Source organism: Sediminibacillus sp. JSM 1682029, from assembly GCF_041366435.1.
In the GTDB taxonomy this organism is placed as follows: domain Bacteria; phylum Bacillota; class Bacilli; order Bacillales; family Amphibacillaceae; genus Sediminibacillus; species Sediminibacillus terrae.
In genome coordinates, this window is sequence record NZ_JBEWYY010000012.1 from 1 (window position 1) to 57,671 (window position 57,671).

The following is a 57,671-nucleotide window of genomic DNA, read 5'->3' on the forward strand; positions in this document are numbered from 1 at the left end:
ATACATGTAAAATAATGGGAACTAGGTCTACTTTAAGACCGGATTCTCTTTTTTTATCTTACATCAAGACCACAATGTAAAATTTTAACTAATAAGGGAGGGTGACCCATTGATGCAATGCCAATGGGTCAGTCCCCCACCCTGTTACCATGGTAACAGGGTAAAGTTTTTTGCAAGGCTTTGCATTTTTTTACAAGCTGTTTAAGTTACATGACAATTCCATAACAACCTCTTTAAATTGCTCATCAGAATGCGAAAATATGATTAGAATGGGTATTAATTATACAGGAACAAAAAGTACGATGATTATTTTCGCGGAGGAATGAGGAACATGAAGAGGGATGCATTTTTTGACAATGCCAAGTTCCTGCTGATCTTTCTGGTAGTTTTCGGTCACTTGATTCAACCGTTAAAAACCGATTCAGCAGTAATCAATGTCTTATATCATTGGATTTATATATTTCATATGCCGGCGTTTATCTTACTGTCGGGATTCTTTGCAAAAGGCTCGGGAAGTAAGGGCTATATAGCGAAGTTATCGAAAAAACTGCTTTTGCCGTATATGATTTTCCAATTGTTCTATACAATCTATTACTTTTTTATCGGGAAAGGGGACTGGATGGCAGCTCCTTTTTATCCGCACTGGTCCCTTTGGTTTTTATTCAGCTTGTTCTGCTGGCACCTGCTACTGATCGTGTTCAGCAAGCTGTCGATGTTCAAAGGCCTGACAGTGGCAGTCCTTTTGGGAATAGTAGTAGGATACTTCGATAATATCGGCCATTCGTTCAGTTTATCCAGGACGTTTGTGTTTTTTCCGTTTTTCCTGCTTGGCTATTGGCTGACCAAGGAACAAGTTATGCTGGTCAAAACCAAATTGGTTAAATCAGCTTCGCTGATCATCATGACAGCAGCCGTTTTGGTTATAAGTATTTACCCTGATTTTTCAACAGACTGGCTGCTCGGTTCCAAGTCGTACGCAGCGATGGATGCGTCCACTTCCGGCGGATTGTCGCGGCTTGCCGTTTACGGCTCTGCACTGGTTATGACGCTCAGCATATTCGCCTGGGTTCCGCGGAAGCATGGAATATGGACCGAATTCGGGAAGCGTACGCTGTATGTCTACTTGCTTCATGGCTTTTTCATCCAGTATATCCGCCAGGAAGATTTGCTTTTCTACAACCATCCAGTGGATATCATCGGTTTTGCTGCTGTTTCCATGGCGATCGTACTCGTACTATCCAACAAAACGATACTTACCATCTGGCAGCCGTTTATTGAAGGAAATGCTTCCTTGTTGAAGGAAAAACTCTTCTCCCATCGCAAGCAGCGGTGATGACATAGATGATACAGCCGGTACAAAAGCAAAAACCGAACGAGGTACGAAATGCCTATGCATTCGAATCCGTTCGGTTTTTGTTTTTTATAAAAACATCCATGGCTGTTGCTTGATGTTTTTCCGCCAAATCTTGCGAAGGGCAACTCCTTTTTTAGAAGAAGAGACTTGGTTAGGGCACTTTCACACTCTGGTAGAGCCTTCTAAGCGATCCAGAGGGATTCCGCTTTGCCAAACAGCTCCGAGAGTGACGAATCAAAAAATGAGATGGGCTACCAGAACGATGATCGGCAAGGTGATGATGGTCCGCTCAAGAAAGATAATCACCAATTCATAAAACTTCACCGGTACCTTGGATCCAAGCAGCAGTCCCCCGACTTCGGACATATAAACCAACTGAGTGACAGAAAGTGCTGCAATCACAAACCGGGTAAGCTCACTTTCGATCGAGCTGCCGATAATCGCGGGCAGGAACATATCGGCAAAGCCGACCAATATCGTTTGCGAAGCCTCCGTTGCATTTGGTATCTGCATTACTTCCAATAATGGAATAAACGGAACACCAAGCCATTGGAAAAACGGTGTATATTCTGCAAGAATCAGGGCGACAAGACCGAATGCCATGACCACTGGTGCGACACCCATCCACATATCCAGCGTGTTTTGGGCACCCTGTTTGAAAAATTTCAACACGCTTGTTTCTTGCCCGCCACGGTCAACCGCCTGGCGGTATCCCCAGGTAAAGATGTTCTGTCCTTCTGGAATCCCTTCGTCTTTCACTTGGTCGCTATTGTCCACATACGTATCCGCTTTGCGTGAAAGCGGCGGAATCCTGGGCATAATCAGGGCTGCCACAAACCCTGCCAACAGTACAGTGGCATAGAAAGGAAGGAACATGTCCATCAGACCCACTTCGGATATTACTACAAGAGTAAAGGTAATGGAGACAATCGAGAAAGTTGTCCCGATAACTGCAGCTTCCCTTTTGGTATAGTACCCTTCTTCATATTGCTTGCTCGTGAGCAAAACACCGATTGTCCCGTCTCCGAGCCAGGAGGCAAGCGAGTCGATGGATGCCCGGCCGGGAAGTTTGAACAAAGGGCGCATTACTTTGGAAAGAAGCGTACCGAATAGTTCCAGCAGTCCATAATTCAATAAAAGCGGCAAGAACAAGCCGGCAAATAAAAATACGCTAAATAATACATGCAGCAAGTCCCCGAGAATAAAAGCGCCGGTGTCAGCCGAATATATTGCTTCATGGCCTAATTCGAAATAAACCATAATGGCAAATACCATTGCGGCAATCCGGGTTATCAGCCAAAACCAGCTGACATGGAAAAGCTGCTGGAAAAAGGGATAACGATCCAGCACTTGCTTTCCGGCTAGCTTCACTATCAGACTTGCAATCGCTGTAATGGCAATGATAACCGTCATGATGGCGGAAAGCTGATCAGCCAATAAATCCTGGAGCCAGTTGGACAGGATGGCAATCGGAATCGTCACCTCTCCATCGACAGCGATAGGAGTCATAAAAAGGAATATACCAATCAATGAAGGAATGATAAATTTAAGATGGTCAGCCAGTGTGTACTTTTTGTTTTCCATAAGGTCCTCCCTTGAAGAGATGACAACATATCTCTTCAATAAAAAATAATGATAAGTAAGTATAAAAATACAGCAATATTCATTTTAATGCATAAACATGAATTAGCCAACCGTTTTGTGCAAATTTTTCATAAGCAACTTTTTACATTATCCGATATATTCACTCAAAACACGGTCGACTGATGGTCCGTACACTTCCCCGAACATATTCAGATGAACCAATAAATAATAAAGCTGGTATAAAGGTTTTACATCGGAGTAATAGTCCGGTATAGGATATGCTTCCCGATAAGCTTTGTAAAAATCATCCGGGAACCCTCCGAATACTTCGGTAAAAGCGAGTTCAAACAGTCGGTCACCATAAAGTACAGAAGGATCGACTAAAAAAGGCTCGCCATCAGGACCCGGCAGCCAATTCCCACCCCATAAGTCACCATGCAGCAGGGACGGGGGAACGGATGCAGGAATCCAGTCATCCAGCCTGTCGAGAAGGACGGCCATCCGCTTTCGGCGTTTTTCCGGCATATTGCCTTGCGAGACAGCGGTATGCAACTGTGGTTCAAGGCGCTGTTCACGGTAGTAAGTGAGCCAGCTGTCAAACAATCCATTGGGCTGTGGAAGCGTCCCGATAAACGTGTCTTCGCAAAAGCCATGCTGGCTGTTTTGGTGCTGGTGCATTTCCGCAACCTTTCTGCCAAGCTGTTCTGTCGTAGTGCTGGCAGGAATTCCTTCAATCCAGTCGATCACAAGCAGACCGGTCTTCCCGTTTTCGGGTTCATCGTAATCAAGCACCTCCGGCACAGCTACAGTTCTCGTTTCTGCAATGGAACGAAGGCCCTTTGCTTCAACGCGGAAAAAGTGAGGGGGGATATTGTTGTTCCCTTTAATAAAGTACTCCCGTTCCTGTGTGCGTACATAGTATGCCTGGTTGATATCACCTCCGCCTACCTGACGTATTGTGTTTACCGATGAAAAGTCACCGATCGCAGTCAACTTTTCTCTAATCAGTTGTTCCACATAAATCTCCTTTCCAATTCAATGCAGGGAAAACGGTTTATGCTAATTTATATCCTAAATAAACCGTTGTATAACCTCGGATTTATTTCATGTGAAGATTGCGGAATTCCCGGGGTGTCATGCCTTCATAAAGCTTGAACTGGGAAGAAAAGTAGCTTTGGTTGCAGAATTTGAACAGCAGGGCAATTTCCGAGATGGAACTCGTGGTATGGAGCAAGTAATACTTTGCCTCCGTAATCCGTTTCTTATTGATGTATTTAACGATAGAAATGCCGACTTCTTTTTTGAAAAGATGGGACAAATAGCTTGGATGGACAAAGCAGAATTTACTGATAGAATCCAAGTTTAAATCCTGAAGAATGTGGTATTGGATATACGTAATAGCCCGATTTACCACTTTCCCATATGGAAGTTTTTTTTCTGTGTTGACGGTTTGGACGAAATGGGACAGCATTACATATTCCATCTGGTCGAGTGCTTGTAAATTATCCAGGCGTTCTATTTCCAGTATATAGGCATCGCTGAGCGTGAAAGCTGTCTCCGGATCAACTCCACCGTTGATGATCGCCCTGGTTAACAGCGTACAGGAGCAAATCAGTGAGTTTTTCATGGAACGATGCGGGGTGTGGGCAAGCTTAGGGCGTCTATCCTTATTGATGCTTTGCATGATGTGGGTGGCTTTTTCGATGTCTCCCCGGGCTACTGCTGCAAGCAGCTGACTTTCCAGCAGAAAGGAAGGGTGATAGTACTCATTGTTCCTGTTTTCCAGTTTCATTGTCAGGTAACTGGTAACCACCGGGTTCTGGGTCGAATGATCCATGGCCTTCTCTCCATTTCTATCTAAAAATTTAATAACAATCTAAAAAATTTAGTATTCATTGAAAGCGCTATCGTTATACAATTAATTATAGTTAAATATATATAAATAACAAGGAGGTCAATCAACATGAAAAAATGGCTGTCATTTTTATTTGCTATTGCACTAATGGCGCTTGTGCTGGCTGCATGCGGGGGAGACGAAGAATCCAGCCAGGAAAGCGGAGAGGAAACGTCCGGTGAAACCGGAGGTTCCGATAGCGAATCAAGCGGGGAAGTAACCACCGTCACATTTGCTGCACAAAGTGATGATACACCTGCAACCAAGGCTGCAATTGAAGAATTTAACAATAGTCAGGATCAATATAAAGTGGAATGGACACAGATGACCAACGACTCTGCACAAATGCATGATCAATTACTTACTTCTTTATCCAGCGAAGCGGGAGAATATGATGTTCTGTCTCTCGATGTGGTCTGGGCTGGAGAATTCGCCGGGGCTGGATACTTGGAGCCGATCGATATGATGATGGATGATGCAGGTTTGAATATCGATGACTTCAATGCCGGATCGATGACATCCGGAAACTACAAAGGGAAACAATATACCCTTCCATACTTCCCGGATGTGGGTCTGTTGTTCTTCCGCAATGATATTGTCTCGGATGAAGATGCTGAAAAGTTGATTTCCGGCGACTATACCTATGAAGAACTTGGAGAAATGGCCGGGCGTTATGCCTCGGAAAATGACATCAGTAACGGGTTTGTTTATCAATCCAAGCAATATGAAGGCCTGACAGTGAATGCCAACGAATTTACCAACCAATTCGAAGATGTGGAATCAGGCTTGCAAACGATGTATGATTTCACTACTGCTGATTGGACACCCGACGATATCTTGAATTATGCAGAAGGAGAGGCATCCACTGCCTTTGAAAACGGGAATGCCGTTTTTGAGCGGAACTGGCCGTATATCTATGGCCGGCTTAAAAATCCGGAAGAAAGCGGGGCGACAGTCGACGTAGAGAATGTGGAAGCAGCACCGCTTCCGAATGGCGGGTCTGTCGGCGGCTGGCTGTTGGGAATCAACGCGAACTCCGATGTGAAAGAGGGCGCCTGGGAGTTCATTCAATTCTTGTCAGGCCCGGAAGGACAGAAAATTCTTTCTACAGAAGGAAGCTATCTGCCAGGATACAATCCATTGCTTGAAGACCAGGAAGTGCTTGATTCCAATGAACTGCTGACGATGGAAGGATTCCAAAATGCGCTTCAAAGCACCATTGCCCGTCCGGTATCAGCAGATTACTCGGAAATCTCAAACGAAATCCAGGTTGCTGTCCATAAATACTTGAGCTCCGGGGAAGGCCTGGACGATGCAGTCCAAACGATCGAGGATGCCACCAGCGAAGAAGAATAAGGAGCAGAAAAATACAGGTGGAATAAAAGGGCTCTTTCACAAGGGCCCTTTTCCACTTTCATTGTTATGAAAAGGAAGAACCGCATTATATCAAGAGTCGGGAGGGACATAGCCTTATGAGAAAAATGGGTTTTCGTGAATTTTTATTTATTGTTCCTATTCTGTTGCTAATCGGCATCTTTTCCCTGTGGCCGGTTCTTCAGTCCTTTACGTACAGCTTCTTCGACTTTCAGTTGAATGACCGTACAAAATCAGGACTTTACCTAAATGAACGGTTTAATGTCGATTTATACAAGGAAACATCCTTGTATGTCGATCGCTTTATCTCCCAGGACATGGAGACAATTACAGGTGAAGAAGACAAAGCCAATGCCCAGGAAGTTATCGACCAATTGAACAGCCTGGATGAGGAATTCGATAATGAAGAAGGAGTCATCACGATCAGCAGTGAGCAAAAGAAACAGATAGAAGCTGCTTATGAAAATGCCGATTCGACGGTCCAGACATTGGCTGATAACTATGAATTACAGCAAGAAGAAAACCTGCCGCTGCTAGTGGAAGATATCAAAAACAGTTTGATAGAGTCCAATTTCATTGGCTTCCAAGGTTATAAAAAGGCATTACAGGATCATTTTGTGCTTGATGCACTTAAGCATACTCTTGTATTTACGTTTGCCAGTGTCGCATTGGAGTTGGTTCTCGGGCTCGGCATGGCCATGGTCATGAACCAGGGGATTCGTGGAAAAGGGTTTATCCGGACTACCTCTTTGATTCCTTGGGCGATTCCTACCGCGGTGGCTGCCTTGATGTGGAGCTATCTGTACGATGGCAGTGCGGGTGTCGTGGCCGAAATTTTTTCGAATATTGGGCTGCTGGATGAACCGACCGATTTAATGCAGACAGGAGCAGGGGCAATGACCGCGGCAATCCTGGCTGACGTATGGAAAACCACTCCTTATATGGCCATTTTGCTGTTGGCCGGCCTGCAAAATATTCCAGGCTCCTTATATGAAGCCTCGTCGATTGACGGAGCGGGCAGAGTCCAGAATTTCTTCCGTATCACCTTGCCGTTATTGAAGCCATCGATTCTCGTCGCTTTATTGTTCCGGACACTGGATGCATTCCGGATTTTCGATTTGATTTACGTGTTGACCGGTGGCGGTCCGGGAGGCTCGACCGAAACCTTGTCGGTTTACTCGTATAAAGTGATGTTCGGCCAGACGAATTTTGGATACGGATCTGTCGTCGTCATGATCATGTTTGTGTGCGTCGCGATCATTTCCACTATTTATGTCAAATTCCTTGGAACGAACATCATGGATAGAAATTAAGGAGGGAAGCATGATGGCAAATAATGCAGGTGCAGAGAAAAAAGGCTTTGGCTGGCCGTTTTGGATAATGCTTATTTTTTACTTAGTAATCATCGTTTTCCCGTTTATCTGGATTTTGATCACTTCCTTTAAACAGACAGGCGAGATTTACGGCAACAATCCATTTTCCATCATCCCGGAAAATCCGACGATGCAGCACTATGCTGATGTAATCATGGAAAAAGGGATTTTGCGGGCGATCGGCAACAGTCTGATTGTATCGGGTGTGACGACTGTCTACATCGTGATAGTGGCGACCTTTGCCGCCTATGCGATATCCCGCTTTGATTTTCGCGGAAAAAATATACTTTTAGGCATTGTATTGGCTGTTTCTATGTTTCCGCAAATGATCGTAATCGGACCTATTTATAATTTGTTCATCGATTTGGGTTGGACGAATAGTTACTGGATCACGCTTCCGTACTCATCGATCACTTTGCCGATGGCTGTCTGGATACTGGTCACTCACTTCAACCAAATCCCGCTGGCATTGGAGGAGTCTGCCCGGATCGATGGTGCATCGGCTTTCCAGACGCTCTATAAAATCGTGTTTCCGTTGGCGGCACCCGGTGTATTCACGGTTGCGATCATCACGTTCATCACGGCATGGAATGAATTTGTGCTGGCAATCACGATCAATTCCAATTCCGAATACCATACGGTTCCTGTCGCTATTTCCTTTTTGCGCACCCAATTCGAGATTCTTTGGGGACAGGTTGCTGCAGCTACGATACTCGTGACTATTCCGACACTGGTGATTGTATTGCTATTCCAGCGACAGATTGTCAATGGACTCACGCAAGGCGGGGTCAAAGAATGACATCACTCCCTGCTCAAGTAGGACATTTGTAACAACAGACGAATTATTATATGGTAATCAAAACAAACACCATTATTGCATAGGAGGTTGAGGCACATGACTTGGAAAATATATAGCCACTCCTTGCGTGATACCGATCTTTTAAACGAAGAAAGCCTGTTCTTTTTGGGAAATGGCTATCTCGGTGTGAGAGGGAGTTTTGAAGAAGGCTACGGTCCTTCGTTTGAGTCCATTCGCGGAACATATTTAAATGCTTTTCATGATACCATCAATATTTCGTATGGCGAGAAGCTTTACGGTTTTCCCGCGACCCAGCAAAAAATGCTCAATGTCATCGATGCTCAGACCATCGATATATACATTGGGGACGACAAAGAAAAGTTCGCCATCACAGAAGGGGAAATCCTTGATTATACGCGGACCCTTCACATGGACAAAGGATATACGGAAAGAAGCATCCACTGGCTGTCCCCTAGCGGCAAGGAAGTGAAGCTCACTTTTCAGCGCATGGTATCCTTTATCCATCGTGAGTTATTTATTAGCAAAGTGATTATCGACCCGATCAATTTCAATGACAAAGTCACCGTAATGTCTACGGTGGACGGGGATATTTCCAATTACATCAGCATGGATGACCCGCGCCTCGCTGCCGGCCATTCCAAGAGCCTGGCTGTAAAGGATATAGAGGTTCATAATGATACGGGGTATATCATGTGCGAAACGGAAACTTCCGGGTTGCAAGTCGGCTGCCACACGAGCCATTACCTTCCGAACAATAACGATATTGAGCCGGACATTGAACAGGATGAACAAAAGATATACTTTTCGTACACATTTGATAAAAAGAAGACAGATGCAGTGGAGATCATTAAGCAAAATATCTATGTCGATACGTTGAGGCATGGAGATGATTTGAAGGACCGGGCGAAAAGCATTTACTATCGTCTGCGGGATGTCGAATTCGAAACCCTCCTCCGGTCACAGGAAGACTATTTAAAGCTTTTCTGGGAGCGAAGCGATGTAGAGATTCAAGGCGAAGCGAAGCTGCAGGAAGGCATCCGTTTTAACTTGTACCATCTGCTGCAATCGTCAGGACGAGATAAATTCAGTAACATTTCCGCCAAGGGACTGTCCGGAGAAGGTTATGAAGGCCATTATTTCTGGGATACGGAAATCTATTTATTTCCTGTCTTTCTGATGACCAATCCAGAATTGGCCAAGCAGCTGCTCATCTACCGTTACTCGATCCTTGAACAGGCAAGGCAATGGGCACGGACACTTGGACATAGGCAGGGAGCTTTGTTTCCGTGGCGGACGATAACAGGCGAGGAATGCTCTTCCTATTTTCCGTCGGGGTCTGCCCAGTATCATATCAGCGCGGATATAGCTTATAGTTATATCCAGTATTATTTTGCCACCCATGACGAGCAGTTCATGCTTGATTATGGTGCAGAGTTATTGATTGAAACGGCAAGATTATGGATGGATACCGGACACTTCAGACGAGATGGAAGTTTTGCGATTGACGAGGTGACGGGTCCAGATGAATATACATGTCTGGTGAACAATAACTATTATACCAATGTAATGGCCAAGCATAATCTGCTGTGGGCAGCCAAGATTGTGGAACGTTTGCCTAAATGGGATGAACGGATAGCGGAACAGTTATTTGATCAGATTGGTTTTGAGAAAAAGGAAATCGAAGCTTGGAAGCGGGCGGCGGAGAATATGTATCTGCCTTATGATCCTGAGTTGGATATCAATCCCCAGGATGATTCGTTTCTTCATAAAAAGAGGTGGGACCTCTCGGAGACACCTGATGAAGAAAAACCGCTGCTGCTTCATTATCATCCGTTGACCTTGTATAGATACCAAGTATGCAAACAAGCAGATACGATTTTGGCACACTTTTTATTGGAGGATGAACAGCAGTATAGCACATTGGAGAACACGTATGATTACTATGAAAAAATCACTACCCATGATTCGTCGCTGTCGTCATGTGTGTTCAGTATCATGGCGTCCAAGCTGGGATATATGAAAAAGGCATATGATTATTTCATTGAAACGGCCCGGCTTGATTTGGATAATACCAAAGGCAATACGAAGGATGGATTGCATATGGCCAACATGGGCGGTACGTGGATGGCGATCGTCTTCGGTTTTGCTGGTTTGCGCATCAAAGAAGACGGACTGCATATGGCTCCGCAGCTGCCGGATGAATGGGATAGCTACTCCTTCCACGTACAATACAACCATCAAGTCATCAAAGTGGACAGAGAAGTGAACAAACTAGTTCTCCACTTGCTCGAAGGACCAGATCTACCTATATGTGTCAACGGTGAAAAATACACCCTAAGAGCCGAAAAAGACCTAGTCATCAATCCGGAAACAAAAGCGGAAGCGACCGAATAGCGACGAAAAAACTGGACCTCGCCCGCAGGAGATAAAGGAAACACGGAGCGTAAGCGACGATGTTGACTTATCGTACGGAGGCGAGGGAAGTTTTAGGAGTCGCTGGGAGCTGGAGCTGGATGAAACAAAAGCGGAAGCGACCGAATAGCGACGAAAAAAGTGCGCCCCCGCAACGGGGGTGGTTCAGCGTTGCCGCGCAAAGCGGCGGTATTAGTCTGCTCTATAACGTTCTGCTAACAAAGTGAACGGACAAAGCGAAACAAAATTGCTGGATATATTTTTATGTAGTCCGCAGCCCGAATCCACTACGCTTTCCGCAGCGTCGGATTTCAGCAAGCTTTTGGTCAACAGTGAAGGGAAATCCTCTATCTTTCACTTTTATCTAGTTAAGTTCCAAGAGAATGCTAGATTTATATCTCCTAAATAGAGGGAAAAGAAAAGCAGAACCGCTCGGGCTAAGGCAAGAGCGGTTCTGCTTTATGGGTAAAAGAGGGGAGCACACGACGTACAGTGAACCAGGTTCTTATTTCTGCTTTTTCTTCTTTTTTGGTCCCTTACTATCTTTTAATTCAATATTGTATTCAAACGGCACGGAATCAATACTTCCCTGTGGAGCGGCATACCAGGTAGTCATATAATTTGTTCCTTTTTTAAATAAATTACGCAAATTCAGAGCGTCGGCTTCCGTTATATTAAATGGATCCACATGATAGACTTTGAACTTGCCATGTTTATCTTCATTGACGAAAGTAACTGAATAATTGACGTATTGTTCAAGCAGCTCCTCTTTTGATTGTAATCCATCCATCGAGGACCCATCATACACCAAATCGATTTCTGGAATGGCGATATTATCGACAAACCAACCGGAGTCAGTCGTTCCCCAGTCCGTCAAATAACGGAAAGATATATATTTTTTTTGCCCAGCATAATCAGATAAATCAAACGTTTCTTGTTGCCAGTCATCAACATAACCGGTGAATCCAGGTACATTCTCTTTGATCTTCGGATAACCTTCCTCGACTACATCTGATCTAGTATGTTCATTTTCGAGACTGGTCCATGATTTCCCTTCGTCCGTTGAAACTTGGACAACACCGAAATCCCATTGTTCTTCGATATCAATGTAATGGTCGAATTGAAGGGAAGCTTCCGAAACATCCGATAAATCCGCTTCAAAGATCAGACTATTGTCTGCTTCATCTCCATCATTTCCCCAATAAACCTGGTTGCTGGAACCCAGCGGATCTGTGACAGTCTGCCAAGGGCTTGGCAGGAAGTCAACGCCGTCAAAGGTAATGTTTTCGATTTTTCCTTCAAAATCCAGCAGCTTGTAATCGGCCCCCCATGCAGGAACGCCATCTTTTTCGTACAAGGAAGCTTCTTCAAAGTTAACCGTATTTCCTCTAGTTTCACCGTCTTCTACCGGTATTTCGCGTAAGTCGATTGAATCAAAACCATAAATGCCTTTTTTGCCTTTCACTTTCTGGTTTTCATCGATCAACAAGGCAGTGACGAACTTTTCGAAGACGCTTTGGAAATCCTCTTTGATACCGAAGTCCTTGTACGCCTGGTTATAGCTTTCAATGCCATGCAGCGGACTGGTAGCAACATCACGTATGAATTCCTGTCCGAATTGCTCGTAATTGTACAAAGTGAACAAATAGACAAGGCCATAATCAGCAATCGTTTCCGGACCTGTATCGGCTCCGACATGTTCATCCCAATTCACCAGGGAATTTTCCGGATGATCGAGCAGGAAGTTGATTGAACCATAATCGTGCCCATACCCCCCTAGATATTCAGAGAATGTCGACATTCCTTCATTAAGCCAAGTAGTTTCTGTACTGTCGTTATCATTGTGGATCAAATGCTGGAATTCGTGCATTGTAGTGGCGAAGAAAGTACTTTCCAGGCGTTCTTCCCAGTTATTTGCATCTATTGTAACAATGTTTCGGTCGATATAGCTCTCCAATGTACTCCAGAAAAAACCAGCGACAAAGAACGGGTAATCCGGATCATGGTAGTTATCGTCTTTGATGTTATCAACCAGCATGATTGTTTTGTCATTGCCATCTTCCGACTGGTAGTATCCTTCTGGAAGCCCAACCATATCCGGAAGCGGAGAATTGCTTCCGTCGAGAGAATCAGGAGTTCCAAAGAATGCAGTTGTTTTCGGGAAAATATTTTCGTCAAACTCATCAGCAAGCTTGTCTACCTGTTCCTGAGTTACGACCTGTGGATCTCTAGGATCCCCCTCCGGGAAACTAAGATCCTCTGCAACCCAAATTTCCACGTTGTCGCCTACGCTGCGCAAGGTGAATTCTTTAAAGCTCAAGTCGCGATCGAGAAACAGTTTGGTTCCGCCATCATATGTGAATCCTTCATCGGTTGTTGTACTGCTTGCCGTCTCGGCTTCGTTGAAATTCACTTTTGCTGCTGATTGTTTAATCAGCTTTCTTGCTTCTTTTTGAAACTCCTCATCTTTCGACTTCTCGTTCAACTCTGCACTGATGTCCAACTCGTCCCCATACCGCTCGATGTTCCATCTTTCCGTGCTTTCTGCTGCCGCTGTCTGGTTGGAAGCAACAGGTGCAAACAAAGAAAAAGACAATACACTAGTAGAAATGATTGCGGTTAGTTTTTTCTTCAAATAACATTCCCTCCCCGAAATATAGATCAATAGGTGTGCTCCGCCATTTATCATTATAGTTATTTTTTCGCAATATTTGGAATAGTTATTTGGTAGCATTTCTACGACAGCATCCGCTGCCCGACTAGGCTTATGGACTTCTTTAACGGCTCATTCGATAGCCGACGACAAGCTTTGTGAAAAGGTGCTCGTTTTTTCTGCTCCCGATACGGGTATCTATTACTAATAATCAGGCACGGCCTTGGATAAGAGTGTGCATAGTGGATGGTGGTTTTAGTGAAATACAATACACTGTACCGAATATACAGCATCGTTTTCATGACAATGAAATTTCTCCTGCAAATTTACAGCTTCCAGTTCATACACCGTGTCTGGGACAAGGAAACCAATAAAAAATGGGAACGGATGCTGGCCGGGCAAGCCAGAGAGTATCGCAAAAATGCTTTGGAACTCGGTGGCTTGATGATAAAATTCGGTCAATTTTTAAGTACGCGAAGGGATTTACTGCCAGCTGCCTTTATAAAAGAGTTAGAAGGACTGACGGACAAAGTCAAATCGGTTCCGTTTAAGTATTCCCGGCAAACACTCGAGGAAGAGTGGGAGACAAATCTGGAAACACATCTTGCCGATTTCGACCGCTATCCAGTTGCGTCCGCGTCTATTGGAGAAGTGTACAAGGCAAAGCTGCATAACGGGGCGCCTGTTGCAGTAAAGGTAAGAAGACACCGTGTCGAAGAAGTTTTTCACAAGGACTTCCGGGCGCTGCGTATCGTGTTTTGGCTATTATCCCGGTTCACGATTTATGGAAAAAAAGCAGATTTGCAGAAGTTATATAAGGAAATTGTCTCGGTGATGAGTCAGGAGCTGGACTTTGAACAGGAATTGCAATATGCCAACTATTTCAAAAAGCGGTTCAAAGAAAATGAGAATATCCACATTCCGGAATACTATGATGAGTTGTGTACAGACAGGGTACTGGTAATGGAATGGGTCGATGGGGAAAGAATCGATAATCTTTCTTTTATGCAAGAACACGGCATCGATCGAAAACAAATAGCCAAGGCGTTATTTGATTTTTACATCGATCAATTCATCAATCCCGGGGTCTTCCATGCGGACCCCCATGTCGGGAACCTTCTTATTCAACAAGACGGAACGATCGCCGTTCTTGACTTCGGCATGGCAGGGGAAATCCGGAAAGAAGATACAAAGCAGTTGCGGAGTGTTGTGCAAGGAGTCATCCTGGATGATTATGACCGTGTGATACATGCGCTGCTTGAAATGGATTTCCTTCTGGAAAACTATGATACAGAAAAAATAAAAAAACTATTGAAGAAAACACTCGATATCTATCAGGAGCAAGCAGGACAGCGGATGCAGGGTGAATTGCTGGAACAGGTCATGGAGGATCTTCAAGTGTTTGTGAAAGAACAACCGATCCAGCTTCCGGCCGATTATGCATTCCTGGGCAGGGCGGCATCTATCTTGCTTGGTGTACTGTTATCGATTTATCCGGAAGTAGACATGGTGAAATGGGCACGTCCTGTCGTGAAACAGTGGGCCTCCGGTGAGGATGGCAAAGGATCCATTTATACAGAGGTGTTTAAAGAATCGGCCCGTCCTCTGCTGTCGCTGCCACGAGAACTGATTGACTGGATGAACGATGGGGAAAGGGATCGTGAATGGGCAAAAAACAAACAGCGCTATAAATTCATGCATCAATACTACTTATTTTACGCAGCCATCTGTTTTTTCTTATTAACTGTCGCTGCTGCCGTGTTTTCCGCTGGTTGGTTCATAGACTCCCGCGAACTCATAAAGGGCGGCGCGTTTGCGAGTGGAATGTTTCTCATTTTGTTGGGTGCACTGGCAAGGAAGCACCACAAGATGATTCACTCTTTAAAACATAAAAGGAGGTTTTGGTAAATGAGTGATTTGCTGAAAAGAGGATTTCTGCTTGGACTGGGAGCTGCAGTACTTGGAAAAGAAAGCTTGAAAAAGAAGTTGGACGAAATGGTGGCGAACGATGAATTGACAGTGAAACAAGCGAGAGAAATGCTGCGGAAATTCACCGAAAGAGGAGAGTCGAAAGCGGCGGAATGGAGTGAACAGCAGGCTGATCAGAAAAATAAAATCATTGATGAACTGGGAATCGCGACGAAAGAGGAACTGCAAGAATTGGAGATAAGACTTCAAAAACTGGAAAACTTTCATTACAAAGAAAACGAGTGATAGTCTTGCCGGCTTTCCCGTTAAACTTTCAAGCTTCAAACGGGAAAGCCATCATGTTCGATAATACGAGCAGACGCCAATCAGCTTTGCTGCTGGCGGAGCATTTCCACTGCCTGTTTCAAATGCGATTTTGTAATGACGCCTTTGTCTTTGAACAAGCCTAGTTTCATTGCCCTTATGCTCATTTCCGGCTTAATGCCGGTAAGAATTGGCGAAATTCCAAGCAGCTTTAATAAATCCAGCAGCTTATATAAATAACTGACAAATAAATCGTTTACCGTAACAACGCCGGAAAGGTCGATAACCAACCAGTCAATCGCCAGCTTGCTGGCTTTTTGGGTGGTTTCCTCGAGAAGGATTTCCGCCCGTTTTTCATCTATTTCCCCGATCACCGGCAGTATGGCTACCTGATCCATAATCGGGACGATCGGCGTTGATGCTTTCAAATACTTTTCTTCAAAACTGCTTAATTTTCGTTCATCTTCTTCCTTCAGGGTAATGCTTACCCCATGGATGATATGATTATACAACTGATCGATTCTTGTCATCGTTTCCAAAGCTTCGTGATATTGATTCTCGGCAGCTATTTCTTCTATGAATGACCAGAGGACACGCTTATGTACACTCAATTTGGCCAGCGAGTCGGATAAACTGTTTTTCCGTTCGACCAGCAATTGGCCGGTTTTCTGCCCCCATTTAACAGCTTCTTGATTGGAAACTTCATTATCAGGCAGCAAGTCGGCAATCGTCGTGATCAAGTCATGCAAAAATTGATAGGACAACTCGTGGTCGATTTCTGTATGGTCCTGGAAAGTTTCCGGAAAACTTTCAAACAACTTTTGGAGCAGTGAATCGGACAGCTGCTGGACGTTTTCCTGCAGTTGCTTTTGAAAGTAAGCGAGCTGTTGGATTTGTTCCAATTCTTCACCTCCCCTTGTAAGTTTGCTTGAATACATTATAACTGGTATGTCTTGTTTATGCCATTGGGAACTCTTCTTCTGACGGAGGTTGGCATGCGGGACCTTCATGACGGTGTAACGTAAGTACCTTAAAGGAAAGAAAAGGTGGATAGGATGAAAAAAGCTTGGATTGTATTGCTTTTATTATTGAATGGTTGCCAAATCAGGACACTGAACCCGCACAGCCAGGTCGCTGGAGACCAAGCCATGTTAATTTATTTGAGCTTTGCCATCATGATTGCCGTGATGGCGGTAGTGTTTGTACTTTTGATTCGATTCGCCTGGAAATACAAACAGACTGCGAAAAACAAAGATGACGTCCCGGAGGAAATTAATAGCAATAAACGGCTTGAAATCATGTGGACACTGTTCCCGGTTCTGCTGTTGGCCATCCTTGCAGTTCCGACGGTTGTCGTCACCTACCATGTTTCACCTGAATCGAGAAACGGAACAGACAATGCAGCCGCCAATGAGGCGGCAATTCATATTCAGGTGACAGCGGAACGCTATGATTGGACATTCACCTATGAAAATGGCAAACAGTCGAATCGATTGGTTTTACCAGTCGGTGAACAAGCTATCCTCCATCTGCAATCGGAGGATGTCATTCATTCCTTTTGGGTACCGGAACTTGGCGGCAAGCAGGATGTCATACCTGGAAAAGAAATTTTGTTTGAAGTGACCCCGGATAAAACCGGAACGTTCCTGGGAAAATGCGCAGAATTTTGTGGCGTGAACCATGCCCTGATGAGGTTCGACACCGATGTATTGCAAGAAAAAGCTTACCGTAACTGGCTGCAGGAAGAATGAGAGAATTCATTTAATAAAGGGTGGAAAACATGACATTGCCTATTTGGGACAACGTATTATACATGCCTGGAGATGTAATAGCTGCCTGGATCATGATGTTGTTGGTGGGGCCGATACTCTTGCTATGGTTGAGTAAAACAAAGAAATGGCCGTTGGTTTGGGAGTATATGCGGACGACGAATCACCGGAAAATCGGCTCCATGTACGTGTTGTTCGGTTTTCTGTTTTTTCTGCGGGGTGGGATCGACGCTTTGTTGATGCGTACTCAATTGGCGGTCCCGGAAAACAACTTCTGGGTGTTTCAAGGAGACAAATACAATGAAGTTTTTTCGACGCATGGAACCATGATGATTTTTTTCGCAGCGATGCCGCTGCTGATCGGGTTGATGAATATCGCGGTTCCTTTGCAAATCGGCGCCAGGGATATGGCGTTTCCATTTCTGAATGCAGTGAGCTTTTGGATGTTCTTGGCCGGAGGCATGCTGTTCAATATGGCCTTTTTCCTGGACAGTTCCCCAAATGCGGGCTGGACTGCCTACACTCCTTTATCCACCGATACATATACACAGACAGAAGGCAATGACTACTATTTATTTGCTCTGCAGGTTTCCGGGCTGGGGACTACGTTGACGGCTGTCAATATGATCGTAACGATTTTGCGACATCGCGCCCCCGGAATGAAATTGAACCGGATGCCGTTGTTTCCTTGGGCCACGCTCGTCACGTCCCTTTTGATTCTGGTCGCTTTCCCGGTATTGACGATTGCCTTGTTTTTATTGATGTTTGAAAGGTTGTTTGATACCTCCTTTTTCTCAGGTGAAGCAGGTAATCCAGTATATTGGCAGCATTTGTTTTGGATTTTCGGCCATCCAGAGGTGTACATTTTGGCTTTGCCGGCATTCGGCATCTTTTCTGATGTCATTTCAACTTTTTCACGAAAAAAGGTGTTCGGTTATACTGCGATGGTGCTGTCGCTTTGCCTGATTGGTTTTCTTGGATTTATGGTTTGGGCGCACCATATGTTCACCGTAGGTCTTGGACCGATGGCAAATACCTTTTTTGCGATCACTACCATGTTGATAGCCATTCCCACCGGTATCAAAGTGTTCAACTGGTTGTTTACCATGAGGAATGGCGTGGTCCGTTTTACTGTGCCCATGCTGTTTGCACTCGCTTTTATTCCAACTTTTGTGATGGGCGGAGTCACCGGAGTGATGCTGTCCGTCGCGGCAGCGGACATGCAGTTTCACGATACACACTTTGTCGTCGCCCACTTTCACTATACGATTATCGGCTCCACGATACTGGGGGTTTTTGCAGGAATTTATTACTGGTATCCAAAAATAACGGGCAAATTGTTGGACCGTCGTCTCGGCATCTGGCATTTGGGTTTATTCATCACTGGTTTTCATTTAACGTTTTTCCTCATGCACATCACTGGGTTGAATGGAATGCCAAGACGGACGTACACCTATCAGTGGGGCGAGAACTTATTTGCATTTAACTTTATCAGCACGATCGGGGCATTTCTTATGGGGGCGGGAATGGCTGTGTTCATCTGGAACATTATCCGCACTCGGCAATCAGGGGACCATGCAGGGGCGGATCCATGGCAAGGGCGGACGCTGGAATGGCTTGTTTCTTCTCCGGCTCCGGAACACCCATTTACAAAGCAGCCGGTCGTAGATCAGCGGGATGCGTTTTGGTATGCCAAGCAAGCAGGAAGGCGGATGGCTGCCGGAACAGATAGCCGGCCTGCTCCAATTGCGGGCAAAAGCATCCAGCCGCTATGCATAGGTGCGATACTCTGGCTGTTATCGCTTTCCATGATTTATCAATGGTGGATACTGGCAGTCTTGAGCGGCGTTCTGGTGTTGGTGATGTTCTTGCTGCGGACGTGGCGTGATGAACGGATAAATACAATCGGAAAGGAGGGGACTGCCGATGAGTAAACAGGCGCAAGCGTTGTTTTTGGATAAAAGGATGGGATTTTTCATTTATCTATTCGTTGAAGGGATCATGTTTGCCGTTTTATTTGCCACGTATATCGTTTATACACCTTCACATCCCGGCCCCGATCCGCGGGATGTCTATTCTGTTCCATCGGTTTTGCTGGCATCGTTCTGCTTGTTCGCAAGCAGTGCAACCCTGCTTTTGGCCGAAAAGGGATTGAGCCGGAAGAGTATGCCTTTAGTCAGGGGGGGCATGGCGGCCACTTTTTTCCTCGGGGCCGGCTTTTTTCTTTTGGAAATCTACGAATATTTTCATTACGTGACGGAAGGATATACCTTTACTGTGAACAACTTTTTATCCTCCTTTTATATCCTGACCGGCCTGCATGCCGTCCATGTATTGTTCGGTTTATTATGGATGGTGGTGTTGACCCTGCACTCCTTTCGAACGCTGCCGTATGGACTTTATCAGGAAAAGCAGAAAATCTTTCAATATTATTGGCATTTCGTAGATGGAGTATGGTTGTTCATATTATTGATCGTATACCTACCATATATAGTGTAAGCGCATACAATATTGACGGTTCAATACTTTCTTGAATTTCTAGTAGACAGGCATAAAAGTCGCCAAATTTCAATAAAATTGCCTTTATTTTTTATAATTTTTTGAAAATAGCATTGAATATTTGGCATTTTAAAAGTAAAATAAACTGTAAACACTTAACGTTCAGGCACCTGTGGGGGGATGCCAACTTTTTCGAATGAGGAGGATAAACTCTGAATGATTGACTACACTGTATTTGTGAGCAATATAGAAAAGGAGTTAAAACGGGAACTCTGTAACGAAGAATTGGAATTCGTCCTATGGATGTATGGAAGGTATATAGAAGATCAACAGCAAATGAATTTTGTCATTTAAATAGATAGCCTGATAAAGCCTTGGAGCCTGTAGCTGCAAGGCTTTCTTGTTGTAAAGGAAATGATGAAATTAACTGTCTATGGATAATTATTGGCTGAAACAGCCGCATCCAGCTCCAGCGCCTACCCCCTCGAGGTCTTAAACCCATCCTCTGTGTGGCAAAAAACGCCACGAAATATGGAGGGGACATCATTTATTTTTCTCGGTGAAGAATTTTGCCGCTCCATACAAAAGGGCGAAGGCGATAAATGCTGCCATGACAAGATTCACATAATAGCTAGCCCCGTTGCCGAAATGGCTGAGCAGGGTATCGGCCGCAGGTTTTGCCAGATACAAGTAATTAGCTCCTGTCAATGGATTGATTAGCGTACCTATTACAAGCGCATAACCTGTCAGTAACAAAAATGACTGTAGCATCGATGCCAAAGTGATCCGTACAGGGGTGGAAAAAACCAGAAAAATTCCCGACCAGGAAATGGCAAGATGATGTAGGAAGAACTTCCAGAAACGGAAGTGTTCCGGCCCATAAGGTAAATCAGGCGTGATCAATGCCAGCATGGCTGGAACGACGGCAAGAAAATAAGTTAGCCTTATTAACGATTTATTCTGAAAGAGCAGCGCCAGCATCGCTATGATGGACGCTATGCCGCACAGGTGGAGTGGCATGTGATCCGGAAAGCGCCAAACTCCATGGTAAATGGCCCACCCCTGAAAAGAAAGCTCGCTGGAAAAAAGCATAAGGAATAACAGCCATCGTATGATGAGCCGGACAGAGTTTGTCTGCAATTGTTCACGTAGAAAAAACATGGCCAATACTCCGCAGGCATAGGCAGTCAGCATAAGCAAATGGCTGGTTGAAAATGGCTGAAACATATCAGTCGAAGACACATCGAACCACGCACCCATCCGTCATTCCTCCTTCTGCATCTAGCTCTCTACCAAACTAGCATAATGTACCAGGGACATCCAAGGAAATTCCTGTTGAAAACTTGTTTTCCTCGCGTTATTGTATTAAGAAATGTTTTTTATTATGATAGGAAAGTATGTTTAAAAAACGCACGTGAATCGGCGTAGAAAAAAACGGGCTGGGAGTTTTTGTCCAGCTCTTAAAACAAAAAAGATGGATACGGAAAGGAGTTGGACCATGAATTCCACAAGGGAAAGCTGGGCATCGAAACTCGGTTTCATGCTTGCAGCGATGGGTTCTGCTGTTGGACTGGGCAACATTTGGCGTTTCTCTTATGTAGCCGGCGAAAATGGCGGCGGAGCCTTTTTGATTTTGTATCTTGCGAGCATTGTCATTATCGGCATACCATTATTGCTCGCCGAAGTCAGTATCGGCCGCAAGGCAAAAAGTGACGTGGTCGGGTCTTACCGGACACTCGCTCCCCGAAAGCCATGGTATTTGGCAGGTTTTCTTGGAGTCTTTGGAGCGCTTTTGATTTTAGGGTTTTACAGTGTGGTGGCAGGCTGGTCCATGTATTATTTTTGGAATTATCTAACAGGTCAATTTTTTACGGTACCAGAGCAAGGTTATGGTGCAGCCTTCGAGATGTTCACCTCTTCCACTGCACAGCCTTTGTTGTGGCACGCCATTTTCATGGTGCTGACCATTGCGATTGTTTTGACGGGGATCAAAAAGGGCATCGAGCTTGCGAACAAAATTTTCATGCCGGCATTGGCTGTGTTATTGATCATCCTTGCCGGCTTCAGCTTGTCGTTGGATGGTGCGATGGAAGGGATGCGTTTTTTGTTCCAACCTGATTGGAGTGTACTCAGCGATCCATCTGTTTATATTGCCGCCCTCGGACAGGCGTTTTTCTCCCTTAGTTTAGGAGTCGGAGTCATGATGACATATGGAAGCTATCTTGGAGATCACCACAAGCTCCCGGGAGCAACTGTCGGTATCGGTTTGATGGATACCTTCTTCGCTGTTATCTCCGGGGTCGTCATCTTCCCGGCGGTATTTGCCTTTGGTATTGAACCAGACTCTGGTCCTGTGCTTGTGTTTATCACCCTCCCGGATATATTCAGCCAAATTCCATTTGGCGGGATTGTAGGAATCCTGTTTTTCTTGTCGTTGACGCTTGCTGCAGTCTCTTCATCTGTTTCTTTGCTGGAGGTGCCGGTAGCCTATCTGATGCGTTCCTTTAAATGGAGCCGTAAACTGGCCGCCATCATTACCGGGATAGTGATCTTTGTCTTGGGAATAGGCGCTTCCCTGGGAATGGGAGCTTGGTCAGGCTTCACGCCAATCGGTCAGCTTAACATCATGGATTCCATGGATTATGTAGCTTCCAACATTTTTCTTCCGATCGGCGGTCTGGTGATGGCGATGTTCATCGGATGGTATTTCAATAAAATGGACGCATTGACTGCCGCGGATTTGCAGCATGCTACGGTGGGCCATTGGTGGTATGTGATTGTAAAATACTTTGCACCTGTGATCATTTTGCTGATCTTCTTGAATGCCCTTGGTGTTTTGTAGGGAATGGTCATGGAAGGACGGGGGAAGTGAAGCGAAGCCTCCTTCCATGTTATACTTAGTTGGTTGAAGCAATAATAAAGAAGTAGCTATCGGCAGTTCGCTGATACGGCTAGTCTACTTGGGAAATAGAAGGAGGGATTCCATGGCAATTTCCAATCAGTCCGTTTTGACGAAAATGATGAGTGAATTGCAGGAAGCTCTGGCGAATAACGATCAAACTGCAGCTGTGAGAGAGCATGTCCGTGCGGTGCGTATGTTATGCGACTTAATGCTGGAAGAAGGCAATGCTGAAGCCGGACCGGAACAGGAATTGGCGAAAATGATGGGCGGTATGCACACTGGAAAGACTGGGTCATCAGGAATCCAATCTGCCGGAAAGCAAACGGCAGATCATGGAGAAGCAAACGGCAATTCGATTTTTGACTTTTAACAGAGGTGAAAATAATGAAATTGTTTCTGATTTTTGGCGTTATCAATGGTTTTCTGGCAGTAGCCCTGGGAGCGTTCGGGACTCATGGGCTGGAAGGGAAGATTTCCGAAAAAGCTTTGTCCACATGGGAGAAGGCCGTAAATTATCAAATGTTCCATACAATGGCGTTGCTCGTTACCGGACTGCTGGCCAGCCGCTTTCAAGCGGCCAGTCTGTCCACGGCTGGATGGTTGTTCTTTGTGGGCATCGCCCTGTTCTCGGGAAGTTTATATGTTTACGCGACGACAAGCGTCAAGTTTTTTGCCATGGTCACTCCGTTGGGCGGGTTGGCTTTCCTGGCTGGCTGGATCGTCCTTGGATATGCTGCGATTAAATTAATATGATCGCCAAATAACTGATAAGCACAAGGATGAAAAAAGCCCTGGCCATTTGTTGAGCGAATGGAAGGGTATGTTGTTTTTTATGCTCGGCAAGTCCTTCAAAAATAAAGCTGAAAGCCAGGAAATAGAACGCTGCGATTATCATGAACAGGCTTGCTTTGACAAGTGCGATCACCCCTAGAATCAAGGCAAGTCCCATCATGAGCAGCTGCAATTGAAAGAATTTTTTATAGGGATGCTTCACTAGGCAAGGCCTCCTTTTTTCCGTGTGATTGAATATCGACAATACGTGTTGCTGGCTTTCGTCAGCAGAAGAAACCCTTGCATGCTAAAAACCTGCAAGGGTTTTATAGTGAGGATAAAGAATGAACAGTCACGTTCCACTTGTGACATCGAACTGTCAGCGCCGTGGCTGGTAAGTGGCTGCCTGACCGGAACCACCGCCGTATGGATAGGTATAATTGATTTCCTCCGGAAAGGTGATGTAATCCAAGTAAACCATGAGAAGCAGATACCGGCGGTTCGTTTCCGGATCGCTAAGTATTAAATGATCCCTTCCCGCAGCTTCGATGATGCCTTTGAATATCATGGCATTCCAGCGATCATTGTTTTCGAATGTCATGTAGACGGTAGCCCGTTTGCCGCGGTTGAGCCGTAATATATTTTCAATATAGGACTGCTCGGTCGGCAGCATGCCGGGAATATCCGAAACGCCTGCAGTTTGCTGCTGCTGAGGCGCTTGCTGCGGTGGCTGCATTTGCTGCTGCGGCATTCCCTGCATCCCCTGCATCCCCGGATAATACCCCTGTTGGGCACCTTGCATCATTTGCTGCGGATAATAATAGCCGCCGGGTGTCTGCCCGTATCCATAGCTTTGCTGTCCTTGTGATGGATAACCGGCACTGCTGCTTCCTTGTGCTCCAGAAGGCATTTGTCTTTTATCTTTACTCATCTTGCGAACCTCTCCCTTCATCATCCACTCGATATTTATTCAGGCCCAGGCCTGTAAGAAAACCATTCTATGTTCCCGTGCACTTCCCGCCATACTCCGACAGAGCAGCGTATAAAAACTATACCTCCCGCATGAAATCCGTGTCTTTCTCGTTATGCTCAGTGATGGCTATAAGATGTCACCTCTTTCTTGATGCGAACGAGAGAATTTTCGTCACTGCCAATGCTCTCTAATAGATATACGTATGTCGTGGACAAAATCTATATGACCAAAAAGAAAGGAAAGGTGAAAAGGAGAAGGGGGAGAATAATGCGGGCAAAAAACAACGAGTTAGAATGTTTCCAAAACGGAATAATAAATTTGTTGTTTACATAATAGAAGAAACAGCGAAAGAAAGCTTAGACTTCCTTTCCTTCTTTTGTTTAATGAGTGCTTGTCAACGCTACGGCAAGATACTGCGCTTTCCACGGGCACGGCTTCAACTTCCTCAGAAAGCAAAAGGCGCTTTCTTGCGGGATTTTCAGCTCGTGCTGTTCCCGTAGGAGTCTCCGCATCTTGCCTTCGCTTAGTTACAGTGTCCTGACTTTAGAATGGAAAGATGCCGTTTTAACAAAGGAGTTTTCAAAGATTGGTGAAAACATAATTAAATTAAAAAGGGCTCCCGTCATTTTTTGTTAAAATAAGGATGTACCAAGAATTTAATTGAGAACAGGATTGAGTGCATTGAAATTATTATTAACATCCAACGGTTTTTACAATGACTTTATTAGGCGTTAGCGCTGGAGCTCTTTTACTCGGCCCTCACATTAAGGTAGTGCATTTCTTCACTCCAGAAATGGATAGACTAAACACTAAACTTTTCAGCACTATGACAGAGAAGACTTATTCAAGGATAGTAATAACAAGACAATTGAAGAAAGACTGAACGAATTTGAAACCCTTGAAAATTGTAAAATCACAAGACTTAAAGACGATGGATATATTACGACAGAAAAGTAATTTGATAGCTTTAAATTTCTTGCCTTGGGTAACTAGACTTTATACGCTGAAATAAGCATTTGCTTGACTCGTCTATCATTCTTTTTTCGAACATGAATCAAGAAATTTAGACATTTAATAGCGAGATCAACAATTGAAAAGCTCTAACCAATGTTTTGAGCGATATATGTTATGCGATAAGATGGAGTAAGAATCAACTCATGCGAAATTAACCATTTTTAATAAAAGACCGAGAAAAAGCATGGTCACACTGTTGTTGGGCCAGATACTTCGCTTTCGTAACAGCAAAGACAAAACGGAAAGCTCACCAGAATAAAAAGTATCTCTATCAACGGAGGCAAGGTGCGTAGACTCCAGCGGGATGAGCACGAGCTTCAGCTAACTTGGCAAAGCGTTATTCTTTGCCAAGTTAGCTGAAGCCGTGCCCGCGGAAAGCGAAGCACCTTGGCGGAGTGGAGCGTTTCACAATGTATAAGAGAAGGGTAGAGAACGGTTTGCTTTTTTCTAAATAAAAAACCGAACGATTTTGAATATCGTTCGGTTATTGTAATGGCACTATGCTTTTATCCCGGCTGCTAGTCTTTTTTATCACAAGGATAGGTTGACTAGGGCTTTCGGGATTATCTTACACTTGCAGGAAAGATGGTATTTGTTCAGGAGTCAAAATGCTGCCGACGTAGAAGGCGCCGAATTCGCCGTAGCGGGCGCTTACTTCGTCAAAGCGCATTTCATATACGAGCTTTTTGATTTCCAGTGAATCGTGGGCGAATAAAGTAACGCCCCATTCCCAATCATCCAATCCCATGGATCCTGTGATGATTTGCCGGATTTTTCCCGCATACTTTCTGCCGGTTTTACTATGCTCGTACATCAGCTTGCCGCGATCTTCAAACGGAAGCATATACCAGTTGTCGTCGCCCTGCCGGCGCTTGTCCATTGGATAGAAGCAGATGTACTGCCATTTTGGAAGCGTCGGTTTCAGCCTGGCCTGGGTTTCCGGCTTTTGTTCGGGATCTTCTCCGTCCTTGCTTGGTCTGTACTTGGAAAGCTCGACGACTGATACATAAGAATAAGCAGGCTTTGTGAATTCAGCTAGCTTGCTTTTATTGAATTCCGTTTCGATTTGATTCAATTCCTCCAAAGTCGGGCGTAACAGCATTAACAGAAAATCAGCTTTTTGGCCGACTATTGTATATAAGGCATGGCTGCCGTTGCGATTTTGTTCGACTTGCTCCCACTTTTCTAGGAGCTGTTGAAATTCGTGGATGGCAGCTTGTCGTTCGTCACTTGTGGCAAGCTTCCACGAAGTCCAGTCAATAGTACGTAAATCATGTAAACAATACCAGCCGTCCATTGTCTCAACTGCTTCTGGCATAGTAGGTCACTCCTTCAAGGTAAAGTATGTTTTTAATATAACATAATTAGGGAAAGATAATCATTAACGGAAACCCGGACAGCTTTCATTGGCAAAATCGGACAAACCCCTTGTCTGGCAAAAGATTTGGGGTGTCATTCCAAGGCTTCGAAAAGATTATCGGGCGCAAGTGTCATCATTTGGACATAAATGGGAACATGATAAGGTTTGCATGGTAATTTTCGAAACAGAAGGCTTTCATTTATACAGGAAAAAGCGTATCATGTATAACAGAATGAATGTTGGAGGTTTTTGAATGAGTGATTTATTTGTAGGTTTAAAAGATAAAGTGAAGTCGGATAGCAAGCGGATTGTATTTCCTGAAGGCTTGGACGAACGCATCTTGACTGCTGCCAGTCAACTTGGAGCTGAAGGTATCTTGAAACCTGTATTAATTGGAAATGAAGAAAAAGTAGTACAGAAAGCACAAGAGCTTCAAGTGGACGTATCGGGTTCTGAAATAATCGACCCGCAAAGTTATGCTGCATTTGATGAAATGGTGGCAAGCTTCGTCGAACGTCGTAAAGGGAAAAACACGGAAGAGCAGGCGAGGGAAATGCTCCTCGATGAAAACTACTTCGGTACGATGCTTGTATATATGGGGAAAGCTGACGGACTGGTCAGCGGAGCGGCCCATTCAACTGCAGACACTGTTCGCCCTGCTTTGCAAATCATTAAAACGAAGCCGGGAATCAAGAAAACTTCTGGCGTATTTATCATGGTGAAAGAAGAAGAAAAGTATATTTTCGCGGACTGCGCTATCAACATTGCGCCGGACAGCCAGGACTTGGCGGAGATTGCTGCAGCCAGCGCCGACACTGCCGAGCTTTTCGACATCGATCCGCGAGTCGCGATGTTGAGCTTTTCCACGAAAGGGTCTGCTAAGTCGGAAGAAACAGAGAAGGTCGCTGAGGCGGTCAAAATCGCCAAGGAACAAAATCCTAATTTACCACTGGACGGGGAATTTCAGTTCGATGCGGCTTTTGTTCCGGCAGTAGCCGAAAAGAAGGCACCGGACTCCGTACTGAACGGTGATGCCAATGTCTTTATCTTTCCAGGATTAGAAGCCGGAAACATTGGATACAAAATTGCACAGCGTCTGGGAAATTACGATGCTGTCGGTCCAATCCTGCAGGGTTTAAATCAGCCGGTTAACGATTTATCACGCGGCTGTGTTGCGGATGATGTGTACAAACTGGCAATCATCACGGCTGCACAGTCCCTGTAAAAGAATACAGATAGGATGGCAGAGCTTGTAGAGGAACCTCGGTTCTTTCCAAGCCAGTGATAAACTGAAGGCCTTTGAAAAGTAGAATTTTAAAAAAGCGGCCGGTATGAAATTAATTTCCATACCGGCCGCTTTTTATCTGATTTCAAGTGATTGGTGCCCTCTATTCCTTCATTCGTTTAACGATTCGTTTCACTACGACGGAAGTAAGCTAATAAGCTGGGTCAAGGACGTCATCTTCTGGTGCCATCTCAGGGTACAAGAAAAAAGGGTGACTTTCTTTTATAAATCAAAGAAAATCACGCTTCTTCGGTTTACCTCTGTTGATTCCACGAGGAGCGTTCGATGGTGACGCCTGCGGGAACAGCGCGAGCCGAAGATCCACTTGGTCAAGTGATTTTCTTTACCAAGTTAGCTGATGCCGTGCCCGCGGCAAGCATCCATCGATAAGCGTCGTGAGCATCAACAACAAACTTGAACAGCTCTTTTAGATTAGAAAGGACTTTTTCAGTGGCCTCGTCCTTCCTGCAAGTTTTTCATGTGTGCTGTTTCCATACTGTAGGGAAAGAGACGTTCTCTATCAACATTATTGCTGGCAAGAGTAACCCATTGTTCCAAAAGAAGAATAGAAAACATAGCGCAATGTGTTTCCGCAGCGCAGGATTCACACTGCTCACTTTTCGAGCACACTGTTTTCGCGACCGAAAGAAGTGGTACGTCGATAGACAAAGTGCGTGCAAAGTATTACGATAAAAACCAACTGGAAACCAACGAACATTTTCTCTAAGGGGAGGAGGCATTCTGCTTGGAAAACGAACCTTTTTACATAGAAAAAGTCATCTTGCACCGGCTGGTCATGGATTTGAAGAATCCGTTCCAAACCAGTTTCGGAACGTTTTCGAGGAAAGATTTTTTTATCGTGGAAGCTGTCGACGGAAATGGGAATAGCGGGTTCGGCGAGTCGGTCGCCTTTCCGGTCCCTTGGTACACGGAAGAAACAGTGGCGACAACCGAACATGTGATCAAGGACTTTTTATTGCCATTATTGTTCAAGAAGTCGATTCGCCATCCGGATGAAATCAGCAGCCGCTTTTCGGTGATTCGTCGCAACAACATGGCGAAGGCAGCAGTGGAAGGAGCGGTTTGGGACTTATTTGCCAAGCGTCAGGAAATTTCGCTTGCGGCTGCGTTGGGCGGAGGGCGAAGCCGAATAGAATCCGGTGTCAGTATTGGAATCCAACCATCCATTTCCAACTTGCTTACTGTCATGGAAGACCATCTGGAGGAAGGCTATAAGCGGATAAAATTGAAAATCAAACCCGGAATGGATGTAGAAGTCCTTCGCGAAGTTCGCCGCCATTTTCCCGACATCCAACTGATGGCCGATGCAAATTCTGCCTATACATTGAAAGATATCGATATCTTAAAACGGCTGGATGAATTCAACCTGACGATGATCGAACAACCGCTTGGACACGATGACATTTATGAACATTCCATTTTGCAAAGCAAGCTGGATACACCGATATGCCTGGATGAAAGCATCAATTCCCTGACAGACGCGAGGGCTGCCGTCGGACTGGGAAGCTGCCGGGTAATCAATCTTAAAATCGGGCGGGTCGGCGGTCTGAGCGAAACGAAAAAAATACATGACTTCTGCCAGGAAAATAACATACCTGTTTGGTGCGGAGGGATGCTGGAAGCAGGTGTGGGGCGGGCCCATAATATTGCCATAGCTAGTTTGCCGCAGTTTTTGTATCCTGGTGATATTTCTGCATCGGACCGCTATTGGCACCGGGATATCATTACACCGCCGGTTATGCTGCAAAATGGTGGGATCGCGTTAAAAGATATTCCTGGTATTGGGTATGACATCGATTGGCAGGCCTTAGAATCGAATCGGATAGAACGGCAGGTCCATCGGAGACTGTAAAACAAGAAGCACTGGGTTTAACTTCCCAGTGCTTTGATGTTTCGCTCCTTCATTTGTTCTAGCCTTTTTTCGAACGCTTGCTGTTCGGCGCTGTCCAAGGATTGCTCGTTAATCGACGTACTCACGGATGCCAGGGCTTGGTGAATCGACTTGCACACATCATCGACTGTTAGCTGGATGGAAAGCAGTTCAGTAAGCGATGCCATGGTTTCCGGCTTCACTTCGGGATACTCAAATCGGTTGGATTTCCCTTTCCTGCCGATTTCATAAAAATGCCGGACCAGTTCGGCCCGTTCACGGCCGCTTCCTTCTACACAAAGGTAAATTTGGACAGCTGAACCATTTTTGACACGCCGTTGGGATATTCCGGCGAATTTCTGTCCTCTAATACTTAGATCATAGTCGCCCGGACAGTACGAACCTTTTACTTCGAAGGCCTTTATTTCCGTCGTCAGGTTGCGGAATAAGTCCTGAATGAAGGTGACCATGAATTGATATCCTTCGTGAATACCGATTCCTTTGGCGTCCGGTAATATAAAGGACAAGTTGAGAACGCCTGCATCAAGTACAACCGCCAGTCCTCCGGAATTCCGGACAACTGCTTGATATCCGTGCCCGGCGAGCCATTGGAGGGCTGCATCTACGTTAGGTAATTTTGCGTCTGGAATGCCGAGAATGAGTGTTTTATCGTGAACCCAAAGTCTCGCTGCTGGAGGAGAAGTCTCATTACCTACAGAAATTGCCAGCGCATCATCGTAGGCAAAGGAAGCAATCGCATCATCTCTGCCTGCCTTTCCGCGCTGATCGATATAACGCACTGTTCCACTGAACAGTTTTTTCCAATCTTCCATACCAATATCTCCTTTGATTACCGCCAGTTGTCTTCTGGTCGGGTGGCAGCTGCACCTTCCGCGGCTGCCAGTTCATTATAGCAAATTGTCTGAGCGGCTGATAATCACAAAAAATCCAATTCGTGCAAAAAAACCATTTTTGTGTCGGCATTTCTATTATATAATGATAGTAATTGTTTATGAATCGACATGCAAAGGTACCGATAAAACGTCGGGATTCGTCGACCGCTAGTACAGAACTTTTCAGGGGAAGTTTGTTATACAGGCTTTTCAATCTCATTCCTGTGATTAATCGGTCGACTATTTATAGAGTGAGTCGGGTACAGAAAAGATAAGGATTGCAGTATTTCCCTGTTGTCTTGTTGATATCAATAGAAGGGACCTGGACATGGCATATAAAGATGAGCAGTTAAGTGAAGAAAAAGTATTTAAAGATCCTGTACATAGGTATATCCACGTCAAAGACCAAGTGATTTGGGACTTGATCGGCACAAGGGAATTTCAAAGGCTTCGAAGGATCAAACAGCTGGGTACCTCGTTTTTGACGTTCCACGGAGCTGAACATAGCAGGTTCAACCATTCGCTTGGCGTCTATGAAATCGTCCGGCGGATATTGTTCAACTTTGAAAATCGTCCGAACTGGAATAATGATGAACGGCTGTTATGCTTGTGTGCTGCCCTGCTGCATGATTTGGGGCATGGTCCGTTCTCCCATTCCTTCGAAAAAGTATTTAAGCTGGATCACGAGGATTTCACCAAAAAAATCGTTCTTGGGGATACGGAGATCAATAAAATCCTGCAACGTGTGGGGAAGGGATTTGCGCAGGACGTGGCTGATGTCATCAATAAAACCTATGAAAACAAATTGGTCGTCAGTTTGATATCCAGCCAAATCGATGCGGATCGGATGGATTACCTGCAACGGGATGCCTATTTCACCGGGGTGAGCTATGGACATTTTGATATGGAAAGAATTTTACGGGTCATGCGGCCGACGGAGGATCAAGTCGTCATCAAGCAGACCGGAATGCATGCCGTGGAAGACTACATCATGAGCCGTTACCAAATGTATTGGCAAGTTTACTTTCACCCTGTCACCAGAAGTGCAGAGGTGATATTGTCGAAAATTCTCCATCGGGCCAAATATTTATACGAACAAAATTATCAGTTTAAGCAGAAGCCGACCCATTTTCTCTCGTTTTTTGCGGAAAACGTCGATTTGGAGGAATACCTGCGGCTTGATGAATCGATCGTCCTGTATTATTTTCAAGCCTGGCTGGAAGAAGACGACACCGTTTTACGTGATTTGTGTGAACGGTTTATCAACCGGCGTTTGTTTAAATATATCGAGTTCAACCCGAATCAGCAAATGACAGAGTGGATGGAATTATACAAGCTGTTTCAAGCCATCGACATCGATCCGGAATACTACCTGGTAGTCGATTCCTCTTCTGATCTGCCTTACGATTTTTATCGTCCCGGCGAGGAAGAAGAACGGCTTCCGATTCATTTGTTGCAGCCGAAAAACGATGAACTGAAGGAACTATCGCGCCAGTCGGATATTGTCGAAGCAATTTCCGGCAAGAAACGCACAGATCATAAGTTGTATTTCCCGCTGGATGTCCTGGAACAACTTCCGGCCGATAGACCGGAGAAAATGCGGATTTTTGAGATATTATTCGGATAAGCGATAACAAGATTGGCCATCCGGCCAGAACAGGAGATGGTGAGTATGTTAGAAAATCACGCCAGAATCATGAAGTTTTTCTCGACGGCAGACGAAGTTGTCGGCAGGAAAAAACTGCAGAAAATGATTTACATACTGAAGAAGTGTGACATTCCATTCGAGGAAAAATACGAGTTTCATTTCTACGGCCCTTATTCAGAGGAATTGACCCTCCGTGTGGAAGAGCTTTGCAATCTTGGATTTATTTCCGAGGTAAAAGAAGACAAAAGCAACTATTACCAATACCGTTATCGTGTAACGGAACAAGGGGAAGAGTTTCTGAACCATTCGAAGGTTGAACTCCCGCCGCTTGAAAGTATGATAAACAATATGAAAGAAAAAAGCTCCCGGTTTCTTGAATTGGTATCTACGATGCTGTACTTCGATGACTTGTCCAAACAGGAAGTGGAAGAGAAAGTCCAAACCGTCAAAAAGACACAAAACTACCAGGAGACAGAGATTGCCGAAGCATGGGAATTCATCGACAATCTTCGCCGGCAGTCAACCCATTGATTTTTTGATGCTGTTGAAGAAAGCGATTTTTTCTCAAAGTAATTTCGGTAGTATGGAAAACATATTATATATACACCATGATAATTGGCAGACCAAATCGCATATGATTTGGTCTTTTTGATTTTTGATTATTAACAGTAAATTAATCCAATCATAGTGCGTACTTTTATATGGAATAAACCTTAATGCAAAGTTCACTAAAGGATAGTTTAGTTGATAGTTATGGCGAGAGAAATAGCGATAAAGGTGACTATTTACCACGTTGTGAATTTTTAGAAAATTGATTACAATGGACTATAGGGATGTAAATAAATGGGGGATGGGAAGGAAGTTGCTTGTGAAATTAATAAAATTCCTGGGCTATTATGTACTTGGCTTGCTTGGTATCGTGGCGTTAAGCTCTGCTCCTAGTTTGCTGCAGGGTGATGGCCTTGTCGATGTTGGTTTATATGCCGAAAATACATGGAACCTGGCCAGAGAAATAGTGCAGCCCGACAATTGGGTGTACCAATTCAGACAGGAGCAATTGAATGTTTTTGCTTTTTTATGGGATCCTTATTTTTATTCCATGCGTATTCTTGGCGCTGCGTTACTGATTGGCTTCGGTCTGGCATTGATACTGGCACTGCTCACCCAGTTGCTGCCCAAAGTATTAATTCGTGTAATAAAACGGCTCTTGGTGCTTTGTGAAGCCATACCCGATTTAATGGTGGCATTTTTGCTGCAAATGTTCATTGTTTTTATTTTCAAGCAGACAGGAGTCCATCTGATGAAGTTCGTCACACTTGGAGACGAACGGATCTACATAGCACCGATCACTGTGTTAGCGGTTTTGCCGATGATTTCCCTTTTTCGCGTCATTTTATTGCTGATGGAGGAAGAATTGACCAAGGACTATGTGGACTTCGCACTCAGTAAGGGAATCAAACATAATGCCATCATCGCGGTCCATGTCCTGCGGAATATATTGAAAAGTACCTTCTATCATTCAAAAATCATTCTGTGGGGTACATTGTCCAGTTTGTTTGTAATCGAGTATATGTTTAATATCCGCGGCCTGTTCAGTTTCGTGATGGAAGATTTCCGCCCGATGGTGATTGCGGCTGCCTTGATCATGGTGTTTACGCCGTTTTATATCCTTTACCAGGGGATCGAGATATTCACCGAAAAAACAGCATTGCAAATGAAGGATAAAAAATTCATCCAAACCTTTTCCAAGCCGAATAATCTCTCTTGGAAACAGCGACTTGGGGATTATGTGAAGGGGCTTGCCGCCCATTTCAAAAATAAGAAGTTCCTGGTCGGATTTGCAGTTATTTTTGCTATATTGGCTGTCAGTATCATACACACGGTCATCCATGAAGAACCAGTTGAAAACTTCACGTTGATCTATGATGAGGATGGGAATCTGGTCAGCAGCAAACCGCACCCGCCCTCGAAGTATGTCTTGTTGGGAACCGACCAGAATGGATACAGCATCCTCGATCAATTGCTGACAGGTGCCAAGTACACGATACTTTTTGCCGGAATTATCGCGCTGCTTAGAATGCTGTTGGGATTTATACTGGCCGTTCCTTATGCACTGTTCATCAAGGAGCAGTGGAAACGAAGGATAGAGCGGTTTGTCGACAGCTTTCATTTTCTGCCTTTGAGCGTGATTGCCGTGATTTTACTGACTCCCGTTTTAAGCGGAACCACTTCCGGGTTCGAATATTCATTCACAGAACGGATATTGGTCGAAGCCGGCGTGTTGACTTTGTTGGTTGTTCCGTTGACGACTGTGTTGATCGGGAACGAAATCCGTTTGATCACCAGGACGGAATATATCGACGGCGCCAGGGTTTTAGGCGGGAATTCCAACCACATATTGTTCCGCCATATTATGCCGCATCTCCATTCCAAGCTGGGAATCATCTTTGGTCAGCAGTTTATACAGGTATTGTTGATTCTTATTCATCTCGGCTTGTTCAATATATTTCTGGGTGGCACCAGTATCATGCTGAATGAGTCTTATAAAGCGTGGCCATACTCGGTGACATTTGAATGGTCGGGTATTATCAGTGGTTCGCGGAATGCATTTATGAGTGGACATGAGTGGATTGTCGTTCCGGTTTTCGCAGCATTTATTGTACTGATACTTGCCATGCAGTTGGTCATCGAAGGCATTCAGGAAGTGCAGCAACAGCGGGTCGGTGTGCGTATAGAGAAGCGACGTTGGTTCGGTGCCCGCCAAAAATTGGAGCCTGAAGAGAAATCCTTTGAAAGGGAGCCGTCTCCCGGTCAGTTTGGCTTCGTCGGGCAGGAAAACATCGGACGAAGTAAAAAGCATGGCTAAAAAACAAGCCAGCGAAACCCCGTTTCGGAGTTCCGCTGGCTTCTATCTTTGATGGAGATTTCCTTATTAGTCAGGGTTTATTCATCACTCAGTCTTTTTCCGCCAACTGCATAATCGCTCTTGTTCATTTCCTCGATAAAGACGGCGACTTTATCTTTGGAAGCGCCGGTAGTGTCGACGACGGCTTCCGTCACTCTTTCCACGAGTGCTTTCTTCTGTTCGTCGTTTCTTCCTTCCAGCATTTTTACTGTTACATATGGCATGTGTAAGTACCTCCTCTGAAAAATTTCGTTGACTAATTCGTGTGACAAGGGAAAATCCCTGCTGTGTAGATACTTGAAAGATGAAATTGAATTTTTCCCTATGCTACAATGAAAACAGCATATCATATAAAGAAATAGGCTGCGAATCTGTTGCAGATATTATAGAAGGAGGAGCTAAAAATGAGCGAGGACCAACCTTCCAAAAAGAAAAAAAATCAATTCACCATCATGAAGGATGATTCCACCGATGGTCATGGTGGTTACGGTGTAGGCTCGATCAGCTTGGAAAACATTTCGCCGGTGATCATCGATCCAGCTGAGGACCGGGCGTTTGTCGATATGGGAGCCATGCATGCCCGCAGTGAAATCGAGCGGCGGGTCAAGTTTCTTCCCGATAAAGATGCAGTTCCGAACGGCAAGCTGTACTGGATCGTCTGGGTAACTGTTGAAAGAAAAGACTCCGGTTCTTATTACCATGGAGTGGCCGGAAGTGAAATACGCGTGGACCGTTCGATCAAGCGTGCCTATAAATCAATGCCGGAACATGTCAACCATATGGATAAATCCATGAAAGGCAAAGTGATTGTCGATCATATGGATGGGCACTCGAAAAAACTGCTGGGCGATTTTCTCCGCGAGTTCAACAAAGAAATGTGGGAAAACTCTTCCGATGAGTTGAAACAAGCCCTTCCCGAGTAAGGATGCAAGCATAGAAATATTGAACATTTTGTGACTGAATTGTGAATAATGATTGAATATCTTGAGGTTTTGCGAATTAGTTTGTAAAATATGTATCACATGGTAAAACTGTGTACTAGGACAAAGAAAAAGGCCGGAATCCGTTCCGGCCTTTTTCTTATGAAGTTGAATCCCTCGGACCTATATCAGATTCATTGTTTCTTACAGAAAACTTGCTGAGGAAACACATTGCGTTTTTCTGACTTCTGGCAAAAAGGTGCTAAACTTGCTAGAATGGAACACTTCGCTTTTTCCGTGCATACTTCCCGAGCTTTTCAGAAGCAAAAGAGACTTCATTGTTTGATAGTGCATTCATTATCTTTTTATGTAGGACAGCAGGGTTATCAGCGAAGGAAATTCACGGAGTTTCCAGTAAAGGCCTCGGTGAGTTCCCGCAGATCGTCAGCTCGAGGAAGCTCACCAGCCGCCCGCGGAAAGCGTAGTGTGTTTCCGTAGCGAGAGTGGCTATGAAGGTTTGTTTATGCACACATACTTATGAGACGGTTTCGTTGATTTCAGTTTGATAAGAAAGCGATCAGTTTCTGGACAACCATTTAAACCAACGCTTCCAGCCATTGTCCTGTTCTTCGTCCTCTTCTTCTCGCATCTGTTCCTGCTTCTCTTGTTCCTCATCGTGATGAAGCGAACAATAACTGGTCGGTTCGGTCCCTTTGGCAAAATACATCAGTCGATGCTGTTCACAGTAAGGAGTTGCCAGTTCACCAGATACAGGGTCAACATAAGCGCCAACCACCCCATCGGGCACCGGAAAAGCATGAAATGGAAGGTCGGCATGGGCTTTTTCCATGAATCCCGCCCAAATTTCTTTTGCAGCCTGCAAATCATCGGTGTTTTCCACTGGCTTGTTTTCGTCGAATCCAGTCCATACACTTGTTACAAGATCGGGGCTGAACCCAACCATCCAGTTATCCGTCTTGGTTGTTCCTGATTTGCCGGCATAGGAGCGGGTTAATTCGTCGGCAATCGATGCACCTGTTACCCGCATATATCCATTAAGCGATTCATCGAACATACCGGTCATCAAATCTGTCAGGATAAAGGCGTTCACAGGATCCAACACATGGGAAGGTTCTTGTTCTTCCCTTTCATATAATACCTTGCCGTGTGAATCAGTAATCTTTTCAATGGTGAACGGCTCTACTGATTTGCCTCCATTGGCGAGCATGCCGTATGCGGCAGCCATTTCATTGACGGTGACTGCCCCTGTACCAAGCGCTAATGACGGCACTGCGGCAAAATCTTCTTCTATTCCGAATTTCTTGGCTGTCTCCACCAGTTCTTTCGGGCCTAAGAAAAGGTTTGTTTTTACTGCGTAAATGTTATCCGACAACGCTAATGCTTGAGCCAGGGTGATTGGCTCATTGGCGTAATAGCCATTGTAATTGCTTGGCTGATATACCGTTCCGTCTTCCAGTTCAAAACTGGTCGGTTTACTGAGCAGGGTCGTGGCAGGGGTATAACCATTTTCCAAGGCTGCATAATACAAAAACGGTTTGAAAGAGGACCCCGGCATCCGCTTAGCCTGGGTGACGCGATTGTACTGGCTGTCGGCATAATCACGGCCACCTACCATGGCAGTGACAGCGCCATTGTCCGGATTTTGGGCTACGGCACCGACCTGAAGCTCAGAGGAACTGCTGATCGACTTGTTCACGGTTTCTTCGAGTTGGTGTTGTTGTTCAAGATCAAGCGTGGTGTACACTTGGTATCCACCGGAACGGATAACCTCGGCATCCATGTCCAATATGTCCTGCAGTTCCGACAGCACTGTATCCAGAAAATAGGGTGCCGTTTTGTTCTCTGCTTCTTTTGCGTGTTCCGTCAATTGTACGACTTGCCTTGCTGCAAGGTACTTCTCGTTTTCCGAAATGACCCCGGCCTGTTCCAACGAAGCCAGTATTTGCTCCTGCCGGTTCTTTGCGTTGTCCAAATGCCGATATGGCGAATAGTAGGAAGGACCTTTCGGAATCGCTGTCAGCAAGGCCGCCTCGGATAAATCAAGCTGGCTGGCTGGCTTATCGAAGAAATACCTGCTTGCCGCTTCAACCCCATAAGCGCCATGGCCATAATAAATCGTATTGAGGTAGCCCTCCAGAATTTCTTTTTTGTCATAGAACATTTCCAGACGAATCGCATAAAAAGCTTCCTTCAGCTTTCGGGTCCAGGTTTTTTCATGGGTTAAATACAAATTTCTCGCCAATTGCTGTGTGATGGTGCTTGCTCCCTGCACCTTGGACATCGCTTGTAAATCATGCCAGGCCGCTGAAAGGATGCGTTTTACATCCAGGCCATGGTGGGAATAAAACCGTTTATCCTCCGTCGTCAATGCAGCTTTAATCAGCATGGGGGACATTTCGTCAAGGGTGACCCAATATCTGCTCTCCGGTCCATGCTCTTCACCGATGACTTTTTCATCCGCACTATAATAGATGGTATTTCCACCCTTGCTTAAGGGAGGCGGACCGAGCAGCAGTGCTGCCGAATAAACCGTTACAGCAGTCAGCACAACGGCACATCCTGCAAGCAGGATCGAGAGGATAGTCCTGCGCAGTAGTTTGTTTTCAATTTTCACAAGTTGTTTTTTTATAAAAGAAATCATGGCATCCACCTGATTTTCATGAATATAGGGGTAGGTTGTTGGAAATGAACCGTCAACTTTATCAGTATAGGTAGGAAAGCGGATAAATAAACCTGACAAAACAGTTGATTTTTCTCCGTGCTTAAGTATAAGATTTTTAATATTGTTGCCTTTTGTTTTGATTCCAAGAGAATTGACATAGTACATCCGGTGAAACTTGTCGAATCCTGAAAGGGGATCTTGTGTTTCAAGCAGTCCGATCAGGTAAATAACACTAGTAGTGTCGGTGAATGATATAAGAATAGAACGAGGGGAAAAATAGCGGCTCCATTCTGGTAGTTATCAACGGTCTGGAAAAGGGGCGGAAATTTCAAGAGACTTGCGGATCTAGGGTCAATCGGGACCTCTGAGCAGCGTACTTAAGAGTCTTCAATTAAAAAAGGAGAATGAGCATGGAACTATGGTACACAGAAAAGCAAACGGAAAATTTTGGTATTACGGCGAAAATCAAGCGTACCTTGCATTCTGAACAAACGGATTATCAAAAGCTTGATATATTGGAAACAGAAGAGTGGGGGAACATGCTGGTACTCGATGGCATGGTGATGACCACGCAAAAGGATGAGTTTGTCTATCATGAGATGGTTGCCCACGTTCCGCTATTCACTCACCCGAATCCAAAGCACGTTTTGGTTGTCGGAGGAGGAGATGGGGGAGTCATCCGCGAAGTACTCAAGCATGAGCAGGTAGAAACTGCGACGCTTGTGGAAATAGACGGAAAAGTAATCGAATACTCCAAGCAGTATTTGCCGGAAATAGCCGGGGATTTAGAGGACCCCCGGGTCGATGTCAAGGTTGCGGATGGCTTCATGCATATAGCCGAAAGCGAGCGGGCATACGACGTGATTATGGTCGACTCTACCGAACCAGTAGGACCTGCAGTGAACTTATTTACGAGAGGCTTTTATGATGGAATCGCAAAAGCGCTGAAGGACGACGGGATTTTTGTCGCCCAGACGGACAACCCATGGTTCAAAGCAGATTTGATCAAACAGGTTTACCGGGACGTAAAAGAGATTTTTCCTGTCACCCGTCTTTATACAGCAAACATCCCGACATATCCGAGCGGTCTGTGGACCTTCACGATCGGCAGTAAAATCCATGATCCGTTAAAAGTAAAAGAGGAACGCTTTAACGAAATCGAGACGAAATATTATACCAAGGAACTTCACTATGCTTCGTTTGCACTGCCGAAATTTGTCCGGGAATTAACAGAATAAGGGAGGGCGTCATTATGAGATTCGATGAAGCATATTCAGGAAAGGTTTTTATCATGTCTCGACAGGAACCAGAAGAAGCAGAGGCAATCATTTATGGAATGCCGATGGATTGGACGGTCAGCTTCCGCCCAGGTTCCCGGTTCGGGCCAAACCGCATAAGGGAAGCTTCGCTTGGCCTGGAAGAATATAGCCCATACATGGATAAGCACTTGGAAGAAGTGAACTTTTTTGATGCCGGCGATATACCTCTGCCGTTCGGGAACCCTCAACGCAGCCTTGATATGATTTATGACTATGCCAAAAAAGTGTTGGAAAAAGAGAAATTCCCATTGGGACTGGGTGGAGAGCATCTGGTGTCATGGCCGATCATTCAGGCGGTCTATGAAAAACATCCAGATATAGCAGTGCTTCATATCGACGCACATGCTGATTTGCGAGAGGAGTATGAAGGAGAGGCGCTGTCCCATTCGACACCGATCAGAAAGACGTGTGAATTGATCGGACCGGAGAATGTTTACTCCTTCGGTATTCGATCTGGCATGCGGGAAGAGTTCGAGTATGCGGAATCGAGCGGGATGCATATGGCGAAATTTTCAGTCGCGGAGCCGTTGAAACAAATCTTGCCGGAGCTTGCCGGAAGAAAGGTCTATGTAACCATAGACATCGATGTACTTGATCCTGCGTATGCACCTGGTACCGGCACTGCTGAAGCAGGCGGGATTTCGTCCAAGGAATTGCTGGAAACTATTCAATTGATCGCCGATGCGGATCTCGAAGTGGTGGGAGCAGACCTTGTGGAAGTTGCCCCGGTTTATGATCCGACCGAACAGACGGTGATCGCTGCCAGTAAGTTTGTGAGAGAAATGCTGCTCGGATGGGTAAAGAAGTAACTCCTTCCTGTTTTGGTGCGCTTCGACAGCATTCTGCACAATTTTTGGAAATTAGAGGATAAATATGCCAGAATAGTTTGAACATATGCTATAATAGAAAATAAATTATCGCTATATGTAGAATAAGGGGTGGAAAGGGGTAGCTATGAAAAACATTGAAGAAAAAAAGTTGAAGCCTGTTGACGATGAGAACGGTCAAAGCCGGACAAGGAATCAGTTTCTTATGCAGGAAGGGGAGCTTTCCCTTTTTCATGTTTTTCAATCATTTTCTGTTTCTGATAATGTATCCACAGCAATCGAGGTAACCCGCAGCTACTGTATGAGAGCCCAGACAGAGGCCAACCAGCGAGTCGGCATGGAATTTCTGTATGCTTATGATTTTCTGGATGACCTCGAGCAGCTAATCGAAAAAAATCTGGTTTCTGAGAATCCGGTAAATCGTCAGTGGGGACAGTTGTACAAGATCATCCATCTGCGCAGGAAAAGAATGCTGAAAACGGATGAATATGTGGGATTGTTGAACAAGCTTGCAGCTGACAGTGTCGAAGTCGAAACCTTGCATATGTTTTTGCGGGTATATGCACATTTTGAGCGGAAAGAGTTTGGCAGATTAAGCAGCTACCTGGACGGTTTGTTGGAAAACATCCACAAAATCGGGGATCCTATGCTTCGTGAATTGTTTTCCGTGAGGTTGGATGAAATGCTGCTTACTTTCCATTGGAAACGCAACGAAATGATCATTGCCAGAAAACACGGTTTTCGAATTTTGCAAACCACCCACTCTCCACGCAAGAAAATCGATATCCATAACACGATGGCGCTGGGGTATTTGTTCGACAGCTATCAGCAGGCGATGGAACATGCCCTCGAAGCAAAGCGACTGGCCAATATGATCGAAGATTTGACTGCCATCCAGGGAATCAACAATTATACCATTCCTTTTATTGCAGCCTTCCATGGCAGAACAGCGGGCATTTCCACCCCGATTCAGTCAGAAGCGGCCCATCTGGCGCTTGCCCGTGGAGATATACCAACTTGTATCAGTATTTTGAACCGTTTTGAAAGTTTGACCCCTTTTCAGCAATACTACTTAGGAAAAGCCACCCGTGATGCCGAAATGCTGGAAATTTCCTATCGCCGTTTTATAAGCGAACGGAGTGATCACTTTTTTGCCAAGCTGCCTTTATTGGAAATGAATAAATTGAATGCTGTGCATTGAGGCTGGGACAACAGCAAAGCATAGTGACCAAAAACCGGACAAATCGTTCGGTTTTTTTCATAACCTGGCTTAGGAGAAAGTACGTGTTCAAAGTTTCACCCATGGATAGCGTGAATCGCAGTAGCTTGCCATAGCGATGCGAAGCCCGCCTCAAACAGCAGAATAAAAGAAAGTTTATCTAGGCGTTACTTTATAAGGTTCGTGTCAAGTAATCGTTGTTGGTTCCGGATGGACTGGTTCATTTAGGATAGCTTAACAACTGACATACAATGAGACTTGAGTTTTTCCAAATTCATTCTTATAATTAGTTATTTAGGAATGTCTATTGAAAAACCCGTTCGAAGGGGTGTGGGAAATTGACAGCAGGCAAAGCAGCCGTAGACATAAAGTTAACGACCGAAATTTTTGACTTAGGTCAAAAAGATGTCACCGTTGTAAAAGAAACGGGCAGTTATATACAAAAAGGCAGTACCGCTGTCCTGACCTTTACCGAGCATCAAGAGCAGGGAGAGGATATCCAGGCGATGATCACCATTCAGCCGGAAAAGGTCAGTGTGAAACGTACCGGTGCTGTACATATGCATCAAGTTTTCCGGAAAAAACAAAAGACCGAAAATGTTTACCGGCATGAATTTGGTACGATGCACATGGAAACACACACAGACCAAATCATTTTTAAATCGCTGGAAGAGCGACAACAAGGCGAATTGTTCATCAGCTATACGACCAAGATGAATGGTGAAGGAAAACGGAGGCACCGCTTGACCTTGGGCTTTCAACTGGCGCATTGAATGATGGTGCATGTGCTTGTGAGGCACGGGAATTCGTAACAGTAAAAACATCCAGGAACTGTCCAATGGACCGATTCTGGGAACACATATATTGCGCAGGATAAATACAGGCTTGGCTGCTTCGAGAGTGGCCTGCCTGTCAAATCCGGCTAGGAGGAGGCGTCTCGATGAATATCATGCAGCAAACAGAAGAAAAACTAAAAGAAGAAATCAGCCGCGCTGTTGTCGATGCAGGGCTTGCGGGACAGGAGGAACTGCCTGTCATCGTCCTGGAACAGCCGAAGGACAAAAACCATGGCGACTATGCAACCAATATTGCCATGCAGCTGGCGAAAATCGCCAAAATGCCCCCGCGGCAAATTGCCGAGAAAATCGTGGACCAGTTCGACCGCAGTAAAGCATCCATCAAACAAATGGAAATCGCCGGTCCGGGATTCATCAACTTTTTTATGGACAACCAATACTTGACCGAATTGGTCCCTTCGATTTTGGAAGCGGGCGAAGCATATGGAAATTCAAAAGTCGGTGACGGACAGAAAATCCAAATCGAGTTTGTTTCGGCCAATCCGACCGGTGATCTTCACTTAGGTCATGCCCGTGGTGCCGCGGTTGGTGATTCGCTGGCCAACGTATTGGAAAAAGCCGGCTATCAAGTGGAACGGGAATATTACATCAACGATGCCGGAAACCAAATCAATAACTTGGCGGTTTCCGTCGAAGCCCGTTATATGCAGGCTCTCGGAAAAGACTGGGAGATGCCTGAAGATGGCTACCATGGCAAGGACATTATCGAATTGGGCAAACAGCTTGCAGCGGAACACGGCGACAAATGGAGCGATTCGCCAGCAGAAGAACGTCTTAACTATTTCCGGGAGTACGGTCTTCAATACGAACTGAAAAAATTGGAAGGTGACTTGTCTCAATTCCGGGTGCCTTTTGATAACTGGTTCTCGGAAACCTCCCTTTATAAGGATGGCCAAATCGATCAAGCGCTGCAAGCCTTGAAGGATAAAGGACATATTTTTGATCAAGATGGGGCCACTTGGTTCCGGACGACAGAATTCGGGGATGATAAAGACCGCGTCCTGATTAAGCAGGATGGTAGCTATACGTATTTAACTCCGGATATCGCGTATCACAAGAACAAACTTGATCGTGGATTCGATACATTGATCAATATCTGGGGTGCCGATCATCATGGCTATATCCCCCGCATGAAGGCGGCAATCCAGGCGCTTGGTTACGAAAAAGATAAGCTGGAAGTGGAAATTATTCAAATGGTCAACCTGTTCCAGAATGGAGAACGGGTCAAAATGAGTAAGCGAACAGGGAAAGCCGTTACGTTGAGAGAATTGATGGAAGAAGTCGGCATCGATGCCATGCGCTATTTCTTTGTGATGCGCTCAAGTGATTCACACTTGGACTTTGACATGGATTTGGCCCGCTCGCAATCCAATGAAAATCCGGTATTCTACGTCCAGTATGCCCACGCGCGGATATGCACAATGCTCAAGCAGGCAGAAGAAAAAGGATTTACAGTCAGCAAGGACATCGATGGCAGCTTATTGGCGACTGAAAAAGAAGAAGAGCTGCTGAAACGGTTGGGTGAATTCACTTCCGCCATCGAAGAGGCTGCAGTGAAACGTACACCGCACCGTGTGACACAATACATTTTCGATTTGGCTTCGACCTTGCACAGCTTCTACAATGCCGAGAAGGTGTTGGACACTGACCAGCCTGAGCGGACTAAGGCCCGTCTGGCGTTGATGGAAGCAGTCCGCATCACCATCGCCAACGGTCTCGCTCTGATCGGAGTAGAAGCTCCAGAACGAATGTAACAAAAATATGGTTTTCGATTCATCCATATCCGGTTAACAGCATGGAAGGAAAGAGGCTAAAAAGCATAACCGCCAAAACAAAACCGGGCGCTTCGAACCCCAAGTAATCGAATGCGTCCGGTTTTTAATAGGATAGTGTTTTTCTTCGACTCACAAAAGCCTAATTTCCCATCCTTTTTGAGAAATCAGGTTTTTAATATGCGGACTTCCTTGACGTGTTAATCTGCATTTTCCTGACGTTAGTCTATGTTGTAGAATCTCCACCAATTACGGATATACTATCGGGATTTATTTTAGGAAAAACCCCTACTAATACAAGATTATCCTACATAACCATCTAGAAATTTACTTGCCTCACTATTAAACTTCCACATTATCCCGAATTTGTCGACTAATATTCCGAAACTTGCCGACCATGGCGTAGAAGATATCGGCATGATCACAGTACCACCTTCTGAAAGCCCGTCAAAACATTGTTTGTTGATTTCTGGATCAGCATCAATAATACTGATTAGGACGGTATTCCCATTGGTGATTTCGCCAGTCGCAGCTTGCATAAAAGGCGGTACATCAGAGATCATTAACATATTCCCTGAAAACTCGATACGAGATTCCATAATCATGTTTTGTTCCTCTTCCGTTATCGGGTCTTGGCCGAAATCACCAAACCTCACCATTTTTACTTTAGTTGCTAATAATGCCTTTTCATAAAAGGCCAACGCTTCTTCTGCTCTTCCATCAAATTGTAGATAAGTTATTGCTTTCATATGTTATTCCTCCTTTTCATATTTGGAGTATAATAGGGCATAGACGACATATGTATGTCATCTATTGGAGGGGAATATGAAAAAAATTGAGCGACTTATCTCGATAGTGATGATTTTGTTACAAAAAGAAGTGGTTTCGGCATCGGAATTCAGCCGACTATTTCATGTAACGAAACGAACAATACAACGTGATATGGAAACATTAAGTTATGCGAACATCCCTGTTTATGCGGAATATGGTGCTGAAGGCGGATACGCGCTAATGGAAGAGTATAAATTCGATAAACGATTACTAAATCACAAGGATATTGAAAATATACTTGTAGCTTTAGGTGGATTTGAGGGATTGATTCACAATCAAGAGATTCAAACGACTATTCAAAAAATCAAAGGAATGACCAGCATAGATTTTTCTCCAACACTTGATTTGACTTTCTATGATTGGCCGGGAAGGGGTCGAATCAACGAAGAAATTTTATTTTTCAGGCAAGCAATCGAGAACAATTGGTTATTGAAATTTGAGTATGTGGATCAAATAGGAAACAAAACGTACAGACTCGTGGAACCCTATAAAATACATTTTAGGGAGATGCATTGTTATCTTTTTGGTTATAGTTTAGAACGGGAAGACTATCGAACGTTTAAATTGACGAGGATAGAAAATATCCAAAAAGCCGGTTTTTTTGTCCCAAGGACTGATCAGGAATTTCAACATGAAAAACAAGATAATGAACAAAAACAATTGGTTAAAGTACATCTTTCGATAGATGTTACTGTAAGGGATCAATTTATCGAAAGATACGGAAAAGATGCAGTTATAAAAGAAACTTCCAGAAGTTACCTTGCAACAATTGAATTGCCTGAGAATCAATATGCTTATCAATTTTTAGCCGGATTTGGTAATAAAGTCAAGATTATAAAGCCAAAAGGTTTTATTGTGAAATATGTAAACTTTTTGGAGGGAGCAGTGAAACTTTACAAATAAAGCGTTCATAGGTGGTCCCCGGAGAGTGTGTGGAAATGGATGTGATTTACAATAAGGTGAGGATATTTAATGTAGTTCCGATATAGTCGTCCACCCTATTTCAGACGAGTATCAATATCTTTCCCTATAGGAAAGGATTCAGGTCGCATAGCAGGAAGAATCATAAACTCCACTGGAAATAACCATTGCTGGACCTCCCCAATGCAACTTTAAAAATTTAATTATTTTATATACCGATAAATCATCAATTGTGTTGATTTTCCTCATAAATAGCTCAGTGTCATCAAATTATACTTCAAGTAAGCTGGCCGTTAATTGAATAAGCTTCCTTATATTAATTTCAACATACGATTTCACTTCGTCTTTTTCATTTTGTTAAAGGAATTTTTATGCGAAAAGTGAGTGATAAATTAACAAGCGGGAGGTTATTTCACCTCCCGAACTTTTGTTGGGACTCGCAACCTTTTTTGATTTATTTCCGCAATAACGGAGCTAATTACCTTTTATGCAGTCTTTTTTTATGATTCATCCTGTTGATGGGGAGGCGTCCGTTTTAAGTAAAAGGCATGGATGATTTTCAATATTGGTCGAATTAACAGCTGGGCACTACCAAGAATGAACAATACCGTACCGATTGTCTGCGTTTGTTTCCACAGAAAGAAAATACTGCCGATTAAAAACCAGAGGCCCAGGGCGATATCATTCGTCAAAGATATCAAACGATACTTTTTGTTGAAGAAAAGTTGGAACCTGCCCATCTGAATATCCACATAGTCCTTCTCATCCTTTATCTGGGGCATGTTTATTCACCTCTCTTTTTTACGATTATTTATCTTTACCCCTCAAACCACTGATTAAAAATAGCAGGAATTTCCTCTTTTTAATTAAAAAAATTCGTTTGATAGGTTTAACCAGGAGGTGGATGGTGGAACTAGTAGTAATGTAAGAGATAATAATCAACTTTCAGGAAAGGAGTTTTACAGCATGGCTAAGAATGATAACAACAATAGAAAGATGTCAGTAGAGGAAGCAGGTAAAAAAGGCGGAAAAACCACTTCCCAAAATCATGATCGTGAATTCTATGAAGAAATCGGTCAAAAAGGCGGCGAAACCACTTCGCAAAACCATGACCAAGAATTCTATGAAGAGATCGGTCAAAAAGGTGGCGAAACCACTTCCAAGACACATGATCGTGAATTCTATGAAGAAATAGGCCAAAAAGGCGGCGAAACTACTTCTCAAAATCACGACGAAGAATTCTATGAAGAGATTGGCCAAAAAGGCGGTAACGCTACTTCCAGAAACCATGATGAAGAATTCTATGAAGAAATTGGTCAAAAGGGCGGCGAACGTCGCGGCCAACAGCGAAAAAACAATAACAATAATTCTTAATAGGCGGTTAAGGATTTAGTTTTCGCGTAAAGGAGAGGAAGAAATACGTTTCTTCCTCTCTTTTTGATGTATACAGAATGGTGAACGCCGAATGGGACTCGATAGATTCGGAAAAGCAACTTCGTACGAGCAATGAAAAGCAAATGGGGCATAAGAAAATCAGAAAATGAACTTCATCAGTCGATGGGGAGGAGGATCAGGAGAAAAACCGCCTGTCATACGAGCGGCCAAAATCGAATGAATCATCAGAAAAGCAAAAACAGGCCTTCATCGAATCAAATCCTCCATTCGACCCGGAACTGCAGCAACTGGCCGTCGCGAAGAACGGTTCGCAATCGTTGCAGCCCGCTCATCTCTTCTAGTGAATCCATATCAGTAGCTCTCCATTCCCTCTTATCCATAAAAAGGTCCAACATCTTTGAGTAGGCACTGTGCTAAGAAAACAGTCTGTGTATTAACGGTTCCGCAAGCTGAAATAATTTAAAGCCCAAGTAGATGCCGACTATTCCTATTACACCTGCAAGAGCAGGCGGAGCGGGAATAGGAAGCTTTCCCCATGCAAAAATAAAACCGACGACCAATCCGGTGAACAGGGATAAGATAACCTCTTTCATATTTTTGCCCCCTTCTTTTCCTACTAGTTTTCAACTGGCTTGCTGAAGTATGCATTTTCGCATTAACTCTATCTATAAATGTGGAAAAATTCGCAAATTCAGGTTGACTGAATGTTCATTCATAATATAAAGTAGGGGTATAAGCATTATACAAAGGGGAGGAAACGATTCTGATAAAACGAATCGGGCTGTTCCGTAATAATTTTCACAACAACAGATCATTATCACAAGATGGGGGGATGGATGATGGACGGACTATTGCTGGTTAATTGGTTATTATTTTTAGCTGTGACAGGTTACGGCCTATACTTATTCGTTCGGGTAGTCAGAACGAGGGTTGCTTATATCCAAATGGGGAAGAAGTTTGAATTCGACGGGGAAATCAAAAAGCGGTTGAACCGTGTCTGGGTCAACGTATTTGGTCAGAAAAAGTTATTGAAGGATAAAAAGTCGGGTGCCATCCATGTGATGATGTTTTATGGCTTCCTGCTTGTTCAATTCGGGGCGATCGATTTCATTGTCAAAGGTTTGTCACCAGGGGCACACTTGCCTTTAGGGCCGCTTTACCCCGGGTTTACTTTTTTTCAAGAGCTGGTAACCTTGATGATTCTCGTTGCGGTGGTCTGGGCGTTTTATAGACGTTACATTGAGAAACTCGTACGGTTGAAGCGGGGATTCAAAGCTGGACTCGTGCTATTGTTTATCGGTACACTCATGCTGTCCGTCTTGCTCGGAAATGGAATGGGGATGGTTTGGCATGGACATGAAACGGCATGGACAGAGCCTGTTGCATCTTTAATTGCAAGCGCTTTCTCGTGGATTTCTCCGACTGCTGCCGCTGTTGTGTTCTTTGTTGCCTGGTGGATTCACCTGGTGGCCTTGCTCAGCTTTCTCGTCTATGTGCCACAGTCGAAACACGCGCATCTCCTGGCGGCTCCTGCCAACGTTTTTTTAAGCAGGCAGACCCCTCCTGGTAAATTGAAAAAATTGGACTTTGAAGTGGACGATGAGATGGATGAAGAAGAGGTTTCCTTCGGAGTCAGCAAGATTGAAGACTTCAACCAGCTGCAGCTGCTCGATTTATATGCCTGTGTGGAATGTGGACGCTGTACCAATGTCTGCCCGGCAACAGGGACAGGGAAGATGTTGTCACCGATGGATTTGATCGTCAAACTCCGGGATCATCTGACCGAAAAGGGCGCAGCTGTCACTGGTCAATCGCCGTGGGTTCCCAGTTATGCTTTTTCCAATACAGAAGGAAACCAGCTGGCCCAAATGGCAAGAAATGCAGGGGCCGCAAAGGATGAAGTCGCTGCAGGTTTGGAGTCAGTGAACAACACCAGCTTGATCGGTGATGTGATAACGGAAGAAGAACTTTGGGCCTGTACCACATGCAGGAATTGCGAGGACCAGTGCCCGGTCATGAATGAACACGTTGATAAAATCATCGATTTGCGCCGCTACCTTGTTTTGACCGAAGGAAGAATGGATCAGGATGCTCAGCGGGCGATGATGAATATCGAACGGCAGGGGAACCCGTGGGGGTTATCAAAAAAAGAACGAGAGAACTGGCGTGACCTTGATGAGGATGTGTCGATTCCGACGGTGAAAGAATTGAAAAAAGCCGGTGAGGAATTTGAGTACCTCTTTTGGGTCAGCTCGATGGGCTCTTATGATAATCGCAGCCAAAAAATCGCCGTTGCCTTCGCCAAACTGATGAACGAAGCCGGCGTCAAATTTGCCATTCTGGGCAACAAAGAAGCAAACTCCGGTGACACAGCCCGCAGGATCGGGAACGAGTTTCTTTTCCAGGAGCTTGCCGAGAAAAACATCAAAGAATTCCAAAAGCACAATGTACAAAAGATTGTAACCATCGATCCGCACGCCTACAACATCTTTAAGAATGAATATCCTGATTTTGGGTTTGAAGCGGAAGTGTACCACCATACGCAATTGTTATACGACCTGGTTACCGAGGGGCGCTTGAAACCGAGCAGGGAAATCAATGAAACGCTGACCTATCATGATTCCTGTTATTTAGGACGGTACAATGGCGTTTATGATCCACCGCGGGAAATACTGAAAAAGATTCCCGGCATAAGTCTGGTGGAAATGGATAGGAACAGGGAAAATGGAATGTGCTGTGGAGCCGGAGGTGGCTTGATGTGGACAGAAGATAAAACGGGAAACCGGATAAACGTGGCCCGGACAGAACAGGCGTTGAAGGTCAATCCAACTATGATTTCGAGTGCTTGTCCATTCTGTTTGACCATGTTGAGCGACGGCACGAAAGCAAAAGAAGTGGATGAAGATATCAGCACGATGGATGTAGCAGAAATCCTGGCGTTATCGGTCTTTGAAAAGAAAGAGGAAAAAACCGCATAAACAACGAAATGTATTACTATATATAAGTTCGAATGAGAAAGGACTTCGTTAAAGTAATAGGGGAAAGGAACTGGTCAGAAAAAACAGTTCCTTGCCTTTTGCTGCGAACCTGAGCGAACGTTCAATCGGGACAAAATGTAAGCGTTATCAAATGATGAGGAGGAATAAACGTGACAAATTCGGTGATTGTGGCAGGAGCAAGAACGCCTTTTGGCAAACTGGGAGGGGCATTGAGTACACTGAGTGCAGCGCAATTAGGAGGCAGGGCGATTGCGGGTGCCCTTCAACAAAGCAACATTGAGCCTGAAATGGTGGATGAGGTAATTATGGGTACGGTCTTGCAGGGAGGACAGGGTCAGCTCCCGTCTCGGCAAGCTGCCAGGGAAGCAGGCATTCCCTGGGCAGTCAAGACAGAAACCGTCAATAAGGTGTGTGCCTCGGGCATGCGCAGTGTGACACTTGCCGACCAATTGATCCGTCTTGGCGAGGAAGAGGTCATCATCGCGGGCGGGATGGAGAGCATGAGCAATGCTCCGTACTTTTTGCCAAACGCCAGAAACGGTTACCGTATGGGTGATCAACAGGTGAAGGATATGATGATCCATGACGGATTGACTTGTTCATTTGCCGGAGTGCACATGGGAAGTTATGGAAACAAAACAGCAGCGGAGCTGGGGATTACCAGGGAGGAACAAGATGCGTGGGCGCTGCGCAGCCAGCAACGGGCAGTCAAAGCAATCGATGAAGGAATCTTGGCGGAAGAAATCGTTCCTGTCGAGGTGCCGCGGCGAAAAGGGGAGCCGGTTGTGGTAGAGCAAGACGAGGCACCGAGAAAAGGGACCACATTGGAAACGCTCGCTTCCTTGCGTCCCGCTTTTGATAAGGATGGAACCATCACGGCGGGAAATGCTCCGGGAGTCAATGACGGGGCATGTGCAATGCTGCTGATGTCGGAACAACGGGCGGCAACGGAAGGTTTGGAACCGATCGCATATGTGCTTGGCCATGAAGAAGTAGCTGTCGAGGCGGAAAACTTCCCACAGACTCCCGGCTTGGTGATCAACGCTTTATTGCAAAAAACAGGAAAGTCTTTGGAGGATATCGATTTGTTCGAGGTGAATGAGGCGTTTGCCGCCGTATCACTGGCCAGCAGTGCAATTGCCAATCTGGACTTGGAAAAGGTGAACATTAATGGCGGTGCGGTTGCATTGGGGCATCCAATCGGAGCCAGCGGTGCCCGCATCATTTTGACGCTTATCCACGCATTAAAACGACAAGGAGGCGGTCTCGGAATTGCCGCGATTTGCAGCGGAGGCGGACAGGGAGACGCCGTTCTGCTGGAAGTGCGTTAAGAAAATACGTTGTTATCACAAAAAGATATTATGCTTGAGGGGAGAAATGGCCATGCAAATAAATAAAGTAATGGTGGTAGGAGCAGGTCAAATGGGAGCTGGAATAGGCCAGGTATGTGCAACAGCTGGACTAGAGGTATTGCTCCATGACGTTTCGGAAGCGTCATTGCAAAAAGGAATCACTGGAATCGAAAAGCGGCTGCAGCGGGCCATGGAAAAAGGAAAATTGACCGGGGAAGCAAGGCAGGCGGCGATCAACCGGCTGACTCCTAGCTCCACGTTCCAGGATGTTCAGTCTTGTGATTTGGTGATAGAAGCCGCCGTGGAAAACATGGAAATCAAAACAAAAATATTCCGTGAACTGGATGAACTTGCGCCAGCACACGTCTTGTTGGCAACCAATACCTCATCGCTGCCCATTACAGAAATCGCCGCTGTTACAAGTCGGCCCGAGCAGGTGATCGGCATGCACTTCATGAATCCGGTCCCCGTCATGAAGCTGGTCGAACTGATTCGCGGCCTGCAGACAAGCGAGGAGACGTATCAGACAGTCAAACAACTGGCGGTCCAGTTGGAAAAGACGCCTGTGGAGGTGAACGATTATCCAGGCTTTGCCGCCAATCGCATCCTGATGCCGATGATCAATGAAGCGGTTTATGCAGTATACGAAGGGGTTTCCTCGCCGGAAGATATCGACACGGTGATGAAGTTGGGGATGAATCATCCGATGGGACCACTCCAGCTGGCAGACTTCATCGGTCTCGATACGTGCCTCTACATCATGGAAGTGTTGCACGAAGGATTCGGGGACAGCAAATACCGTCCCTGCCCGTTGCTGCGTAAATATGTAAAGGCCGGGTGGATCGGAAAAAAAGCCGGTCGAGGTTTTTACACTTATCAGGAATAAGCAAAAGGAGAAAGGTGGCGGGCTGAATGGAATTTACGTTTACCGATGAACAGCAAATGATGCGCAAAATGGTGCGGGACTTTGCCGAAAAGGAAGTCGAACCGGAGATCCAGCGCATGGAAACGGAAGATCGATTTCCAGTTGAAGTCGTGCGAAGGATGGGGGAGCTGGGACTTATGGGCATTCCCATCCCCGAAGAATATGGAGGCAGTGCAATGGATTACACTTCCTATATCATTGCCCTGCATGAGCTGTCCAAGGTCAGTGCGACGGTAGGTGTCATTCTGTCGGTACATACTTCGGTCGGGACCAATCCGATTTTATATTTCGGCAGCGAAGAACAGAAGCAAAAATATTTGCCCAAACTGGCGAGCGGCCAGTATTTGGGTGCGTTTGCGCTGACGGAGCCGGGTGCCGGGTCCGACGCTTCCAATCTTAAAATGACGGCCAAGCCGACAGGAGATGGCTACCTGTTGCAAGGGACGAAAATGTTTATCACCAACGGTGGTTATGCCGATACATTCATCGTTTTTGCCAGGACTAGTCAGGAAGGCGGCTATAAAGGGGTGAGTGCCTTTATCGTTGAAAAAGACACCCCGGGCCTCCATATTGGAAAAACGGAAAAAAAGATGGGTTTGCACGGTTCCAGTACGGTTCAGCTTCATTTTGAAGATTGCTATCTTACAAATGAACAGTTGCTGGGCAACGAAGGAGATGGTTTTAAGATCGCCATGGCCAATTTGAATGCCGGGAGGATAGGAATCGCTGCTCAGTCGCTCGGTATCGCAGAGGCTGCGTTGAGGCATTCGATTGCTTATGCAAAACAGCGCGAACAATTCGGCAGACCGATAGCCGACCACCAGGGCGTCTCCTTTAAGCTGGCCGATATGGCGACAGAAGTGGAAGCGGCAAAATTGTTGACCTACCAGGCAGCTTCTTTGCGTGCCCTAAATAAACCATGCGGCAAGGAGGCATCCATGGCAAAGCTGTTTGCATCCAAGACCGCTGTCAAGGCAGCGATCGAGGCAGTGCAGATTTTTGGCGGTTATGGATACACGAAAGACTACCCGGTCGAACGACTTTTCCGTGACGCCAAAATTTGTGAAATTTATGAAGGTACCAGCGAAATTCAACATATGGTGATCGGCAAGCATTTGCTGCAAGATTGACCAGTCTAAAAGGGGGATAAATAGATGGATTTTCAACTAACCGATGAACAGGAAATGTTAAGAAAAATGGTGCGCGATTTCGCCAAAAATGAAGTGGAACCGTCTGCGGCCGAACGGGATGAAGAAGAGAGGTTTGACAGGGAGTTATTCGACAAAATGGCTGGATTGGGGTTGACGGGAATTCCATGGCCGGAAAAGTACGGCGGAATCGGCGCTGATTTTGTCAGTTATGTCATAGCGGTGGAAGAACTGTCGCGCGTCTGTGCATCTACGGGGGTGACGTTGTCGGCCCATATCTCTTTGGCAAGCTGGCCTTTATACAAGTACGGCTCGGAAAATCAGAAGCAGACCTATTTGGCGGAATTGGCAAGAGGGGAGAAACTTGGCGCGTATGCTTTGTCCGAACCTGGCGCCGGTAGTGATGTGGCGTCGATGAAGACGACCGCCCGGCTGGATGGGGACAGCTATGTGTTGAACGGCAGCAAGGTATGGATCACAAATGGAGGCGTCGCCGATACGTATATCGTTTTTGCCAAAACGGATCGGGATGCCAAGCATCGCGGCATCAGTGCCTTTATTGTCGAAAAAGGCATGGCCGGTTTTACGTTCGGAAAAAAAGAGAAGAAGCTGGGGATACGCTCCTCTCCGACCACTGAGCTGGTTTTTGAAAATTGCCGGGTTCCCAAAGAAAACTTGCTCGGCGCAGAAGGGCAAGGGTTTAAGATCGCCATGACGACACTGGATGGCGGACGCAACGGAATCGCAGCCCAGGCACTCGGTATTGCACAAGGAGCCCTGGATGCTTCTGTCAGCTATGCGAAAGAGCGGGAGCAATTCGGCAAACCGATTGCCCGAAACCAGGGAATATCGTTCAAGCTGGCAGATATGGCGACCGAAATAGAAGCCGCCCGTTTGCTGACATACCAGGCCGCTTGGCTGGAATCGAACGGACAGCCATACGGCAAAGCATCTGCCATATCGAAATTGTTTGCCGGCGATGCGGCGATGCGGATTACGACCGAAGCAGTCCAGGTCTTTGGCGGCTATGGATATACGAAGGACTATCCAGTTGAACGGTATATGCGGGATGCCAAGATCACACAAATCTATGAAGGGACCAATGAAATCCAGCGTCTTGTGATCGGCCGGATGCTGACGAAGGAATAAGCCACATCGCCATTGGCAGGCACATATTCACTTAGTAAAAGCAAACTGGTGGTGTATGATTTGCCTGAACCAGCTACCGATTCAGTAGTTGGGGGATAAGGAAGCAAGACGGTTGGAGAGGACAACACAGGCGTTTGCGATGTTTTTGAATTCGGTTTTTCGGCGTTGAACGTTCGGAGGTGGGGCGGTGAAGGTCGCCAACATGAACGCCGGATGGATCCTCTCGACTGGCCTTGCATGGCTCATAAATCGAAGCGGAGGTGATGAAAAATGAACGGAAGTAAAGTCACTTCAACAATCAAAGATGAGCAACTGATCGAGCGGCGGCGTAATCAAATGATCAAGGGCGCGGTCAGCTTGTTTAAAGAAAAGGGATTCCATCGGACCACGACCAGGGAGATTGCTAAAGCCTCTGGGTTCAGTATCGGAACGCTTTATGAATATATCCGTACCAAGGAAGATGTACTTTTTTTGGTTTGCGATTCGATATACGAAAAGGTAAAAGCGCGAATGGAAGCGGCTTTTTTGAGGGAAAGTGCCAGTTTGGATCATTTGGTGCAGGCAGTCCGCGCTTATTATTTACTGATGGATGAGATGCAGGATGAAGTGGTCATCATGTACCAGGAAATGAAATCGCTTTCAAAAGAAGCGCAGGAATATGTGATGCAAAAGGAAAAAGCAATGGTCGCCATGCTGGAGCAGCTTCTGCAGGACAGTTCCCCAAACCGGCTCAAACAAAGAGATGTATCCTTGATTGCCAACAATATTTTCATTCAGGGTCAAATGTGGGGCTTCCGCCGTTGGATGCTGCAGAAAGAGTTTACGATCGCTTCGTACACAGAACGACAGGTCGCTTTCTTGTTGGCGGGACTGGGTCTTGGTGATGGCTTGCCTGCTACAGGCGGTTGACAGGTTATTTTAAGTGATTAGGAAGGGGAGGATTTCTGATGGAAAAGGTCGAGATATACCAGCCGGATCACCCGGTCAGATTTGTGACGTCTTCAAGCTTGTTCGATGGACACGATGCGTCGATCAATATTATGCGCAGGATTCTGCAGGCCAGCGGTGCGGAGGTGATCCACCTCGGACATAACCGGTCTGTTGAAGAAATCGTCAATGCTGCCATTCAGGAAGATGTACAGGGGATTGCGATTTCCTCTTATCAAGGCGGGCATGTCGAATACTTCAAGTATATGGTGGATTTATTAAAAGAAAAGGATGCCGGCCATATCCGTGTTTACGGGGGAGGCGGAGGTGTCATCATCCCGAAAGAAATAAAGGAGCTGCACGATTACGGAGTGGCACGAATCTTTTCGCCGGAGGACGGCCGCACACTCGGTTTGCAGGGAATGATCAATCAAATGTTGGAAGAATGCGATTTTGTACCGCCGGTCGATTTGGCGGATGAAGTCGAGAGACTGGCCACCGGGGATCATAGGGCCCTTGCAAAAATGATCAGTGTCGTTGAAAACAACGCTGCTTCCGAGCAGGCAGCAGCAATCGAAGCGGTAAGGGACAACCAGCAGACCAAAACCATTCCGGTATTGGGGATTACGGGGACAGGGGGCGCTGGGAAAAGTTCCTTGACAGATGAACTGATCAGGCGCTTCCTTAACGAAATTCCGGATAAAAAATTGGCTGTTTTATCCATCGACCCTACCAAAAAGAAAACAGGCGGCGCGCTTCTGGGTGACCGGATCCGCATGAACGCCATTTTTTCCGACCGGGTGTTCATGCGATCGTTGGCA

General features: G+C 45.3%; 49 protein-coding genes (1 of these 49 running past the window's edge). 34 read left to right on the plus strand and 15 right to left on the minus strand.

Features of this window, described 5'->3' with window-relative positions; translation table 11 throughout:
* The first annotated feature begins 331 nt into the window (after nt 1-331).
* On the plus strand, nt 332-1,333 hold the full coding sequence (locus ABVF09_RS16700) for an acyltransferase family protein (RefSeq protein ID WP_371069693.1): 1,002 nt from the start codon (nt 332-334) through the stop codon (nt 1,331-1,333).
* A gap of 255 nt (nt 1,334-1,588) precedes the next feature.
* On the opposite strand, the gene ABVF09_RS16705 is transcribed toward ABVF09_RS16700, so the two are convergent.
* The 3 genes from ABVF09_RS16705 to ABVF09_RS16715 all read right to left on the minus strand — a co-directional run bounded on the left by ABVF09_RS16705 (nt 1,589) and on the right by ABVF09_RS16715 (nt 4,775).
* On the minus strand, nt 1,589-2,938 hold the full coding sequence (locus tag ABVF09_RS16705; RefSeq protein WP_026771911.1) for a YjiH family protein: 1,350 nt from the start codon (nt 2,936-2,938) through the stop codon (nt 1,589-1,591).
* A gap of 147 nt (nt 2,939-3,085) precedes the next feature.
* Nucleotides 3,086-3,961, minus strand: a complete 876-nt coding sequence (locus ABVF09_RS16710; RefSeq protein WP_152525556.1) for a fructosamine kinase family protein — start codon at nt 3,959-3,961, stop codon at nt 3,086-3,088.
* A gap of 76 nt (nt 3,962-4,037) precedes the next feature.
* Nucleotides 4,038-4,775 carry a helix-turn-helix domain-containing protein gene (locus tag ABVF09_RS16715; protein ID WP_026771909.1) on the minus strand — a complete coding sequence of 246 codons (738 nt, stop codon included), beginning with the start codon at nt 4,773-4,775 and terminating at the stop codon, nt 4,038-4,040.
* Between the two features lie 126 nt (nt 4,776-4,901).
* Here ABVF09_RS16715 and ABVF09_RS16720 point away from each other — a divergent pair, with 126 nt between their 5' ends.
* The 4 genes from ABVF09_RS16720 (at nt 4,902) to ABVF09_RS16735 (ending at nt 10,793) form a co-directional block, all read left to right on the plus strand.
* Nucleotides 4,902-6,188 carry an extracellular solute-binding protein gene (locus ABVF09_RS16720; protein WP_371069694.1) on the plus strand — a complete coding sequence of 429 codons (1,287 nt, stop codon included), beginning with the start codon at nt 4,902-4,904 and terminating at the stop codon, nt 6,186-6,188.
* A 116-nt stretch (nt 6,189-6,304) separates the two neighbouring features.
* Nucleotides 6,305-7,519, plus strand: a complete 1,215-nt coding sequence (locus tag ABVF09_RS16725) for a carbohydrate ABC transporter permease (RefSeq protein WP_026570836.1) — start codon at nt 6,305-6,307, stop codon at nt 7,517-7,519.
* A gap of 67 nt (nt 7,520-7,586) precedes the next feature.
* Complete coding sequence (locus tag ABVF09_RS16730) at nt 7,587-8,378, plus strand: carbohydrate ABC transporter permease (RefSeq protein WP_035426988.1); 792 nt, start codon at nt 7,587-7,589, stop codon at nt 8,376-8,378.
* A 96-nt stretch (nt 8,379-8,474) separates the two neighbouring features.
* Entirely contained in the window at nt 8,475-10,793 is a 2,319-nt protein-coding gene (locus tag ABVF09_RS16735; RefSeq protein WP_371069695.1) for a glycoside hydrolase family 65 protein, read from the plus strand.
* A gap of 523 nt (nt 10,794-11,316) precedes the next feature.
* Here ABVF09_RS16735 and ABVF09_RS16740 read toward each other — a convergent pair.
* Nucleotides 11,317-13,446, minus strand: coding sequence for a choice-of-anchor J domain-containing protein (locus tag ABVF09_RS16740; RefSeq protein ID WP_371069696.1), 2,130 nt, complete (start codon nt 13,444-13,446; stop codon nt 11,317-11,319).
* Between the two features lie 276 nt (nt 13,447-13,722).
* Between ABVF09_RS16740 and ABVF09_RS16745 the strand changes: the two genes are divergently transcribed.
* Entirely contained in the window at nt 13,723-15,372 is a 1,650-nt protein-coding gene (locus ABVF09_RS16745) for an ABC1 kinase family protein (RefSeq protein ID WP_371069697.1), read from the plus strand.
* Nucleotides 15,373-15,678 carry a phasin family protein gene (locus ABVF09_RS16750; protein ID WP_026771903.1) on the plus strand — a complete coding sequence of 102 codons (306 nt, stop codon included), beginning with the start codon at nt 15,373-15,375 and terminating at the stop codon, nt 15,676-15,678.
* Between the two features lie 80 nt (nt 15,679-15,758).
* Here the strand turns inward: ABVF09_RS16750 and ABVF09_RS16755 are convergent, their stop codons facing one another.
* The gene (locus ABVF09_RS16755; protein ID WP_026570831.1) at nt 15,759-16,598 is read right to left on the minus strand and encodes an STAS domain-containing protein; all 840 of its coding nucleotides are present in this window, start codon (nt 16,596-16,598) and stop codon (nt 15,759-15,761) included.
* Nucleotides 16,599-16,751: 153 nt separating this feature from the next.
* On the opposite strand from ABVF09_RS16755, the gene coxB reads away from it, so the two are divergent.
* The 4 genes from coxB (at nt 16,752) to ABVF09_RS16775 (ending at nt 20,318) form a co-directional block, all read left to right on the plus strand.
* A complete protein-coding gene (gene coxB, locus ABVF09_RS16760) occupies nt 16,752-17,447 on the plus strand; it encodes a cytochrome c oxidase subunit II (protein WP_371069698.1) in 696 nt (231 codons plus the stop codon).
* 29 nt (nt 17,448-17,476) lie between these two features.
* The gene (locus tag ABVF09_RS16765) at nt 17,477-19,399 is read left to right on the plus strand and encodes a cytochrome c oxidase subunit I (protein ID WP_371069699.1); all 1,923 of its coding nucleotides are present in this window, start codon (nt 17,477-17,479) and stop codon (nt 19,397-19,399) included.
* Nucleotides 19,392-19,964, plus strand: a complete 573-nt coding sequence (locus ABVF09_RS16770; RefSeq protein ID WP_153463598.1) for a cytochrome c oxidase subunit 3 — start codon at nt 19,392-19,394, stop codon at nt 19,962-19,964. Before ABVF09_RS16765 ends, ABVF09_RS16770 begins: the two co-directional genes overlap by 8 nt.
* A 216-nt stretch (nt 19,965-20,180) precedes the next feature.
* Entirely contained in the window at nt 20,181-20,318 is a 138-nt protein-coding gene (locus tag ABVF09_RS16775) for a hypothetical protein (protein WP_153463595.1), read from the plus strand.
* A 189-nt stretch (nt 20,319-20,507) separates the two neighbouring features.
* On the opposite strand, the gene ABVF09_RS16780 is transcribed toward ABVF09_RS16775, so the two are convergent.
* Nucleotides 20,508-21,224: a YwaF family protein gene (locus ABVF09_RS16780; protein WP_026771902.1), complete on the minus strand. Its 717-nt coding sequence runs from the start codon at nt 21,222-21,224 to the stop codon at nt 20,508-20,510.
* Between the two features lie 238 nt (nt 21,225-21,462).
* On the opposite strand from ABVF09_RS16780, the gene ABVF09_RS16785 reads away from it, so the two are divergent.
* The 3 genes from ABVF09_RS16785 (at nt 21,463) to ABVF09_RS16795 (ending at nt 23,619) form a co-directional block, all read left to right on the plus strand.
* Nucleotides 21,463-22,806, plus strand: coding sequence for a sodium-dependent transporter (locus tag ABVF09_RS16785; RefSeq protein ID WP_153463589.1), 1,344 nt, complete (start codon nt 21,463-21,465; stop codon nt 22,804-22,806).
* 142 nt (nt 22,807-22,948) lie between these two features.
* On the plus strand, nt 22,949-23,236 hold the full coding sequence (locus ABVF09_RS16790) for a YwdI family protein (protein ID WP_153463586.1): 288 nt from the start codon (nt 22,949-22,951) through the stop codon (nt 23,234-23,236).
* Between the two features lie 14 nt (nt 23,237-23,250).
* Nucleotides 23,251-23,619, plus strand: coding sequence for a DUF423 domain-containing protein (locus ABVF09_RS16795; protein ID WP_371069700.1), 369 nt, complete (start codon nt 23,251-23,253; stop codon nt 23,617-23,619).
* Here ABVF09_RS16795 and ABVF09_RS16800 read toward each other — a convergent pair.
* The 3 genes from ABVF09_RS16800 to hemQ form a co-directional block, all read right to left on the minus strand.
* Nucleotides 23,606-23,860 carry a hypothetical protein gene (locus ABVF09_RS16800; RefSeq protein WP_153463583.1) on the minus strand — a complete coding sequence of 85 codons (255 nt, stop codon included), beginning with the start codon at nt 23,858-23,860 and terminating at the stop codon, nt 23,606-23,608. The two genes, ABVF09_RS16795 and ABVF09_RS16800, sit on opposite strands and share 14 nt — an antisense overlap.
* Before the next feature lie 156 nt (nt 23,861-24,016).
* Nucleotides 24,017-24,568 (minus strand): spore coat protein GerQ, encoded by a 552-nt coding sequence (gene gerQ, locus ABVF09_RS16805; RefSeq protein WP_371069701.1) that lies wholly within the window; start codon nt 24,566-24,568, stop codon nt 24,017-24,019.
* Between the two features lie 1,624 nt (nt 24,569-26,192).
* Nucleotides 26,193-26,942, minus strand: coding sequence for a hydrogen peroxide-dependent heme synthase (hemQ, locus tag ABVF09_RS16810; RefSeq protein WP_026570821.1), 750 nt, complete (start codon nt 26,940-26,942; stop codon nt 26,193-26,195).
* Between the two features lie 295 nt (nt 26,943-27,237).
* On the opposite strand from hemQ, the gene pta reads away from it, so the two are divergent.
* Together pta and menC are read left to right on the plus strand one after the other, a co-directional pair.
* Nucleotides 27,238-28,209 carry a phosphate acetyltransferase gene (gene pta / locus ABVF09_RS16815; protein WP_026570820.1) on the plus strand — a complete coding sequence of 324 codons (972 nt, stop codon included), beginning with the start codon at nt 27,238-27,240 and terminating at the stop codon, nt 28,207-28,209.
* Between the two features lie 856 nt (nt 28,210-29,065).
* On the plus strand, nt 29,066-30,142 hold the full coding sequence (gene menC, locus ABVF09_RS16820; RefSeq protein WP_371069721.1) for an o-succinylbenzoate synthase: 1,077 nt from the start codon (nt 29,066-29,068) through the stop codon (nt 30,140-30,142).
* Between the two features lie 17 nt (nt 30,143-30,159).
* Here the strand turns inward: menC and ABVF09_RS16825 are convergent, their stop codons facing one another.
* Entirely contained in the window at nt 30,160-30,993 is an 834-nt protein-coding gene (locus ABVF09_RS16825; protein ID WP_026771899.1) for a lipoate--protein ligase family protein, read from the minus strand.
* Between the two features lie 388 nt (nt 30,994-31,381).
* On the opposite strand from ABVF09_RS16825, the gene ABVF09_RS16830 reads away from it, so the two are divergent.
* The 3 genes from ABVF09_RS16830 to ABVF09_RS16840 all read left to right on the plus strand — a co-directional run bounded on the left by ABVF09_RS16830 (nt 31,382) and on the right by ABVF09_RS16840 (nt 35,567).
* A complete protein-coding gene (locus ABVF09_RS16830) occupies nt 31,382-32,680 on the plus strand; it encodes an HD domain-containing protein (protein ID WP_026570818.1) in 1,299 nt (432 codons plus the stop codon).
* Between the two features lie 45 nt (nt 32,681-32,725).
* Nucleotides 32,726-33,232 (plus strand): YwgA family protein, encoded by a 507-nt coding sequence (locus ABVF09_RS16835; protein ID WP_026771898.1) that lies wholly within the window; start codon nt 32,726-32,728, stop codon nt 33,230-33,232.
* A gap of 337 nt (nt 33,233-33,569) precedes the next feature.
* Nucleotides 33,570-35,567 (plus strand): ABC transporter permease subunit, encoded by a 1,998-nt coding sequence (locus tag ABVF09_RS16840; RefSeq protein WP_026570816.1) that lies wholly within the window; start codon nt 33,570-33,572, stop codon nt 35,565-35,567.
* Between the two features lie 77 nt (nt 35,568-35,644).
* On the opposite strand, the gene ABVF09_RS16845 is transcribed toward ABVF09_RS16840, so the two are convergent.
* Nucleotides 35,645-35,830 (minus strand): 2-hydroxymuconate tautomerase, encoded by a 186-nt coding sequence (locus tag ABVF09_RS16845; protein ID WP_371069702.1) that lies wholly within the window; start codon nt 35,828-35,830, stop codon nt 35,645-35,647.
* 180 nt (nt 35,831-36,010) lie between these two features.
* On the opposite strand from ABVF09_RS16845, the gene ABVF09_RS16850 reads away from it, so the two are divergent.
* A complete protein-coding gene (locus tag ABVF09_RS16850) occupies nt 36,011-36,529 on the plus strand; it encodes a YwhD family protein (protein WP_371069703.1) in 519 nt (172 codons plus the stop codon).
* A 574-nt stretch (nt 36,530-37,103) separates the two neighbouring features.
* On the opposite strand, the gene ABVF09_RS16855 is transcribed toward ABVF09_RS16850, so the two are convergent.
* On the minus strand, nt 37,104-39,188 hold the full coding sequence (locus ABVF09_RS16855) for a transglycosylase domain-containing protein (RefSeq protein ID WP_371069704.1): 2,085 nt from the start codon (nt 39,186-39,188) through the stop codon (nt 37,104-37,106).
* Nucleotides 39,189-39,619: 431 nt separating this feature from the next.
* Between ABVF09_RS16855 and speE the strand changes: the two genes are divergently transcribed.
* The 5 genes from speE (at nt 39,620) to argS (ending at nt 45,185) form a co-directional block, all read left to right on the plus strand.
* Entirely contained in the window at nt 39,620-40,447 is an 828-nt protein-coding gene (gene speE, locus ABVF09_RS16860) for a polyamine aminopropyltransferase (protein ID WP_026570813.1), read from the plus strand.
* 14 nt (nt 40,448-40,461) lie between these two features.
* Nucleotides 40,462-41,337, plus strand: coding sequence for an agmatinase (speB, locus tag ABVF09_RS16865; RefSeq protein ID WP_026570812.1), 876 nt, complete (start codon nt 40,462-40,464; stop codon nt 41,335-41,337).
* Nucleotides 41,338-41,482: 145 nt separating this feature from the next.
* Nucleotides 41,483-42,556, plus strand: a complete 1,074-nt coding sequence (locus tag ABVF09_RS16870) for an AimR family lysis-lysogeny pheromone receptor (RefSeq protein ID WP_153463563.1) — start codon at nt 41,483-41,485, stop codon at nt 42,554-42,556.
* A 356-nt stretch (nt 42,557-42,912) separates the two neighbouring features.
* Complete coding sequence (locus ABVF09_RS16875) at nt 42,913-43,347, plus strand: YwiB family protein (RefSeq protein ID WP_153463560.1); 435 nt, start codon at nt 42,913-42,915, stop codon at nt 43,345-43,347.
* A 167-nt stretch (nt 43,348-43,514) separates the two neighbouring features.
* Nucleotides 43,515-45,185, plus strand: coding sequence for an arginine--tRNA ligase (argS, locus tag ABVF09_RS16880; protein WP_371069705.1), 1,671 nt, complete (start codon nt 43,515-43,517; stop codon nt 45,183-45,185).
* Nucleotides 45,186-45,505: 320 nt separating this feature from the next.
* On the opposite strand, the gene ABVF09_RS16885 is transcribed toward argS, so the two are convergent.
* Nucleotides 45,506-45,952 carry a VOC family protein gene (locus tag ABVF09_RS16885; RefSeq protein WP_026570808.1) on the minus strand — a complete coding sequence of 149 codons (447 nt, stop codon included), beginning with the start codon at nt 45,950-45,952 and terminating at the stop codon, nt 45,506-45,508.
* A 76-nt stretch (nt 45,953-46,028) separates the two neighbouring features.
* Between ABVF09_RS16885 and ABVF09_RS16890 the strand changes: the two genes are divergently transcribed.
* On the plus strand, nt 46,029-46,937 hold the full coding sequence (locus tag ABVF09_RS16890) for a helix-turn-helix transcriptional regulator (protein WP_371069706.1): 909 nt from the start codon (nt 46,029-46,031) through the stop codon (nt 46,935-46,937).
* 518 nt (nt 46,938-47,455) lie between these two features.
* On the opposite strand, the gene ABVF09_RS16895 is transcribed toward ABVF09_RS16890, so the two are convergent.
* The gene (locus tag ABVF09_RS16895) at nt 47,456-47,737 is read right to left on the minus strand and encodes a YrhK family protein (RefSeq protein WP_153463552.1); all 282 of its coding nucleotides are present in this window, start codon (nt 47,735-47,737) and stop codon (nt 47,456-47,458) included.
* Nucleotides 47,738-47,921: 184 nt separating this feature from the next.
* On the opposite strand from ABVF09_RS16895, the gene ABVF09_RS16900 reads away from it, so the two are divergent.
* The gene (locus tag ABVF09_RS16900; RefSeq protein WP_026771895.1) at nt 47,922-48,329 is read left to right on the plus strand and encodes a KGG domain-containing protein; all 408 of its coding nucleotides are present in this window, start codon (nt 47,922-47,924) and stop codon (nt 48,327-48,329) included.
* Nucleotides 48,330-48,763: 434 nt separating this feature from the next.
* On the opposite strand, the gene ABVF09_RS16905 is transcribed toward ABVF09_RS16900, so the two are convergent.
* Nucleotides 48,764-48,943 carry a XapX domain-containing protein gene (locus tag ABVF09_RS16905; protein WP_026570805.1) on the minus strand — a complete coding sequence of 60 codons (180 nt, stop codon included), beginning with the start codon at nt 48,941-48,943 and terminating at the stop codon, nt 48,764-48,766.
* Nucleotides 48,944-49,189: 246 nt separating this feature from the next.
* On the opposite strand from ABVF09_RS16905, the gene ABVF09_RS16910 reads away from it, so the two are divergent.
* From ABVF09_RS16910 to icmF, 7 genes are all read left to right on the plus strand, one after another.
* On the plus strand, nt 49,190-51,328 hold the full coding sequence (locus ABVF09_RS16910; protein WP_371069707.1) for a (Fe-S)-binding protein: 2,139 nt from the start codon (nt 49,190-49,192) through the stop codon (nt 51,326-51,328).
* A 170-nt stretch (nt 51,329-51,498) separates the two neighbouring features.
* Nucleotides 51,499-52,680 (plus strand): acetyl-CoA C-acetyltransferase, encoded by a 1,182-nt coding sequence (locus ABVF09_RS16915; protein WP_026771893.1) that lies wholly within the window; start codon nt 51,499-51,501, stop codon nt 52,678-52,680.
* 52 nt (nt 52,681-52,732) lie between these two features.
* Nucleotides 52,733-53,587 (plus strand): 3-hydroxybutyryl-CoA dehydrogenase, encoded by an 855-nt coding sequence (locus ABVF09_RS16920; protein WP_371069708.1) that lies wholly within the window; start codon nt 52,733-52,735, stop codon nt 53,585-53,587.
* A 26-nt stretch (nt 53,588-53,613) separates the two neighbouring features.
* Complete coding sequence (locus ABVF09_RS16925; RefSeq protein ID WP_153463541.1) at nt 53,614-54,756, plus strand: acyl-CoA dehydrogenase; 1,143 nt, start codon at nt 53,614-53,616, stop codon at nt 54,754-54,756.
* 24 nt (nt 54,757-54,780) lie between these two features.
* On the plus strand, nt 54,781-55,923 hold the full coding sequence (locus ABVF09_RS16930) for an acyl-CoA dehydrogenase (RefSeq protein ID WP_371069709.1): 1,143 nt from the start codon (nt 54,781-54,783) through the stop codon (nt 55,921-55,923).
* Nucleotides 55,924-56,193: 270 nt separating this feature from the next.
* Nucleotides 56,194-56,832 carry a TetR/AcrR family transcriptional regulator gene (locus ABVF09_RS16935; RefSeq protein WP_153463538.1) on the plus strand — a complete coding sequence of 213 codons (639 nt, stop codon included), beginning with the start codon at nt 56,194-56,196 and terminating at the stop codon, nt 56,830-56,832.
* A 38-nt stretch (nt 56,833-56,870) separates the two neighbouring features.
* Nucleotides 56,871-57,671 carry the 5' end (the start) of a fused isobutyryl-CoA mutase/GTPase IcmF gene (gene icmF, locus ABVF09_RS16940; RefSeq protein ID WP_371069710.1) on the plus strand. It continues 2,439 nt past the right edge of the window, so 801 of the gene's 3,240 nt are visible here — the first part of the coding sequence; the start codon lies at nt 56,871-56,873; its stop codon lies beyond the right edge, outside the window.

Excerpts from the sequence above, each read along its gene's own strand:
- ABVF09_RS16765 (WP_371069699.1), top strand. The coding sequence starts at position 17,477 with ATGACATTGCCTATTTGGGACAACGTATTATACATGCCTGGAGATGTA.
- ABVF09_RS16730 (WP_035426988.1), top strand. The coding sequence starts at position 7,587 with ATGCTTATTTTTTACTTAGTAATCATCGTTTTCCCGTTTATCTGGATT.
- gerQ (WP_371069701.1), bottom strand. The coding sequence starts at position 24,568 with ATGAGTAAAGATAAAAGACAAATGCCTTCTGGAGCACAAGGAAGCAGC.
- argS (WP_371069705.1), top strand. The coding sequence starts at position 43,515 with ATGAATATCATGCAGCAAACAGAAGAAAAACTAAAAGAAGAAATCAGC.
- ABVF09_RS16885 (WP_026570808.1), bottom strand. The coding sequence starts at position 45,952 with ATGAAAGCAATAACTTATCTACAATTTGATGGAAGAGCAGAAGAAGCG.
- menC (WP_371069721.1), top strand. The coding sequence starts at position 29,066 with ATGGATTTGAAGAATCCGTTCCAAACCAGTTTCGGAACGTTTTCGAGG.
- ABVF09_RS16910 (WP_371069707.1), top strand. The coding sequence starts at position 49,190 with ATGGACGGACTATTGCTGGTTAATTGGTTATTATTTTTAGCTGTGACA.
- ABVF09_RS16780 (WP_026771902.1), bottom strand. The coding sequence starts at position 21,224 with ATGGGTGCGTGGTTCGATGTGTCTTCGACTGATATGTTTCAGCCATTT.
- ABVF09_RS16905 (WP_026570805.1), bottom strand. The coding sequence starts at position 48,943 with ATGAAAGAGGTTATCTTATCCCTGTTCACCGGATTGGTCGTCGGTTTT.
- ABVF09_RS16855 (WP_371069704.1), bottom strand. The coding sequence starts at position 39,188 with ATGATTTCTTTTATAAAAAAACAACTTGTGAAAATTGAAAACAAACTA.
- ABVF09_RS16825 (WP_026771899.1), bottom strand. The coding sequence starts at position 30,993 with ATGGAAGATTGGAAAAAACTGTTCAGTGGAACAGTGCGTTATATCGAT.
- pta (WP_026570820.1), top strand. The coding sequence starts at position 27,238 with ATGAGTGATTTATTTGTAGGTTTAAAAGATAAAGTGAAGTCGGATAGC.
- ABVF09_RS16925 (WP_153463541.1), top strand. The coding sequence starts at position 53,614 with ATGGAATTTACGTTTACCGATGAACAGCAAATGATGCGCAAAATGGTG.
- ABVF09_RS16790 (WP_153463586.1), top strand. The coding sequence starts at position 22,949 with ATGGCAATTTCCAATCAGTCCGTTTTGACGAAAATGATGAGTGAATTG.
- ABVF09_RS16920 (WP_371069708.1), top strand. The coding sequence starts at position 52,733 with ATGCAAATAAATAAAGTAATGGTGGTAGGAGCAGGTCAAATGGGAGCT.
- ABVF09_RS16835 (WP_026771898.1), top strand. The coding sequence starts at position 32,726 with ATGTTAGAAAATCACGCCAGAATCATGAAGTTTTTCTCGACGGCAGAC.
- ABVF09_RS16750 (WP_026771903.1), top strand. The coding sequence starts at position 15,373 with ATGAGTGATTTGCTGAAAAGAGGATTTCTGCTTGGACTGGGAGCTGCA.
- ABVF09_RS16935 (WP_153463538.1), top strand. The coding sequence starts at position 56,194 with ATGAACGGAAGTAAAGTCACTTCAACAATCAAAGATGAGCAACTGATC.
- ABVF09_RS16900 (WP_026771895.1), top strand. The coding sequence starts at position 47,922 with ATGGCTAAGAATGATAACAACAATAGAAAGATGTCAGTAGAGGAAGCA.
- coxB (WP_371069698.1), top strand. The coding sequence starts at position 16,752 with ATGAAAAAAGCTTGGATTGTATTGCTTTTATTATTGAATGGTTGCCAA.
- ABVF09_RS16725 (WP_026570836.1), top strand. The coding sequence starts at position 6,305 with ATGAGAAAAATGGGTTTTCGTGAATTTTTATTTATTGTTCCTATTCTG.
- ABVF09_RS16735 (WP_371069695.1), top strand. The coding sequence starts at position 8,475 with ATGACTTGGAAAATATATAGCCACTCCTTGCGTGATACCGATCTTTTA.
- ABVF09_RS16930 (WP_371069709.1), top strand. The coding sequence starts at position 54,781 with ATGGATTTTCAACTAACCGATGAACAGGAAATGTTAAGAAAAATGGTG.
- ABVF09_RS16795 (WP_371069700.1), top strand. The coding sequence starts at position 23,251 with ATGAAATTGTTTCTGATTTTTGGCGTTATCAATGGTTTTCTGGCAGTA.
- hemQ (WP_026570821.1), bottom strand. The coding sequence starts at position 26,942 with ATGCCAGAAGCAGTTGAGACAATGGACGGCTGGTATTGTTTACATGAT.
- speE (WP_026570813.1), top strand. The coding sequence starts at position 39,620 with ATGGAACTATGGTACACAGAAAAGCAAACGGAAAATTTTGGTATTACG.
- ABVF09_RS16895 (WP_153463552.1), bottom strand. The coding sequence starts at position 47,737 with ATGCCCCAGATAAAGGATGAGAAGGACTATGTGGATATTCAGATGGGC.
- ABVF09_RS16700 (WP_371069693.1), top strand. The coding sequence starts at position 332 with ATGAAGAGGGATGCATTTTTTGACAATGCCAAGTTCCTGCTGATCTTT.
- ABVF09_RS16845 (WP_371069702.1), bottom strand. The coding sequence starts at position 35,830 with ATGCCATATGTAACAGTAAAAATGCTGGAAGGAAGAAACGACGAACAG.
- speB (WP_026570812.1), top strand. The coding sequence starts at position 40,462 with ATGAGATTCGATGAAGCATATTCAGGAAAGGTTTTTATCATGTCTCGA.
- ABVF09_RS16720 (WP_371069694.1), top strand. The coding sequence starts at position 4,902 with ATGAAAAAATGGCTGTCATTTTTATTTGCTATTGCACTAATGGCGCTT.
- ABVF09_RS16890 (WP_371069706.1), top strand. The coding sequence starts at position 46,029 with ATGAAAAAAATTGAGCGACTTATCTCGATAGTGATGATTTTGTTACAA.
- ABVF09_RS16870 (WP_153463563.1), top strand. The coding sequence starts at position 41,483 with ATGAAAAACATTGAAGAAAAAAAGTTGAAGCCTGTTGACGATGAGAAC.
- ABVF09_RS16850 (WP_371069703.1), top strand. The coding sequence starts at position 36,011 with ATGAGCGAGGACCAACCTTCCAAAAAGAAAAAAAATCAATTCACCATC.
- ABVF09_RS16715 (WP_026771909.1), bottom strand. The coding sequence starts at position 4,775 with ATGGATCATTCGACCCAGAACCCGGTGGTTACCAGTTACCTGACAATG.
- ABVF09_RS16770 (WP_153463598.1), top strand. The coding sequence starts at position 19,392 with ATGAGTAAACAGGCGCAAGCGTTGTTTTTGGATAAAAGGATGGGATTT.
- ABVF09_RS16785 (WP_153463589.1), top strand. The coding sequence starts at position 21,463 with ATGAATTCCACAAGGGAAAGCTGGGCATCGAAACTCGGTTTCATGCTT.
- ABVF09_RS16830 (WP_026570818.1), top strand. The coding sequence starts at position 31,382 with ATGGCATATAAAGATGAGCAGTTAAGTGAAGAAAAAGTATTTAAAGAT.
- ABVF09_RS16705 (WP_026771911.1), bottom strand. The coding sequence starts at position 2,938 with ATGGAAAACAAAAAGTACACACTGGCTGACCATCTTAAATTTATCATT.
- ABVF09_RS16775 (WP_153463595.1), top strand. The coding sequence starts at position 20,181 with ATGATTGACTACACTGTATTTGTGAGCAATATAGAAAAGGAGTTAAAA.